Origin of the sequence: Paenibacillus sp. N3.4, from assembly GCF_008017805.1 — a bacterium.
Lineage (GTDB): Bacteria > Bacillota > Bacilli > Paenibacillales > NBRC-103111 > Paenibacillus_E.
The window spans coordinates 1-57,671 of sequence record NZ_VRTT01000024.1 but is presented as its reverse complement, the minus strand read 5'-3'; the positions used below and the strand labels follow the sequence as shown (position 1 = coordinate 57,671).

The window sequence follows — 57,671 nt, the reverse complement described above, 5'->3', positions numbered from 1 at the left end:
AGTGACCGATTTTTCAAAGCTTTGCCCCAAACCTTGCTCCAATGCGGATTGAATGCCGCTGTGGTAAGCAAATAGGTGGTCCCAGTTATTTTTAATGGCAGCAAACACCGGAGTTGCAACAAGGAGCGCGGCTAAACCAGCAAAGATAACCACTTTTCTTCCATAACGATGATTAGAAACTGCACGATCTGCGTTCAAAAGCTTACTGTCCGTTTTAGGCAGATTTGGCTCTAAACGATCCCACATGGCATCAAAGTCCGGATATTCAATCTTTTCCTCATCTTCTAAAAACCGAGAAAAAACTTGCTCCACCTTGTCCATATTTGCCACCGCCTTTCTTCTGTTGTTTTTCTTCCTTTTCAAGCATTTGCTTCATTTGGCGCAGCCCTTTATGCAGCCGGGACTTCACTGTCCCTAACGGAATGTTCAAAATATCCGCGATTTCCGTTAGAGTATATTCGTTCAGAAATCGAAGCGACACAACCGCCCTCATCTTACCTGGTAAATAGCTTAATAATTGCTGACACTCCTTGGCGGATTCTTTTTCCTCTACAACCGTTTCAGCAGCCTTTTCTTTCCCTTGTGTATAGTTTAATGCCAGCAGTCTTTGTTTAGCTTGAGAGCGTGTGCTTTTCTTCAAAGCGTTTAGACAATGGTTAACCGTTACGCGCATAAGCCATGTTTTCAAATGCTCAATTTGCCGCCAATCACACTGAAATACGCTTGTAAAAACATCCTGGCACATGTCTTCCGCATCAGCAGGATGCTGGAGCATGAAATAGCAGGTTTTATACACATCTTTTTTATACGTTTCAAACAAATCCTTTTCGGTCAAGCCTTTCACCCCTTTCTCCTTTACCTGTATAAACAATCCCGCCGGACAAAAGGTTCATTTCTTTTAGCGTATCATAAAAAATCCTGAGCGTATTGCGCATGCATAAAAGGAAAAGGCCGAGTCAACCAGGTAAATGACCTGAATTGCGCTCGACCTTTGATGTGCCCTATAAAAATAAGACGAAAGCTACGCTTCCGCCTCATCTTCCCTCTTCCTATTCGTGGATTCATCTGGATCGTAAGCGACATTTTTATCCGGGTGAGTAAAGATGCCACTTTGCGGCGGGATGCCTCTTTCAAAAATATCGCGGTTCTCGGCACTTTGGAAGCCAATATCCTTGTAAGGGTGAACCCACCCATCTCCAGCCATGACTACGGGATCGGTCTCCGCTGTCCACTGCTCAAGAGGCGAATTTGCCGATTCATAATCATGGTCGCCAATCACGACATCGTATTCGTTCACGAAAGCCTCATGCGGGCCTCGTCCCTGCTCAAATTGAGGGAGAAAATTAATCTCGAACGGATCGAGATCACTTTGATTTTGCTTGGCTTGGGTCGCCTTGGTTGGTTGATTCTGCTCTTGGCTGCTCATATCGATGGTCGGTTGGGACCATCCAGCTTTTTATCCACTACCCCTTCTTTATCCGTTGTAGATGTTTTATTCTTGAGCTCTTTATTTTGCTGTTCTTGTTCAATCTGCATTTTGGAATCGTTTTGGCTCATTGTCGTCATCTCCCTTCTGCTTGTATTATGTGCCAAAGCACGTTGAAGCATTCCATTTACAGTTATAGAAAGAAAGCTGATCTATGCCTTGCCCCAAATATCTAATCGTTATGGCTTCAAAAATTGAAACGTAAAGGAAGATTTGGTTAATTTCTCAAAGTGGAAGCCCGCTGCTTGCAGCTTTTGAATAACAATAGGCAGTGCTTCCACCGTTGTTGTTTTGAAGGTATTATCATGCATAAGTACAATAATGCTTTGTTTGCCTCGGCTTGCGCTGACTACAGCATCGATAATCATATCTCTGTCCTGCACGGGAGCAGCCGCATCCGTTGAACTTACATTCCAGTCAAAATATTGATAGCCTTCCTCTTTTACGACTCTCGCAATTGGGGTCATAATGCCTTTGCCGCCGGATTTCCAGCTTAAATGATTATTCACCCCTCCCGGAAAACGCAAAATATCAGGATGATAACCTACGGTCTGTTCTAAAAGTTGATCAAGCTTATGTACATCCTTCATGAAAGCTTCCGGCGACTTGTAAATACGATTGTAGTCATGCGAATACGTATGATTGCCTAAAGCATGGCCTTCAGCGACGATTTGCTTATAAAGCGATCTTCCTTCACTTGTGTCAGAGCCTACAACGAAAAAAGTAGCGGGGATTTGAAAGCTTTTTAGGATACTAAGAATTTTTTTCGTGCTTCCGGAAGGACCGTCATCAAAAGTTAGATACGCCGTTTTATGGGAACTGCTCGCAGATGCTTGTGTTTCTGTCTCCTTGATTTTCAACCTTCGGGGACCCGTATACCGTTGTTGCGTTTCTACGATGGATGGATCGAAGTATGACTCGGGTTGGGCAGTTCCTTTCGTAAAAGGAGAGGATATCGGATTCGACTTTAGTTCCTTCGGCACTTCTTGCGACTGCGAATGTAACTTCGTTGACGTGCATCCTGCAAGGCACAAACTTACCATAATCCACGTTACATGGATGGTGAATGGACGCGCCAATTTGCCCATAAGCCTCATCTCCTCAACACATGCTGCTTCCGTCTTATCTGCCTGAGATGAAGAAGGAATCATAATGTCCTTTATTATGGCGCTCTTTCCTGTCGACATGAAAACCAATATTTCCCGGGAAATCCGTTAAAATGACATGAAACAGCATGAATACTGCAAAATAACTGCACAATGACTGCAAGCTAACTAAAAATAATTGTAAAAAAATGCGAAAAACCCCTCCACATGGAGGGGCTTCTCTGGTATTAGGATTATTGCTCTATTGTCGTACCCACGTTCAGCTTCTCTTTGAGCAAGTTCAATTGCTCATCGATTTTAGCTTGTTTAGCGGTATCGACAGGCGCGTAACTGCTTACCGATCCAGCAGGCACATAAGGCTTGCGGGCGATTTCCGCTTCAACTTCAAGCTGGATGATTTTCTCTTCCATGCGTTGGAAGCCGCGGGATGCGTTGCCGCTCTCAATAACACCATTGTAAGATACTTGCGCCATTTGTTTCTTCGCTTTTGCCAACTGAGCACGAGAAACCAACTCGTTGCGCTTGTTGCGCAATTTGTAGAATTCATCTTTCATTTCGTGCAATTGCTGTGTCAATTCATCTGCATGTGCTTTAGCTGATGCATACAGGTCTGTATACTCGACAATTTTATCTTCATGGTACAATTTTTCTTCCAAAGCTTGACGAGCGATGGCTTCTTGACCATTTTTGAGTGCTGCTCCCGCTTTTGCTTCACGATCTGCCGCAAGGCGAACCGCTTCTTCCAGACGTTGTTTCAGCTTGCGCTCACTTGCGATTTGTCTAGCTACAGTTACTTCGGCACCAGCAATTTCTTGCTCCATATCGCGCAGATATTGGTTCAACATCACAATCGGATCTTCAATTTTATCCAATACCTCGTGAATCGATGCTTTCGTCATGTCTTTCATTCTTGTAAATACTCCCATGGTTTACACGTCCCCTTTTTTAATGTCGATTGGTTGTTCAAAACGAGCGACTTTGGCTCTTAATTCTTCCACTTCTTTTTGCAAAGCTTTCTTCTCAATATCTTTCATCATCTCATCGATGTTGTTCGTTTTACCTGTATCGTAAGAAGCATTGTATCCTGCATGCTGCGGAGGATAGTCAGGCTGCTTATGAGCATTCCAATTTCCGCTATTGTAAGGTTGTTGACGATATGATCCCGCATATGGGTCATAAGGAGGCTGGTCATACCCAGGTTCTTTCGGAATGACAAGTGCAGCTACAAAGTAGATGAAAATGACCGTTCCTCCCGTGAAAAATGTGGTAATTACGACGAGTAATCGCAGCAATGTTGCATCCACATTCATCGACTCGGCTAGTCCGCCGCATAAACCGGTAACTTTCTTATCTCTTCGTGATCGATATAGTTTGCTCATGATTGCTTACTCCTTCCTGTTGAAGCTTATTGCGCAAAGCTTCCAGCTCGGCATCTACAGCCGGGTTCCCCCCACCGTAGTAGCTTTCGCGCCCCATACGCCTAACATCCCGGAGCGTTCTGGCATGAAGCTCCATATCGGATACGCGTTCTTCCAATCGGCCAAACATCCTTGGCGATGCATCTTGCGATACGCTGCTGCGAGCATGCAATCGTTGCTGCAGGCGAGCAGACTCCATTCGGGCAAGGAAGTAGCTGCGTTTTTCTGCGACTTCCTTATAATCGGCTTTCAACTGCTGGAGCTCCTCATCCAAATCAAGGATGGATTGCTTTGCTTGTTCATACAAACCGCGGTACTGTTCGCTTTTCTCTTCAGCTTGCAGTTTCTCTTGAAGCACGATCCGTGCGATATGTTCCTCACCGGCTTTCAAAGCCAAAAGCGCTTGATGCTCACGCTTTTCTTTGGTTTCGAGTGCTGTAAGATACTGCTGGCGAAGCGATGCAGCATGACTGACGCATTGCTGGTACAGCTTCTCCGATTGTTGAAGTTGCTCGCGCTGCGCAGCTAAGTACTGGTCGATCAAGCGAACCGGGTCTTCCGACCGTTCCAAGTGTTCATTCAATGTTGCTACGGTAATGTCTCTCATTCGCCTTATTAGGCTCATCTCTCATACCACCTTTTTTCACTCTCTGTATTCATTATTTCCGATTAAATCGTTCTTTTCGTCAACATCGAAAACCCATAACCGATTAATCCGATAGCCAGTAAAATAATAATCCATGTAGCCATTTTGCCTAGCAGAATGATAATTCCCAGCCCAGCAATGATCCAGCCAATTTTACTGCCATTTCTGATTCCGATGTAGCCAAGGCCGATCATGATCAGCGGAACCAAGTATCCCATTAAGGAGCCAAAAAAGTGTCCGGTATGAAGCCCAAACTTATTCAGTAGGATCAGCGCACCGAATGCGATTAGCAGAGCGGCCAAGCCTGTATTTCTTTTCATCGTTTCGTCACCGCCTTTCGTTATTGTTGTGCTGTGTTCTTGTTCATACTCTTATTCTAGGTAAAAACACGGTTTGGCAAAACGGACTCGCGACGGTTTTTATCCCTAGACCTAAGTCGGGGTGGATCTAAGACCCATAATGAAGTTGTGTTTATCTGGCAACCATATTGGTCAAAGTTAGCCTAACCACATACATATCCCTCCGAAAAGGTAGGTCTCGAGGACGAGAGCATTCCGAAAAGAAATGGATTGAACCTGCTTTTGTGAAGACCTATGGGGCAAAATAGGAATAGAGAAACAAAAGCAGCCCTCCTCTGACGAGGAACGGGCTGCTTGCTTCATATCATGAGTTTCATGAATTTCCGAATTACGAAGATTCATTACGTTTAAATAGTCGAAGAATTGCTCGATATATCCACCTCGACTGATGGCTGCGGGTGCTTTTTCAACACAGATAGGAGAATTATCACAATACCCCCGACACCCATGGAGACCAAGCTCCAAAGTGGATCACTTAAATTAAAGCCTTGGCGGAAATAGAACAAGTCGCGCAAACCTTCCAAAGAGAAGCGAAGCGGCAACCAGCTATAAAGCCAGTCATGGCTAAATCCCGGAAGCAGCTGCGGAGGCAGAGAAAGCACAGGCGCCCCGAAGAAAAAGACGAGAACGAATAGCGGTACACCCGCCATACCTAGCCAACTCACAATTGCAGTTTGGAGCAAGAAAAAATAAATCCGGCAAAGAACATAAATAAACCAATATCCCAATAATTCGGAATCGATAACCCTAGCCATTGGCCGGTCACAAGGAGAATACTCGCAGAGGCTACGGCGGTAATAACGAGACCACTCAGAAGTTGGGAGGCTCGAATGCCTAGCCGATGCAGGCGTGAACCGGATTGTGTCGCTTTCATTGAAGCCATATTAAGCAGTAGGGTGGTTACCATAGCTCCAAACCAGACAAGCTGAGTTAATACGAGCGGCGCGTTCCCGTTGGAGCTATTCGTGCCTATCGTATTTATATTTTTCGTTGTTACGATAATAGGCGAAGCAAATGCTTTGGTCTGTTCAACAGTAAGAGTGCCGCCGCGCTGGCTGACTTGGGCTAATAACTGCTCCCTGATTTGAGTATTAATTCCCAGAACCATCTGGCTGATGACCTGATTGGCCATGGTAGCTGCCGTATTGTTCATCCCTTGGTTTACATAGACGGTAAGTGAAGATGGGTCAGGTTGAGGAGTAAGCAGGCTCCCCAGCTTATGGCTGAAATCTGCAGGAATCACGATAGCCGCATAGGCCTGCTCATGATTCATCGCGTCAATAGCCTCCTGTTCATTCCTCATCATGGTCCATTTCAGCGGTGCTGCGGAACCGGTTTGGCCCGGTATAGTCGTTATTTTCTCCTGAATCATCTTCCCGAAATTCATTTCCTGTCCTGTCGGCAGCTTCTCCCCGCTATCTGTCTGAACGAGAAGCACAGGCAAATCCTTCGGAACCGGATTAACCGTTGAGCCAAGCTGCGCCACTCCTAACAAAAGAACGACAAGAAACACAGTGATAAGTGCGATATACGGATGTTTTTGCTTAAAAAAATGACTCATACCCAATCCCCCTCTTTTTTAATTCATTCAACGTTGTGTGAACGAAAACTATAAAAAACAATCACTTTCTCCATAACGAGACGGTGAAAGCGATCATATTTTTCAAATAAGTTTCAAGATCTGTGTTTATTACTTTAACAGCCGCAATCTCGCCCACGATGACCATAACCCCAATGGAAATCACTTGTTTCGCAGCAGCTTGAAAATCCATCTGCTGGATTTCACCGGCCAGAGCTCTATTGGCTAGTGCGTCAGTAAGTGCTTGATGTCGCTGCAAAATAACTTCCGTCAGAAAATTCTTATCCTTGGACTGAATGGAATCCGAGTCACGCAGCATTATTTTAATAAAGTCTTTATCACCCGCGATAGTCTTGACCAAGCTAATAAGCAATTGATAAAGCGCATCTTCCAGAGGCTGACCTGGCTGAATACCTGCAATTAATTTATCCATGAGCTGCAGCCGAACTTGCTGTGCTTCCTGGAAAATAGTCTCTAATAGTTCCTGTTTGCCACCCGGAAAATAATGATACAAGAGACCGTCCGTAATACCAATATGCTTGTTGATGGCGCGAATAGACGTACCGTGATATCCGTGCTGAGCGAATAATTCCTTTGCTCCTTGCAAGATCTGCATTCTGCGTTCTACTGCTTGAAGGTCGCGGCTGGTTTTAGGATCTTTCTTCAATGTGACATTCTCTCTTTCACTTTTCGTTAAACGATCGTGTAATGAAATAATAGTTGATTTTAGATGTGAAGTCAAACACAAAAATGCTCCCGATAACCGACAATTCAAACCGCATGGTAATCTAGCGCCGTTACGGCATAGATATCTTTCATTAACCAATTAAACAGCAGCTCTACGCAGGAGACCATAAGCAACTAGCATCTAGATGGCTGACGCAGGCAGCATCTACCAAAAAAGCTCCAAATAATGCTGTATGAGCCATGTAAAGATTCCGCCCCAGAGCCCAAAGCGTGTGAACACATAGGTACCTATACTGCCTAGCAGAAAAAGTGTTGCGAAGAAAGCATACATGGCGTTTCGGCCATAACGTCGATGGAGACTGGAGATTGCGAACCCAAGAAAGTACATATGAAGAAGCAAGATCAAATAGATGCCGATCAAGCCTACTATGGAGATGTCACTAAAGGATTCTATCTTAAAAAAGTTAAGACGTACCCCCCATCCATTCGTTGCTCCCTCAATAAGTGAAAGAACGGTTATTGCGATGGCTGAAGAGCAACTCACGAAGATAGCCGTGACCGCAGTTCCGAGAAAGTAATCTATTCTCCGAATACTAAGGCCCAAAGCGAAAGAAAAGGTTTCTTTGATTGTGATAACCCCCGCTACGAATGTATAGACGAAAATAGCGGCAATCGAACCTGTGTGCATCGTCTCATCCGTATGAAGTGACAAGGTAATAATAAAATTGATTATGAAAGTTGCCGCGATAATAAGCCATGGAGTCAAAAACCAACTCGTTTTATCTCTCAAATGCAGTTTCATTACACTAGTCAATCGTTGCTGATTCATTGTGACTCAGTCCCCTTTCCTGCGGCCCCTGTGCGTGTAAGGTGTACAATTAATTGCTGCAGCGATACGGGAGCAAACTCAAGACCCCGCAATTCCGCTTCTTTCCGCTCTTGTTCATTTAAAAATCCAAGTATCGTGGCGGTCACCGCGGCTCCGAAAACCGTACGTTCCAGCACCTCTTTCTCCTGTATGAATGTATCTACCCACAGTTGCCAAACCAGAAACCGCACATGCACGGCCGCGAAGCGCATCGGCATCTTCATTTAAGAGCAATTTGCCGCTGTCAATGACCAACACATGCTCCAGCAGGCGGCTTACCTCGTCAATCAGATGGGTAGACAAAATAATAGTCCGTGGATGTTCCGCATAATCCTCCAGCAATCGATCATAGAACAAGCTTCTAGCCACAGCATCCAGTCCCAAATAAGGTTCATCGAAAATCGTCAGCGATCACCTAATAAATCCCTTATAAATAGGGAATACCAAAGATCACCTTTTGTTGATTCCAAGGTGCTCCAATTCGAAAAATATATGTCTCCCTGCGAAAGAAGGTTTAGGCAGCATGAAGCCACTCACACCACGTATCATGTTCGTTATCTTGCTTCTTTGTTTGTTTCCTGCGCATGCATCCTATGCGCGGAACATTGCTGTGAATCGCCTTGTTGAGCAATCTCCGGCAGCCCCGCTGTTTTCATTCTCCGTGCTTAGTGATGCACATATCACTACATGGGACGAAGAAGCACACAAAAGGCTGCGCGATGCGCTTGCCGATCATCATGCGCTGCGCCCGAACAGCAAGCTGCTCGTCATGAACGGCGACCTGACGAATGGGAGTGAGGGCGACTATCGCACTTTGCTCGGGCTGCTCGACAAGCAGCCCCATGCCCCTGTGCATGCGACCATGGGCAACCACGATTACTACGGCGTGTGGCGCACGCGACGGGTGGTATGGATACATCGAAGATGAATCCATCCTGGTCAAGCAAGCAAGCGGTCGCGTTATTCGACCGCACATGGGGATACGATAAGCCGTACCACGAGCTTATCGTGGAGGGCTACCGCTTCCTCTTCCTAAGTGGGGAAGCGTACCGGGACGTGAACGCATCCGTAGGGGAGGATGCGTTCCTTTCGCCCGAGCAGCTCGTTTGGCTGCGCGAGCGTCTGGGCGCAGCCGAACCCGGCAAGCCCGTGTTCGTGTTCCTCCACCAGCCGCTGCCCCAGACGCTGGATGGCACCGATCAGGAGCTGGGCGTCGTCCAGCACCAAGAACTGCGGGCGCTGCTCGACGCGCACCCGAATGTCATCTTCTTCAGTGGACATACCCACTGGAATCTCGAAACGACCAAGCAGGTGAAGCAGCTGAAGTTTCTCGCAGCTTCAAGCGCATCCATCCGTCAGGTATGGAGCTCTCACAATAGGCCAGAAACCCGTGCGATCAGCCAGAGTCTGATCATCGATGTATACGCTGACCACGTCGTGATCAACCGCCGCGAGCATACCGAAAAGCGATGGATCGAACCCTCCATCGCCAAAGGCTATGACACCAAATAGGAGACAGCCTTAGCGGCTGGCGCCTCTTCGTCGCAACATAGGAACAGAAGAGTATCCGGCGATGTGTCCACGAACTTTAAGCATGTTTTCCGTGCTTGCAGCGTCGCCGACGCACCTCTTGCCTTCCGTAACGCGGAAAACCCGCGTTACAGCTCAACATCCCGCCCGCTCTCTCTTTTTCCTTCGCTGTAAGCGTGCTTTCTATTTGACTACTGTCGAACAGCTCTTTTAGGGGATCAAGATCTGACTAATAAAGCAAATAAATGGGCTGTCAGACCATTTGTAGTGTATTATTTCTTTGTTATGAACGCCCCCCAATCATAAAAATCAATTAGAGACCAAACGTTCTGGAGTCGTTCGACAGTCAAAAACAGCGTTATCCTCATAAGAATGTCGCTTTTCGGTCGACATTTCTATCTGTAAGCACAGTTTTTCAGCGTAACACTAGCGTTGCTACTCATACTGACTGCACTAACACCCAAAAGAAGCAGTGTTATCCTTCTAGACGTAGCGTTTACGGAGCCATTTCCCAAAAACAAATAAATACTCCACAAAAAGACGGTTCGACAAGGCTGTAGGAGCCCCATGTCTAACCGTCTTTTTCATAGATAAACCCTATTTTTCAAGTTGATTTCAACCCGCTATTTACCTCGAAACGATATCCCACACCTCGAACCGTTTTGACTTGTATATAGTCCGAAAAGGCGCCGAACCTGCTTCGCAGCCTTTTGACATGAACATCTACGGTTCGTTCGTCGCCTTCATAATTCACGCCCCATACCTGCTCGATCAGCTGGCCCCTAGTTAAAATCTGGTTGGGATAGCTGGCTAATGTGAACAGCAATTGAAACTCTTTGAGCGGTAAGAATAGGCTGCGTCCTTGCACGTTGACCTCATGCATCGCTTTATCAATCAGAAAGTCGCCAATATGAATTTTGGTAAAAGCCGCAACATGGTGCCGTTTCATCAATGACCTGACTCGCATGACCATTTCTTCCGGATGAAAAGGCTTAACGATATAGTCATCGGCTCCAAGCTGGAACCCTCTGACAACATCCGTATGATCCCCGCGGGGGCCAATGAGCAGAAGAGGTGTTTCAACGTCTTTCCTTAGCTCACTTACGAGTTTCCATCCATCCTTTTGCCTGGCTGTCACATCAAAGATAACCAGATCGGTCGGTGACTGTTCAAGCATTTTCAGCACGTACCCGGTGTCATCCGTACAAGTAACCTCAAATCCTTCACGCTGCAAAGTGTAACGGAGCGAATGCCGAGCAGGACCTTCCTCCTCAATAATGAGAATACGCGCCATAACCGGCATCACCTCTTTGTATGGACTTGATTAGCAAACGAAAAGCGTCCATACGCATGAAGCATATAGACGCCTTCGGTTACATTTCGAAGTTATTCGTTAACATCGCTAATTAACTATACTTCTTCTCTCTATCTAAGGTGTCGAATTAATGGAATTGCTTCAGGAGACGTTTAGCCGTTCCATTCGGCGTATTAATCACTTCGTACATATTGACGACTACACCGGAATCCACTTGCTCGTTTTTCAAGCCGGAAACGACAACTTTTTGCATTCCGTTGGTCAGCTTGCCTGTGCCTGTTAACGTAGCAGATTGTGTACCTACAACCCGACCCAGTGAATCAACCATCTCGAATTGGATTGTAGAGAAGTTCGAATCAATAATAACTTGGTCTTCATGAGAAATTTCCAGATCCAGATTAAGCTGATAGGAGTAAGTCCCCCCACTATAAAGCCAGCTAATCGAATTATCCTTAACTTTAATTGAGAATGGATACAAAGATAGCGTATCGCTGTTAGTGTCTGCATCTTTTTGCAGAGCCACCTGATAGGAACCGATGGACACATTGCCTTCAGATACGGATTTATCATCGAAGATGTTCAAAGCAAAGGTCTCGGAATCCGTTTGAGTTTTGTTCGGCAGCAAGTACGAGTAGCTTACCACATAGGAACTTCCCGGCGTAATTTGAGTGGCGACTTGGCTTTGGCGAGAACCGGTATACGCATTTCCATTGCTGTCAATCAGCTCATTTTGAAGCACCGGAAGCGCAATGGTGCTTGTGCCATTGTTCGTAATTTTATATTTGGCTACTGCCGTTTTGTAGCCAAGGTCATCATTCTCATGAGCGTGAAGCTCGACAAGGGAGACATCCAGGTTTTTATTAACGACAGAGCTGTCATTGAATGCCAATTTGGTGCCCAACTCATACTTCACTGCAGTCGTGAAACCGCTTTGTGCCTCAGTCGCTCCTTTGAGCAGGAATACAGCTACAGGCATTTGACCTGACGAGCCATTGGTAGCGGTAGATGCTGGGTTCGAAGCGGAGCCCGTCGTCGTGGTTGAGCCTGTGCTTCCTGTCGTTGTCCCGGACGCTGCTCCCGTCGATGAGGAACTGCTCGTGCTCGCGGTTGTTTTCTGCCATAGCACAAGCTGCGTCGCGTTCGGATCAACGCCGGCTGGAAGAATCGCATTGAAATAGTAGGATGACGTTTCCTTTGGTGCCAAATACGCACTGCGTGTGGAGTTGTCGGTAGAGGTTACCGACGATGTACCCGCTTCGCCAAACTGATAGGAAGCAAAGAAGGAGGGTACAGAGGCCACGGACTGGCCATCATTGCTGAGCGTCACTACCGTCTGAACATGTACCCCATCCGCTTGGTTCGAGTACGTCGATTTTGTGGCTTTTACGGTAACTTGATCACCATCTTGCTGTCCCGCATAGCTCTGTTTAGTGCCAAGCGCTGCAGTTTGAAGGGAAGCGTTCATGTTTAAGGTGCCGAGCGAGACATCTTCACTCTGATTTAAATAGTAGTACTCCAGCGTCAAGCCGCTTGTCGACATTTGCTTGGATACGAGCGTTTTAAGTGTAATCGTATCGGACTGATTTGGTAAAAAGGTTGTGTCCGAACTTACGATTGTCGATGCATATTTCAGACCGTCCGCATCCACAAGCCTAGCTTGCAAACCAGTTGGCACCTTCACGCTGCTGGAGCCCAAATTCTTTGCTGACACTTGCGTGTACAGGTACCATTTTCCATTTTCCGAGACACGCACGCTTTGACCTAAGCGGAACGCAATTGAAGCATCATTTGCTAACGTGCTATCCAACGTACGCAGATTAATAATTTGCTCAGGCACATTCACTTGACCATCTTGGACCACGGAAGCAACGGGCAATACGCCAAGATGATTCATGAAATCGGGTTTGCTGAAGTCCCAACGGAAGACATCAACCTGAAGCTGATCTGCCGTTTCACCAGCTGCCAAATTGGAGTAGAACCGGAATGTCTGATCCTGACCAGGAAGCACACTAGCGCTCTTCTTCTCACTTAATTTCGCCGTGTAGCTATGCCCTGCTTTGTCCGTTACGCGGACTCCATATTGATTGAAATCAATCGCACTGCCTTCCCCGTTATGTAGCGCTACGGAAAATTGAAGAGACGAGGAAGAAAGAGCTGCTTGATTTAAAGTAAAGTAAGATGAATTCGAAATGTAGATGGCCTCAGAGGCTGCATGAGCCGCAGGAGCGGCCCACGAAGCAGCAGCAAGGCTGCCCGTGAGTAACAGAGCGAAGCTTGTATGTTTGAGCGAGATGGACGTTAGTTTGCGTATCATGGGTTTAGTACCTCCTGAGTCTTTAGTCATAACGCAGTGCGTCAATTGGTTTTAATTTGGAAGCTTTGTTCGCTGGATAGAGACCGAAGACAACGCCTACGAGCGCCGAGAATAAGAAAGCATACAAGCCTACACTAAGTGAAAGACTGGTGGCTTGACTGGGATTGATGTAAGGCCATGCCAGTGATAAAGCAATACCTAGAACAAGTCCGATAAATCCGCCAAAACCGCTGATTAAGGTTGCTTCTACCAAGAATTGCAGCAAAATGTTGCGCCGCTTCGCACCAATGGATTTCCGAATCCCAATTTCTCTCGTTCGTTCGCTAACGGTGACCAGCATAATATTCATAATCCCGATCCCGCCTACAAGGAGGGATATCGCAGCTACAGCAACTAGTTGACTGGTGAGTGAGCTAGAGGCTGCCGTTCTGGCGCTGATTAATTCCGCTGAATTAAAAATGTTGTAGCCTGACGTGCTTTTGAATTTGTTAGCCAAATAAGCTTCCAATACTTTTTGAACACGGGCTACATCATTACCGGATGCGGCTTCAACGGAAGCACTTCGTATCGTACCTAGCTTAAAGTCTCTGCTCATCGTCGGCAAAGGCACAATCACTGAGCTGTCGATCGATGTTCCGGTCGTATTAGAACCCTTGCTCTTCAGCACGCCGATAATGGTGTACACATAGCCGTTGACGTTAATTTCTTCATCTAGCGGATCTTGGGTGCCGAAAAATGTTTTGGCTACCTCGCTGCCTAAGACAACAACGTGGTTGCGATAGTCAAGATCGGCTTGCGCAATGAAACGGCCGCTGCCCATTTCACCCTTTTGCATGGTCAGGTACCGATCATTCGTCCCAATCACATTGTATGTCTGCGTTGTGCGACCATACTTAATGCTTGTGCTGTTTTTGGTCATCGACGGAGCAATTGCACTGATCCCTGCTGTTCCTTCCAACTGCATAATCTCATCGTATTTTAGCTCTGTCGCACGGCCGTTTCCCATCAGATTAATGGTCAGCAAATTCGTTCCCAATCCCTCATACTGCTTTTCGATTGCTTTCGTTGTTCCTTGTCCTATGGACACCAGCGTAATCACAGAGGCAACTCCGATAATCACGCCCAGCATCGTAAGTATAGTCCGAAGCGGATTCGAACGAATCGTCGCCATCGCCATTTGAAACAGTTCCCATATTCTCATGAAAATGCCTCCTGGGCCTGCTGAATGCGCACAGACTCATTGCGCTGATCTTTAATAATCAGTCCATCGCGAAGCGTAACAACGCGTTTGGCATTATCTGCAATATGATTATCATGGGTAATCAATACGATGGTATTCCCTTGCTCGTTAAGCTCTTTGATTAACTCAAGCACCTCAATGCCCGTTTTCGAATCAAGGGCTCCGGTCGGTTCATCCGCCAGAATCAAGGATGGAGAAATGGCCAAAGCTCTCGAGATCGCCACACGCTGCTGCTGTCCACCGGATAACTCGCTCGGCTTGTGATGTCCGCGCTCACCCATGCCGAGTTTCTCCAGCATCATCTGCGCTCGTTCTTTGCGCTGCTTCGGCGGTATACCCGCATAAATCATCGGCAGCTCCACATTCTCTGTGGCTGTGAGACGGGGAAGCAGATTGAATTGTTGAAAAATAAAACCGATTTTTCGATTACGCAGCTCGGCAATCCGTTATCGGACATCTTTTCCGTAGCAACACCATCTAAGGTGTATGTTCCTGTAGTTGGGGTATCTAACAAGCCAATCGTATTCATCAGCGTTGATTTTCCCGATCCACTGGGTCCGATAATCGCTACAAAATCGCCTTGTGCAATATGCAGCGTTATGCCTTTGAGAATCTGCAGCTCCTCTTCACCTCGGTTGTAGCTCTTTGTAACCTCATTCAGTTCGATAATATTCATCCCAATGGCTCCTTTCCAAAGAGCTGATAACTTGAATGTTAACGCGTGGTTGTCCCTCTGGTGCCTCCGTTACCTCCATTACCTCCGCCAAAATTGCCGCCTCCGAAGTTACCACCTCCGAAGCCGCCTGCAGGTGGTTCTCCACCTCCTGGGAATCCTCCCATTTGCTGATTGGTCGTCGTTCTTCTAACCGGCGCCACCACTTCTTCGCCTTCTTTCAAACCATTTACAACCTCTACTAATGTTTTACTCTTAATCCCGATCTGAATTTCCCGATCCTCCGTCGTGCCGTCTGCTTTTTTCACCGTAACGGTTGTTTTGCCTTTCGCCGTAGTAATCACTTGCAGAGGTATGACCAGAATATCCTTCTTATCTTGAATGTAGATTTCAGCGGTTGCTGTCATCGCATATTTCAAATCATTTGCCGTTGTATTCGGAATGGCAACGACCGCATCATACGTCGTAACGCCGTTAGTGGTTGTTCCTACATTGGAAACCGAGGTGACTTCGCCTTGGAAGGTTTTCCCCGAGATGGCATCCACCTTCACCGTGACCTTCTGTCCAACCTTGACGCTGGTCAGATCCAGTTCATCTACGGCAATTGCCAGCTGCATGGTGCTTAGACTAGCCACAGCGCCTAGTGTCGTATTCGCATTAATTTGGGCGCCTGCCGGATAATTGCGAAGCACATTGTTCTTGCTGTTTGCAAAGTCGGCAGAGAACACACCATCAAACGGCGCTTTGATGACTAATTGGTCCACCTTTTGCTGAGCGTCATTTACTTTAATTTTCTGACTGTCAATGGAAGCTTGCTTGCTGATAATATTGTTCTGCAAATCGTCATTGAACAGCGTCGCAATCAGGTCGCCTTGTTTAACCGTATCTCCGTCTTTGAACTTCATGCTCTTAATCGTTCCGACTGCATCTGAGAAGATCGGGGCGGTACGCACATATTCAAGCGCTACTTGCTCGGATGAGTCGATCTTGCTGCCTCCGCTGCTAATGCTTCCTTTCACTTTCAGCCCTGCTGAGAGTGTGCCGTCGTTGTCCACCAGAACATCCACCGTGACAACCTTATTGCCATTAGCATCTGCTTTGATTTCGCGACCAATCGTGTCAACAGACCCTACTTTGGATAATAAATACCCATCAACACTCAACTCTACAGGGTCCCCTTTTTTCAATTGCACAGCTTCTTGTAAAGAAAATGGCAGCTTTACTTTATATTGTGTCGTATCTGAAATCGTACCAATTTTCGTTGTTTTAGTTACTTGGCTGCCTACATCCAGATTGGAGGGTAACATTAGCTTCCCGGACATAGAAGCAGATATGCTCATATGATTTTGTTGATTTTGGAGTTCAGCCAGCTCTTTCTCTGACTGCTGCACACTAACTTGTGCTTCTTTAAGGTTGGTCTCGGTTGAAGGCACCGAAAGTTCTACAAGCACGTCGCCTTTCTTAACGGCCATGTTTTGTGTTAAATTCATGGTTTTAATAATGCTATCTACCGGAATGACAATATTTTGTTTATCCTTAGCATCTAACTGAGAGGTACCCGAGACTGTGGAGGATATTGCCCCTTTTGCCACTTTCATTACCGTTTGTTGTGTTGCTGCAGTTGTCGGCTTCGCTTTATTATGTAAGTAGTAGTAAGTTCCCGCTCCACATAACAACGCAGCCAAAACCACAATGATCCATTTCTTCTTCCGGCCAAATTTCATCCTTAATACCCCTCTCCAAGTTCCTAAGACATCGAACGCCTTAGTTATCAACAACCTTATAAAATCAGTTTAAGGGGAAAGGCTGAAACAGGTCTGAATGTAGGCTGAAAGTAAGTTGAACACAAGCTGAACGTTTGCTGAAAACGGGACTTTCTCGGTTACCCCGATTGGCCCGTATAGACTAAAAAAAGCTGCCCGCATTAGCGAGCAGCTTCTCTGTATTAGTTTGTTGCTGCTGGTGCAGTTGCATCAGCTGGAGCTTTGCCGAAAGTTCCACGGCCAGGACGCTGATGGTCAGTACCCTTTTGTTCAACATGCTTTTTGATGGAATCGGTCATGCTATCTTTGATTTTACTGATAAGATCATCTTCACTAATCCCTTTCGCCGATGCGATATCCACGATCGACTTACCAGCTTCAAGCTGTGTTCTCAGCTCATCCTGCGTTACGCCCAGAAGGGTCGTCAGTACATCCGAGTTCCCAAATTGTCCACCGAAACCACCAAAACCGCCACGTCCTCCTCTTCCTTCAAAACCTCCCTCAGGTCGAGTGCTTTCCACTTGTTTGGTTAATCTATCAGACAAACCGGTCAACATTTTATCTGCTTGCGCTTGCGTAAGATTGCCCGCTGTCACTTCAGCGTTAATGGATGTTGTCTCAGCTGCAACTAGCTTCTGTACATAATCTGCTTCAGCCAGCCCTTTCTCCAGAGCAAATGCCGCTAACGTTTTACCAGCTTTTTGCGCATCTTGAACGACACTCTTCTCAACGCCAAGTATTGTTGCTGTTTGGTCTACAAGATTCCCGCCTCTAAAGCCTTTATCGCCTTTGCCACCGCCTGGGAATTGGCCTTCTCTTCCCGGTCCTGCACCTTTATTTCCTGTACTTTCGATACGTTTGGACAACTGCTCTGTCAAATTTTTGATTACCTTGTCCGCTTGCTCTTGCGTAATTTTGCCTGCTGTTACATTAGCGGTAATCGTTGCTGTTTCCGCATCAATCAGCTTTTGCAAAAAGTCCGCTTTGCTCACACCTTTTTCTTCAGCGAAGGCTGCCAACGTCTTGTTCGCTTTCAAGGCTTCTTCAACTGCGCTTTGATCAACACTCAGAATCGTTGCGGTTTCTGCCACTACATTACCGCCGCCGAAACCGCCACGATTTCCGAAGTCTCCGCGACCTTTGCCATCATGTTTTTGAGTCGCTGCGCTTGTTGAATTGGTCGATACTGTATCTGCAAATGCCTGATTATGTAAGGCTCCAACAAAACCAACTCCGAGTACAAAAGAAGCTACCAATGAACCAGTAAGAATTTTTCTGCCGATGTTTTTCATAATTTGTTTCCACCTTTTCCTTTTTTATTTGTTTGTCCCTTACAAAACCTAGTATAGGCCCTTAACCTGAAATCCATCTGAGTATGAACTGAAGGTTAGTTGAGAAGTTTCTGAAAATTGGCTGAAAAAGGCAACCTCATAAAAGACTGTTCTGGCACAGGGCTTCACAGTAAAAGAAAAGCATGGCAAGTCAACCTATCACATAAACTGCAACCTAATCTCACAACAACTCAAAAAATAAGGATTGCGCAAACAAGCTGCGCAACCCCCACTTCTTTCATTGCTTCCTGCTAACGGTAATCCTTCGGGCTTACGCCAACGTACTTCTTAAACACCTTCGAGAAATACGTCCGCTCCATGTAGCCCAGCTTTAGCGCAATCATTTCCGTGCTGTACTGTTTTTCTTTCAGCAGCTTACAGGCCATTTTCATTTTGTAGCGGTGCATGTAATCTGTGAAATTAAGACCGGATTCTTGTTTAAAGTATCTAGAGAAATAACTTGGATTCAGAAATAAATAATTGGCAATATCCACTAACGAAATATTTTCTGACAAGTGATCCGAAATGTATTGATCGATGAGCTGAAGCTTTGGCTTCTTCTCAATCCATGCATCTGCTCTGCTGCCCAGCAGCAGATGAACTCTCTGCCGAAGAAGTTCTTTCGCCTGAATCCAGCTGCTGCAGCTTAGCAAGCACCGATGAAACGTATCATCATTCGGTTGATTAAACCGCAGCTCCAGAAGCCGCATCCATTGCGAGCTTTTGAGCAGGAGTTCGGCGGGATCAAGTCTAGAAGTCTCGGCTTTCATGCAAAGCGCCTCCAAGGTGTCCATCGTCAAGCTGTGTTCCCCATTTTGCGCCGCTTCCTCAAGCCGCTGCCAATCCCCGCCAAGCATACCCATAACATCCGAGTTCCACAGCTTATGATCAGCCGTTTGATTCTCTGCGCCAGAATTTTTTCCATAGAACACGGAACGTTCTCTCTGCTTAAGAGAACCGTACTGCAGATGAATATGTTCAACTCCCTTGAATGGAGCACTGAAACAAAATGTTATTTTCATTTTCAAGTATTCCATGATTTTATGCTGAAGCAAGGTCATGTGTTTACCGAAGGCTTCCATCGCATTTCGACTGAGATCATGCTGAAAATTCACAATACACACAAGCCGCATCTCCTTATCTGCGATTGTCGTCATCGAGAAACCCTCCAAAGGAAGCTCCTGTGCAATATTTGTAATCGCATATAACAGCAATGGCATATCAGCATAACGATACTTCTGTGGAAAGGATTCGAACTGGAGATCACCGATGGCCAGCATGAAATGTGGCTGCTTCCAAGCAATCCCTAGGCGTTCTCCCTGATTCTGAATGGACTCATTGGACGCACCCGCCAGCAATTGCTCCCAAAATTGCGCTAACCAAATCTCCTTATTTTTTAGAATATCCTGTTTGTACGCCAGCTCTTGGAATCTTTCCTTATCCGTCGTCAGCATATGAACACTCTTCTTTAATACGGTATCCAATTGCTGCGCTGTCAGCTCATCTTTAATCAGATAGTCTTCGGCTGACAACTGCACGGCTTTACGTGCGTAGTGAAATTCTTCGTGGCAGGTCAAGAATATGATTTTGACATCTGGTTTTATTTTTTGCAGTTCTGCGGCTAGTTCAATACCATCCATCTGTGGCATGCCAATATCCGTGATGACCAAGTCAGGCTCATGCTCGCGAAACAAAGCCAGCGCTTTAACGCCAGATGACGCTGACCCGCTTAATGTCAGCTGAAGTGAATCCCAATCGATTAGCTTGGTTACGTATTTCATCATTGGCACATCATCATCGACAAGCAGAACCTTGAACATGCGAATTCCTCCAATCTGCTTCTTCATGCTGAATGACACACATTTCTACCTTAGCTGCCTTCATTACAGCGGAATTCGAAGGAGCACCAATGTTCCTTGTTCCTTATTGTTTTCTAAACGTATCTTGGCAGAGGGGCCATAAGTTAGCTGCAGCCTTTGCATAACATTCAGAAGCCCGATTCTTTTGTACGAAGCTTGGGGTTCACCATTGCCTTGTTCCAAAAGTTCATTTAATTCTTGCAGTCTGGAAGGCGTGATGCCCTTGCCGTTATCCTGCACACTGATTTCCAGCATGCCATTCCTCTCGCACGCCTCAAGCGTAATTCTCGGTTCCGTTTCTGAATCCGCCAAGCCGTGCACGATAGCATTCTCCACAATAGGCTGCAGCAGCAGCTTTGGAACTTCAATGCTAGCAACTTCATCAGCTATCGAGATATCCAGCTCCACCGGCAGATCACTGCGCATTTTCATAATATCCACATAATGAACAAGCAGCCTACACTCGCTTTCCAAGGTAGCCGGTTCATGAATGCGCATATAAGCTCGCAGCATACTCATCAGTGAATCGATCTGCCCGCTATGCACAGCATCCTCAGCCAAACTGAGATTGCATTTGATCGAATTCAGCGTATTCAGCAGAAAATGCGGACGGATTTGGGCAAATAGTGCCTGCAGCTCCATCACCCGCTTCTGCTCTTGCTCCTGCTCAATACCGCTTATGAGCTCATTGATCTGATCCAGCATTACATTCAGCGTTTGACCGAGCTCCGCCATTTCGTCTCTGCCCTCCACTTGAAAACGCAGCGAACGATTGCCTTCGCCGAACTGCCGCGCACCTCGCTGCAGCAGTCTCACAGGGCGATATAATCGCTGAGCGATGAAAAAGGAGATCATCCAAAACAAAATAAAAAAAGGCAAAATAATGATTAGCGAGATATAAAACGTGCGTGAAATCTGCCCCGTTACTTGGGAACTCGGTGTCTCATAGACGAGCTTCCAGCCCGCCTTATCAATCATTAGCTCACTGCGGATATTACGACGATCTGACTCCTTGCGCTCATACGGAATATGGGTATTTCCCGCGATGCTTTGCCCATTTACATCAAATAAGCTCAAGTTTCCTGAAGGCGCTTGCCCAAAAAACTGATCGAAATACGTCTCAGGTATACCAATCAGAAGGGTAGCTAGCAGGGCATTATCATCCGAGTCACGCAGGACGCGAGACATATAATAAATACGCCCCTGTTTGCCGCTTCCATTCACCAAACCAAGCCACTGGATGAATTTGGGTTTGTCCACATCAACACGAGGCTTAACCTGATTCCAGTCATAGATAATATCGCTTGGCTCATAGCTATCCGCAGATTGCACAATAAAATCCGATCGGTTCGCTAGATACATAATGATATCTCGATTCATCGTTTTAGCCGTAATGAGACTAAAGAAATCTTTGATCTTCTGGTAATCGTTCAACTTCGCGAAGGTATCAATCGCCTTGACATCGGCAAAGCTGCGCAGCTGCAGCCTTACATTCGTATCCTGCACGAAAAAGTTAGAGGCAAAGGTCAGATCATCAATCATTTTATTTAAATCCTTGCCCATGACTGCAAGCACCGATTCATTGCTAAGCGTCATTTTTTCTTTGACATCGCGGTTCGTCGTTGAATAATTATAGAAAGATACCAACACCGTCGGCAGCAAAATTAGCAGGAGAAACGATATCTGGATGCGTCGGTAAAAGGAAGAACGAAACTTTGGAATCATGCGGGACCTCTCCTTCATTTCCCCGAACGGAATGTGTCTTTCTATTATAAAGGCGACGTCCTTTCATTGACAAAGGGATAAGGCGAATTTTCGCCCTATCCCCTGTTTCAGCCTGTTATTTCCCCGCTTGTTTAATCACTTTATCCGCTTCATCCTGCATCCACTTTTGTGTATCATCCGCAGAAACATTATCGAGCATGAATTTGGAGAAGCCATTCTCCATCACTTTCTTCAATTGAGCTCCATAAGAGATCGCAATATCGGAAGAGAAGGAAGTTTTCACTTGTTTATCATTCAGTGTCGAAGTTAAAGATGGCAGATCGATAAGTTCCTTTAAGGAACCATATAAACGATCGATAACTACTTTGGAATCGCCTTTTTTCCAGCCGGACAATTCAACGCGTGCCTCTTGCTCTGTCGACATATAGCGGATGAATTGATAAGCCTGCTCTTTGTATTTGGAAGTTGCCGCAATGGCTGTGTAGTTTCCGCCGATATTGGTCAATCCCGCCGGAGCGTCCTTGGAGGAACGAGGCAGCGGAGCAACGACGGTTTTAAAGGTATGCGGATATTTCGCTGTATCACCGATGTTCGGAATGATGAAGGTCGCTGTCATCAACATGGCTGCCTTACCACTAATAAACTCATTTTTGTAGTCCAGTTTAGCGCCAATGACATCAGCCAACGACTTCACCGACTTATCATCCTTTTCCATCGTGCGGCGCAAATTAAAGAAGTATTTGAAGGAAGGATCATCAAATTGTGGTTTCAAGTCAGCGTTCAAATAAGGATTCTTCTTATCTGTGTAAACGATCGGGTTCGTATATTCACCCCAACCATGGAAATACGCACCGTAACGTTTATCATTGCCTTCGCCTTTGGTCAACTTTTTCGCATAGTCGCGGAAGTCGTCCCACGTCCAACCGAATGTCGGTACCTGCAGGTTGGCTTCTTTCAGCGCATCCGCGTTCAACAACACAAACCAGTCGCTGGAGTTCACCATCGTTGCGTAGTACTTGCCTTTCATTTTCGGATTGATATAGTACTCTTCTTCCGGCTTCACATTATCCTTCGTATAGAAATCATCCAGCGGAGCAAGCACATTTTGTCCGGCTCTCGCCATAACCTCTTCAATACTTGGCATTGCCACAATGTCGACTTGCTCACCCGAGGACATCGTAACGTCCATCTTTTTCAGGGTTTCAACGGAGTTGCCTGGTACTAGCGCAATAGACTCTACTTTAATCGTCGGATTTTTGGCTTGGAAGTTCTCGATCAGCTTTTTGGTAGACGCCGCTTGTACATCATTATCCCAATTATAATATTTAAGTGTAACATTCTGTGCGGGCTTAGCCGAAGCTGCCGCTGTAGCTCCTGCCGACGCAGAAGGAGCACTCGTATTCGTAGTTGTCGATGAACCGCAAGCACTCAAGACTGACATACTCATGATGACGCTTCCAAGAAGAACGGTCTGTACCTTTTTCATTTGACTACCCCCATAGGCTATAATTTATGTTCAGTTGCATCATACAATGGAATTTACGATCAAACCGTGTATAATTTTGATTTTTTTGTGCAATTTTTCGACCTTATCCTTTGACGCCCCCGATGGCAATTCCCTTGATGACCTGCTTTTGCAAAACAATGAAAATGATCAACAGAGGTATAATTGCGGCCAATGATGCCATCATCAGCACAGCATAATTATCGGCATAATCATTTTTAAACAGCTGAATGCCGAGCGGAATCGGAAACAGCTTCTGCTTGATTAGGAAAATGAGCGGTCCTTGATAATCATTCCACATCCAAATGAATTTGATAATCGCCACCGTCGCTAGTATCGGTTTGGTTAGTGGCAGCATGATACGGGCATAGATGAGAAAGTGTCCCGCACCGTCGATTTTGGCAGCCTCGATATATTCGTTATGAATCCCCATCATGAATTGACGGAGTAGAAAGGTGAAGTAAATAGAGAACATCCCCATCAGAATGAGGCCTGCATGTGTATTATACAAGTGCAGCCATTTTAACAAAAGGTAACGTGGGACAAGCGTCGCCTCATTCGGAATAATCATACAGGACAACAAAAGGATGAACGCTGCGTCGCGCCCGCGAAATTGCAGCTTCGTAAAGGAATAAGCGGCCATCGAAGAAAAAAAGAGCGTAGCCAATGTCATGAGCGCAGACAGCTTGAACGAGTTCCAATAAAAAAGCGAGAAAGGAACGCGGCCCAGCCATACCTCTTTAAAGTTGGCGATAACATGAAAGCGGGTTGGGATCCACTGAATCGGGTACGTCATGACGTCTGCTTCATATTTGAAGGCCGCTGAGATCATCCACAATAGCGGAATCAGAAATACAACGGAAAACAAAGCCATGATTACGGTTGTAACCAGTTTAGAAATTTGGATTGATTTCATTGAAGCAACACCTTCTTTCCACTTCATTCCCTGTTAAACAGAGCTGTTTTTATTTTGAAATTTCCATGTAATGGCCGTGATGATGCCAACTATCAGGAACAACACCCAGGAAATGGCCGATGCGTAACCCATGCGGAAATTGAGAAAGCCTTCCTCGTAGATACGGTAGACGAGCACAGTCGAGGAATCGTTAGGACCTCCACCTGTCAGGAAAGAGATAAGGTCAAATACCTTGAAGGATGACATCAAGGTTGTAATAAACAAGAACGATGTTGTCGGACCTAACAAAGGCAACGTAATACGGAAAAATTGCTGAATAGACGTCGCCCCATCGATACTTGCCGCTTCATACAATTCATCCGGAATGTTCGTTAAGCCAGCAATGAAGATAATAATTTGATAGCCAAGCGCTGCCCAGATCGCTATTATGATGATGGCATAGAGAGAATAATGAGTATCTGCCAACCATTTTGGAGGGTCTGTGATGCCTATACTCATCAGCAAACGATTAATCGGCCCTTGCGATGGATGGTACAAGGCGCTCCATACTGCGCCGAGTGCAATAATCGACGAGATGTACGGAATGAAAAATACAATTTTGAAATAACTCTGTCCATATACGCGCGAATGAATCAATACAGATAAAATCAAAGCAAGAAATAATCCGACCGGCACAACGATGAGCGTATACGTAAAATTATTTTTTAGAGCTAATAAGAACTTGTCATCCTCAAACAGCATTTTGAAATTATCGAGCCCCGCGAATTTAATCGTCGACAGCCCTCCGACCAAATTCCAATCACTAAAGCTTAAATACAGCGAGAATAGAATTGGGAAAACGCCAAACATCAACGTGCCGATAAATTCGGGAGCCAGAAACATCCAGCCAAAGAAGGCTTCCTTGCGGCGATGGTTCCAGAATCGTTCCGGTGTCTGATTTGATGACTTGGACTTCTCTATTGCCATAGACATGATGCTCACACCCCAGTTATTTGTTATATCCCTACTATAGCGTCCCTATCTTCGCTTTCACGCCGACGATTTTTACGAAAGTGTGCACTATTTTTACTTCTATCCCCTAGAGAACGTTGGGGCTCATTGGTGAAAATAGTTAAGAAAAACCGTTTGGGACTCAGATTGTTCTAGCTGTAAGTGTAAGCATATTTAGCTTTACATGGCGTTGTTGCTCTTACTGATAACTGTAACCCTGAAACAAATGTTATCTTCTTAGGTGTTTCACTTTGGGGTCTACTTTTCTTTATCTGTAAGCACGGTTTTCCGCGTTACAGGAGCGCTTCTGCTATTGCTGGCTGCTGTAACGCGGAAAAACAGCGTAACCTCTTGGTCATGTCACTTTATGAGCTACTTTTCTATCTGTAAGCACGGTTTTCCGCGTTGCAGGAGCGCTTCTGCTTCTGCTGACTGCTGTAACGCGGAAAAACAGCGTTATCGTTGCAAACAGGCTGCTTTGCATGCACGCAGCTCACAGAAACTTGACGTGTGCTTCGGCTCGAAGGGCTGGCTCAAGCTGAACAACGGCCTTGCTCTCATCTCCTTTTTTGCATGTAAAAAAAGCCTTACCCGACTTCATTTAGTCGGAATAAGGCTATCTTTTTTACCTATTGGAATCCATACTTTAAAAATACTTCCTTCACCTAACGCACTTTCCACTCCTATCGCTCCGCCATGAAGCTCTACGATGGAACGAGTAATGGAAAGACCTAGCCCGGCACCGCCATTCCGTCTTACGCGTGAGGAATCAATGCGGTAAAAACGATCGAACAAATGAGCAAGATGCTCGGGAGCTATACCTGGTCCATTATCTTGCACAGCTATTTCGACACCCTCACCCATCTTCACTAATGAGAGCGCTACTTGACCTGTGGTTGGGTGCGTATGCTGAACCGCGTTTTGAAATAAATTGAGCACGACCTGCTTAATTTTATCAGCATCATAGAAACAATGGCTCTCTGGTTCTAACGCAAAGGTGACCGTTCTCTCCCCTGCCAGCAAACGAAGCTGATGTTCCATGTCGTGAAGCATTTCGTCCAATACCCCTTCCGTCTTTTGGAAGGAGGGTGTCCTATCTAGCCGAGCAAGCAGCAGTAAATCCTCGACCAGCTTATTGATGCGTACCGATTCGCCATGCATGCTCTTCAGCGCTTTAAGCAAAGGCTCCGGCTGCTGATACGCCCCGCGAAGAAGGACCTCCAGAAAACCATGAATCGAAGTTAATGGTGTACGAAGCTCATGCGAAGCGTCCGCCGCGAAGCGGCGCATCTGCTCTTTTGCTTCTTTTTCCGCCTCAAAAGAAAACTCCAATCGCTCTAGCATACTATTAAAGGAGGTCGCTAGACGATCTATTTCCACTTGCCCCTGATGAGCGGGAAAGCGTTCACCCAAACTACCTGCATCGATTTGCTTCACCGTATCCACCATATTGGATAGAGGAACCAAAGTCCGTCTTAATACAGGCAGAAAACCCAACAATCCTCCGATAAGCGCTAGCATGGATAAGAGGAGAAATATAGACAATTGCTGGAGAAGCACGTCCTGAAGCTGCTTGGTGCTTGTGTTTGCTTGAATAATGCCTTGAAAGCCTTGGGCTCTATCTGGATTACCCCCGAATTGGTGAAAGACAATTAACTGGCTGTTACCGTCTTTATCCTTCAAAACCTTATCGCCAGGCCTTTCCTTCGATTTCAATAACTGCTGATATTCTTCCTTGGATAATTGAAAAGGAGAAGCCCCACCCTCCGTAGAAAGCAGCTTGTAATTACCCTCTCTATCGATCAAAGCAATCGATAAATCAGGAACAAAAATGCGGGGATACTCTCCGTTTCCGTTCAAGTTGTCTGTACGGTTGGTATCCCGGTTGGTATCCCGCCTAGGTATGAACGGATTTAAGCCACGATCGGGCGATGCCCCTGCTCGCTGCCAAGTGTTGGGCGGTAATGTCGCAAGCTGATTGCGAATCGTTTCCGCCTTATTTTTATACAAAAACTGCTGCATAAAAATATATTGAAATACACCGATGAGCAGCAGCAGCACCGACATAATTAACAATGATCGCGACAACAACTGAAACTTCAGCGAACCGGTAACAAAATTTTCGGAAAACCGGCCCCGCCGCTTCATGTCAAATCCATCCGATAGCCAGCGCCTCGAATCGTGCGGATCAGCTTATGTTCCTTATCTCCTAATTTATCGCGAAGGGAGCGTATGTACACCTCGACGATGTTCTCCTCACCACCGAAATCATAGCCCCACACTTTATCAAGGATCATCGTTTTACTTAAAACAAGCCCATGATTAATCGACATAAATTTGAGCAGCTCGTATTCCGTTGGCGAAAGCTCCAACACCTTATCATACAAGCTAATTTCTTTACGACGGTCATCCATGCGAAGCGGTCCGATGATCACTTCACCGAACAAATTTGGAAAATGATTGCGAATCCGTGCATATATCCGGGCCAGCAGCTCCTCAAAGCTGAATGGCTTGATCATATAATCATCGGCACCAAGGGTAAGTCCCTTGACCCGATCGTCTACTTCATCCTTAGCCGTCAACATAATGACAGCGACGTTATCCGTCTTTTTAATCATGCGGCACACTTCGAATCCGTCCATCCCAGGCATCATCACGTCCAAAATAGCAATGTGAGGCTGGAACTTGTTGCAGGCTGTGATTGCACTAATGCCATCTTGTGCTGTCATGACCTCAAAGCCTTCATTCGTCAACCCTAATTCAAGAAATTCCAAGATATGAGGCTCGTCATCGACGAGCAGTATTTTTATGCCTTTTAATTGGCGCATCTGGTATCGTCCCCCTGACATTCATTGTACACGTTTTCTACACTCAGTATCCCATATCCTGCCTAAAAGCAATCTGAGTAGTTGCTGAAAGGTTGCTGAATGTTTGGGGTTACGGGGCAGACAGAGCAAACGTTATCTGACTTAATCTTCGATTCCTCATAGGTACGATATAAACTCATTTGCAGGTGTTGTGTACAATGCTTCTTATTTTGTATTTCTATAATTTAACTCCCATAATTATCCAAAATATGTTATGGTAATGGCTGATGACATTACATATTTTAGGAGGATCGAATTGAAAAAAACTAATATATTCATCTTAGGAATTACAGTGGGTATAATTACTGTTGTTTCAACGTCAGGTTTTGCAAGTTCAAAATTTGAAAAAGTTGAAGCTTATCTTAATCCAAGTATGCCAGTAACACTTGATGGGAATAAGTTAGATTTGGATAAACCCGTTGCAATAATCGATGGAAACTCGTACTTACCTTTGAAAAGCATCGGTCAAGCATTAGGTAAGGAAGTAAATTGGAATGAACAAACTAATAGTATTGAGTTGAAATCAACCACTACATCAACTATATCTAATAAGAAAAAGAACGCGATTGATGAAAAGATTTATTATAAGTATATGGATGTATATAGTAAATACCCTGTCACTTTCCAAAAACATAATAGTGACTCTAGCGCAGTAATTATTGTAAATGAAAAAGAATATCAAGTTCACATTGGAGAAGGTGATATTTATATTGACACCTTAAATAAAGCAGCAGATGAGACTGTAACTTACAATTCGTCAGAAGTATTTTTGCAATATCTAACTGAAGAACAACTAAAGGAATTTCAAAAATACAGAATCAATTCTACAACTAAAATGTTCACGCCTATCAATTAAGATGGGCTTTTTTTTAATAATCAACAGTTTCTATTTCAAATCTATGAAGAATCAAAATCAAACTTTAGTAATGTTCCATTAACAAAGTCCTAGCTAGTCTATCAATCTTATTACTGTCTAACTTTTTCCTTGCAGAAGAATTTTCAATTCGCGCGGCGTCACCAGTGCCCAAGCAGGCACCGCTAAAGTCTACAAATAAAAGTAAAAACTAACGCCGCGCTCCGTATTTTCCACCCCGTACCGGCTCTCATGAAGATCCAGAATTTGCTTAACGATGGCAAGACCTAAGCCCGTTCCGCCGGTTTTGCGGTTTCTCGATTTTTCAACTCGGTAGAAGCGCTCCCAGATCGTCCCCAACTCATCTTCCGGAATGACTTCCCCTTCGTTTTCGATCGCCATGCGAATGTGCTGGCCTTCATTTTCGATGCGAACAGCAATTTCGCTTCCGGCTGTGGCATGTCGAATCGCGTTCATCAGCAGATTGACCAACGTCTGTTCCATTTTCACCTGATCCGCATGGACTTCGTGTTCCCCGATAATAACGGTGACCACCTTTAGTTCCTTTTCAAGGAGGTGATTGGACAGTTTGTCGACAATATCCTCCACTTGTTCGCTCAATAAAAACCAGCTTTTTTTCAGCTTGATCGTCTTCGATTCCAGCTTGGCCAGTTCCAGCATGTCTTTGATGAGCGCTTCCATCTTATCCGTCTCACCCAAAATCACTTCGAGATAGCGGTCCTGCTTGCTTTCCCCGATCCCATCCCTGATCCCCTCGACATACCCCTTCACGATGCTCAGCGGCGTCTTTAATTCGTGGGAGACATTGGAGATAAACTCCTTTTGCAGCTGCTCCATCCGCTGCTTTTGTTCCATATCCTCCCGCAGCTGCTCGTTGGCGTCATACAGCTCCTTCAACGTATCGTCCAGTTTCTCGGACAAGCTGTTCAAGCTGCGTGACAGGCTCCCAATCTCATCATTATTGCGGATAGGGGATTTCACCGAAAAGTCGAGCTTTGCCATCCTAAGTGCAATTTGGTTCAACGAAAGCAGCGGTTTAGACACGATTTTGGTGAAAATGAGCGAGAGCAGCAAAATAAGAACAATCCCGCCAATGCCTATATAGAGGTAAAACAGACGCAGAGCATCATAAGCTTCGCTGATTTGTTGTAGGGAGGCAAGCACAAAGATCAGCTCGGTTACCTTTCCATCACGCAAAATAGGCTGAATCGCAACAACACTGCGCGTTCCGCTAATCGTATCTGTCCATTCCTCTTCGAGCATAACTCCTCTTTGCAGCATGCTTTTCCGTTCATCCGACAACGGGAACCAGTCCTCAAGCGCAAGAAACAAAATCCCCTGACGCAAATTCCACTGATTGGAAGATGGCAGCACAATGTCTGTAATCACACCGGAAACATGTTCTAAAGGCTCGCTTGTTGCCGTATCTAGATTCCCTACTTCCTTGGAACCAGCTTTATGAATGAGGACTGGGTAAAGAAGATCTTTTACGCCCACATCCTCAAAATATCCCTGCACCTCGATCCGATCTCCGCGTTGAAGGTTCGCCTCCATTAATTTCCTTAAATTAGAATTAAGCAAAAACGAGAGGGAGATCCGGACCGGATTTCCATTATCGTCTTTGATGACGATGCGGAACAGATAGTCATACTTCACATTGCCCTCAGGGCCCAGGATCGCAAGCTGCGCTTTATTTTGGCTGATAAACAACCCGATTTCACGGGAGATGCGGTTGTCATCCCAACGCTTTTTCTCGTAGGCTTCACTGAAAGTCTTGAGCTTTTTTTCCAGTGTGACCGTTTTCTGATGCTGATAAAAGGTTTCAAATAAATTAAGCTGCCCCAGCAAAACGATGGCATAAAACAAAAGGAAGAAAAACGCTGTGAAAGCAAACAGCTTCAGAGTGACACCGCGTCTTCTCATCGTTCCTCCTCGAATTTATACCCGGACCGGATGACGGTGCGAATATGGCGGGCTTCATCCCCAAGCTTGCCGCGCAACTTCTTGATATGTGTATCGACGACGCGCAGGTCGCCGAAATAATCAAAGCCCCATACGTGATCGAGAATCGTTTCACGGGAAAGCACAATGCCTTCGTTTCTTGATAAATAGAGAAGCAGTTCATATTCTTTGGCCGTCAGCTCGATTTCCTGTCCATCCACTTCCACACGATGCGATCTTCTATGAATCGATATCTTGCCAAAGTTCAGAAGATGTTCTTCTTTTCCCACAGTTCCCTCGACACGCTTCATGAGACTGACTGCACGTGCGACCAGTACTTTGGGACTGAACGGTTTGGTTACGTAATCATCTGCACCCAGCTCGAAACCAAGCATTTTATCATCATCTTCGGATTTCGCGGTTAACATAATAATCGGTACGGCTGATTGCGCGCGAATCCGTTTGCATACAGCCCATCCGTCCAACTCAGGCATAAGAATGTCCAAAATGATGAGGTCGACATCCAACTTTTCCATCATTTCCAAACCTTGCAAGCCATTCTCCGCCTCATAAACGATCCATTGCTCCCGTTTAAAATAATCAGCCACAATTTCGCGGATCAAACTTTCATCTTCAATAAGTAAAACTTTGCGATCCATGCTGCCGGAGCCCCCCTCTGCCAATAAACCGTATATAACAAGAATAACGGAGCCTTGTGTTTTTCGTGTGTCCTCAGATAACGCTATTATACAAAAATTACTTCCGACAAAACACATGAAGTACACAACACGTCGCTATAATCAGATTTAAGCAGATTGAAATTGAGGTGCTGAAGGGATGTCTCTTATGAATATCATGGCTATTTTGCAAAAAAAGATGTGCAGCGCTTTGCCGTATTGGCGTTGTTTTGCCTAGTTCTATTTTTTATTCGTAGCATGCTGAACCTTGTTCTACTGACCTTCTTGCTGACGTTTCTGATGAATCGCCTGCATCAATTCAGTAAGCGCTGGATCGAGAAAATTGTTCCCGTTAACTCCAAATTGCTGCTTGCCCTCATATACGTAGCTCTTCTATCACTTTTGACTCTTGCAGGCGCCAAGTTTTTCCCCGATCTGATTCGCCAAATCGCCCAACTGTTCGAACTTGTCAAACAGCTCTATGACGATCCTCAAAACGAAGCAGCCGGTTACGTGACGGCATGGCTGGATAGCTTCGATCTTCCAAGCATGGTGAAACCCGGGTTTGATTTTATGATAAAAATCGGCAATCTTGGATTCCAAGCCTTTTTGGCCTTGATGCTAAGCCTTTTTCTTCTTTTGGGCAAAGAGAACGTCATTCGCTTCACAGCGCAATTCCACACGAGCAAGCTGGGTTGGTTCTCCAAAGAAATTGAATTTTTCGGCAAAAAACTCGTCCAAACGTTCGGCAAGGTGATCGAAGCCCAGCTATTGATCGCTTTAGTCAACTGCCTGATGACGACTTTCGTCCTGTGGATGATGGGCTTTCCCAATCTGATCGGTCTGGCCCTGCTTATCTATGTCCTCGGTCTTGTTCCGGTAGCTGGGGTCTTTCTATCTCTCATTCCTTTAAGTATGATTGCGTTCAGTTTGGGTGGTTTTACGTATATTATCTACCTGGTTATCGCGGTCACAGTTATTCATGCAGTGGAGGCCTACGTACTCAATCCACGGCTGATGGCATCCAAAACGCATTTGCCTGTGTTCTTCACTTTCCTTGTGCTGCTCTTTTCCGAGCATTTCTTCGGCATGTGGGGCTTAATCGTCGGTATTCCAACTTCGTTTTTTTACTTGATATTTTGGATGTTCAAAAATCGGAAAAACCCGGGCTTTCCAACGCCTAGCTTGTAATGAAAAGGAGTGATCTCATGTCGGTCCAAACCATTTCCACCTCACTTAAGACAGCCGTTCTTAGTGCAGGCATGATGTCCATGTTTTTATCGTTTCACGAAAAACCTTCCCAAGCGGTGCTCTGCATTGTTTTAGCGGCAGCATTGGCGGGATTTGACGGATATATCGAGAAAAAACTGCGGCTGGCCAACGAATTCGGCAAAGAGTTCCGTTCGCTCGCAGAGCTAATTACCTTCGGCGCCGCGCCATCCTTGATTGTTTATCTTGTCATCTTATACAAAATGCCCGTCTCCGGGCTGCTGCTCGCTGCTCTTTTTATAATATGCGGAGCACTGCGGCTCGCTCGATTCAACATTTCGACTTGCGTGAATCGCTATCATACAGGATTACCCATCCATGTTGCCGGGTCTATTTTAGCCGTATCCGCGCTTTGGTCTCCACTCCTCTATCAGCGGGAAATGACCGTGATCTTGGTCATCATTCTGTGCTGTCTGATGGTCAGTCGAATTAAAATACCGGCAATCAGTCAAACCAAATCTTATCCATGAAACAAAATTGCCGCGGTCAACGTCGGAGAGTCAGCAGCCACAGAAGAAACGGAGCGTGATCGCCATAGCTTTCCTACAAGATATGATTATTCAATACGGATACGTTGCCATTTTCTTCTGTCTCGCTCTTGGCGTTATTGGCTTGCCTATCCCCGATGAAATTCTAATGACCGTGGTCGGCTATCTGTCCTCTGCCGGACTGCTTCTTCTCCCCTTATCCGTTGCGGTTAGCTTTTTGGGAGCCATGTCAGGTATGCTCTGCAGCTACGCCCTGGGAAGGAAATTCGGTAAACCACTGCTCTGGAAATATGGAAAATGGATTAAGCTTACGTCAAAAAGACTGGAAAAAACGGAGACCTGGTTCGCGCGCTACGGTCCATGGGCGATTTGCATCGGCTACTACATTCCGGGCCTCCGCCATCTAACTTGTTACATGGCAGGGGTGAGCGCCATGAACCCTAGGAAATATTTGCTTTACTCGGGGATGGGGGCTTTATGTTGGTGCCTTATTTTTACTTCAATCGGTTATTTCCTCGGAGCATACGTCGATTTTTCCAATTATCATGCTTCTCTTCTGCGATTGTTTTTCAAGCCGTTCCGTGGATGATTCTCCGGTTGGATATGAATGAGGTAGGGGCCTCAATGGCCCCAAAAATGGTCACTCTCCCAGCAGCTTGCTTGGACTAGCTGTGGTTGACCTTCTCCCAAGTACCCGACTTCACGCTGCGGATAATGGCATCATTAATCGTCATTACCTGATACCCTTCCCTGAAGGTCGCTACGGAATCGGATATCGGCTCCCCGCTCACAATGGCTTGATAGTAATGATGCATCATGTTTTTAAGACTATCCGTCCAGCCTTCTTCATGCCCACTGGGATAATGCATGAATGGCAACGCTTCCTTCTTGAGCTGTTTTGGATCTCTCAGCACGGTCTCGCTCGGTTTGTCACGATAGCCCATTACAAGCTTGAACGGCTCCTCCTGCTTCCACGAACCAGATGACTGTGTTCCGTCAAGATTCAACTCCAGCGCGTTTTTCTTTCCGGCCGACACCTGCGACATGGTCAGCACGCCTCTGGCACCGTTCTCAAACTTGACGAGAACCGAGCAATAATCCTCTGTTGTCATGTTGACGAGTTCCCTTTCCCCATCCGTTCCGGATTGGAACGATTCTTTGGAGCCTGAGGCTTTATAGCGCTGCGGCATGACGATCGAGATATCCGCGAACACCTCAGCTATGCTTAAGCCCGTCACATATTGAACCAAATCGAACAAATGCGAGCCGATATCACTGATGGCTCTCGTCTCCCCGCCATACTCCGGCTCCATTCTCCAGTTATAGTCCGTCATATAGAGCAGCCAATCCTGCAGGTAGCTGCCTCGGATCGTATGCAGCTCGCCCAGATCCTTGTCCTTCACCATGGACTTCAGATGCTGAACCATCGGGAATTGCCGATAGTTGAAATTAATTCCCGTAATCAGCGATCGCCCGGCAGCCAGCTCATACAGCTCCTTGGCCTCTTCCGTGCGCAGGGTCAGAGGCTTCTCCGAAAGCAGATGCTTGCCGTGCAGAAGCGCCTGCTTGTTAATTTCAAAATGAAGGTGATTCGGCGTACAGTTATGAATGACTTCTATCTCCGGGTCCTTCAATAAATCTTCATAATTCCCATAAGCCTTGGGGATTTTCAACATACGAGCGTATTCATCGGCTTTATCTTGACCATTCTGCACGATCGCTACGATATCCACATAGCCTAATCTACGGATTGCCTCGATATGAGCCTTGCCAATAAAACCCGCTCCGATTATGGCTGCTTTGATCTTTTGCATACGCATCTCCCCTTTTGTTTCCACTATAACAAACATACTTTTAACTTTCAATTATCAAAGTATGTTTGTTATAGTTATTAGTTGTGGAGATGGTACGGTTTGACATCAGCAATAGCACCTGATCGGAGCTCAATACAAAAAAGCGACTGCCCGGCACCCTCGTGCGCGTTCAGTCACTCCTTTTGGGATATGCGATTAATCGAGATAACTGTCTATCTCTTCGTTGGTTGCTCCCATGATAAGCTGGTCGATCGTCATATAAGCGCCCCCTACCAGTCCTGCCTGCTTGCCGAGAATCGACTTATTGATCATGAGATTGCGTGTAGCCAGCGGCATCGATCTCTGGTATACGCCTTGTCGGATCGCGGCCAGAAATATATCGCCGAATTCGGACAGCCTTCCGCCGATGCAAATCAGTGACGGGTTGGCGAAGTTAACAATCGAAGCGATGACCCTACCGATCGTGGTCCCGCTTTGCCGGATCAGCTCCACCGTCACAGGGTCCAGCTTAAGCAGCCCTTCCTCCAGATCTTGGATCGTAAGCTGGCCGTTCCTTGTCAGTATACCTGACAAATAATCACTTTTCCCGGCCAAAGCATATTGCGAGGCATGCTTGACGACTGCGCGACCTCCGGCATTCGCTTCCAGGCAGCCCTTATTCCCGCACCAGCAGACGACGTCATTACCAACGTCAAAATGTCCGATGTCCCCCGCACTGCCGGTAGAGCCACGGTACAGCTTGCCGTCATAAATGACTCCAGAGCCGATTCCGGTACCGATTTCGATATATATCAGATTGTCTACCTCAAAATTCAAGCCTTTGGCATGCTCGCCAAGCGCCATATTATTTACATCGTTATCCACATAGCAAGGGCACTCATAGTGCTTCGCCCAAAACTCCCGGATCGGATACTGGTCCCAACCCGGCATTATAGGAGGCGCAATAGGCGTCCCCATGTGAAAATCGACGGGGCCCGGGATACCGATCCCGATCCCCTTCACCTTCTTCGGATCGATGCTGTTTTCGCTCAGCAATTCCTCTACTAACTGACAAACGTGAGGAAGCACCACATCCGGGCCTTGATTAATATCATTAATGGATGATTTCGAAATGAGAATATTGCAGACAAAGTCCGTAATGGCCACCTGTGTACAGGAAGTGCCCAGCTCGATGGATACAATCCACCCATAATTATTGTTGATGGCGTATTGCTTGGGCTTCCTCCCTCCGCTGGAGTTGCCCACATGGGAGACGATCACGAGCTGCTGCTGCATCAGTCGGTCGATATGAACAGAGACAGCCGATAGAGAGACGCCCAGCTCGCTAGCGATTCCGGCCTTAGACGGCGGAAACTTTGCCTTCCTAATTAATTGGAGAACACGCGCTGTCATGGAGAGCACGGTAATTTCACCACTTTCATCATTCTTCCAGTACAAATAATGAAAATCATATACGCTATCCATGCAAAAATCAAGCAGACGCCAGGCAATTGTGGCGTTATTACAGCATTTTGCTAGGCACGACTCCAAACTTCTTCTTGAAGCATCTGCTAAAATAATAAGGGTCCGCATAGCCTACCTTCTGCGACACATCAACGACCTTGAACGAGAAAGAGCCGTCCGGCGGGAGGTCTCCCAGCATCTCCCAGGCCTTATCTAATCTAATGTCCGTTAAATACTCGATAAATGTTTTGCCCGTTTCCTTTTTAAAAATATGGCTCAGATAGCTCGGGTTTACGGATAATTCCCGCGCCGTCTGCTGCAAGGTGATGAAGTCCTGCGCGTATTCCCGCTCAATATATTCCGTAGCCTTCCATACAATCTCGGACCCCCGGCGCTTGGACAATTGATCGTTCAGTTCTTGGAACACCACTTCGTTGAAAAACAGATGGAGCCACTGCTGCATGCTGGATACCGTCTCCAGGCTGTAGATCTGACGAAACAGCTTGTGGCGATCTGTCATCCATCCGACAGGCAGCGTGCCGCCCTGCTCCAGAATCGCCGTACTCCCCAATGACACACATTCCATCAGCACGAATAAAGCAATTTCTTTGCCTGCCCGAATGTGGACAAGCTTCGTGCAGATGTCATCCACCTTGCCGATGACGGCATCCACATTCCGTTGGCGGATGACCGTCAGCCATTCCCCCCGATTCAGAGGCGTAGTGAATACAGCATCCTCCGCATTGATATGCTCCTGCACAAACGCAATAACACGGTTGTCGCCGTTGCTGAATTTTTGCTTGAGCGCATACAGGCTTTCCGAATAAGACAGATGCACCTGGTCCAGACTTTCGTACATTTGGCCGAAAGCCAAGGTCGTGCCGAGCTTCATTCGGTTATCAATAAAGGTCCGGGCATGCTCGCAGAGCGCATAAACCCCAGAATCCGTCATCTGCGGGAACCCGGCCAGAACGACGATCAATTGGTCCTCGCCGTCGATTACCTCACAGTGTGCCCCGGCTCCCTCCAGCGTTTCCTGGAGCACATTCTTCACGGCAAACCTCCACAGCTGCCTCTCCTCTTCCTTATTGAACCGCTCGCCGAGCTGATCAATTTCCGCCACGATGACCACATTCGCAGGATTGAGGGGAAGATTGTAGTACTGGGCCTGGCCGTCCAAAACCTCCTGCTTGACCGACGGCTCATGCATCAGCAGTTGGCGGACGAATTGCTGCTTGATCAGTGGCTTGGCCCGCTCGGCCTGCTCCTTTATCTGCTTGAAGTAATCCGTGCTTTCCGCTTCCCTGTCCAATTCCAGGCGGATTTCCTTCAAGGCCTTGATTAGCTCCTCCTCGTCGACCGGCTTCAATAAATAATAAGAGGCGCCTAGGCTGATCGCGGTCCGCGCATACTCGAAAACGTCATAGCTCGTTATAAAAATAATTTTGGAGTCAATGTTGGACGACCTTAACTCCTCTACGAAATCCAATCCAGTCATACCCGGCATATTAATATCTACAATGATTAAGTCGTACTGCTCGCTGCGGGCTAACTCCAAGGCAGTAGCCCCGTCCTCCGCTTCCTGATCAATCACAAAACCAAATCGCGACCAATCAATAAAATTGGTCAGCAGCTTACGAAAATAGTACTCGTCATCCACAATCAATACACGATAGCACTCAGATGTCATAGACTTTCCCTACCCTTTCCGCAGCAGCACTTTGCCTATCAAACACTAGTGGTAATCTCAAGCGAACTTCCACTCCCTGATCCACTGCGGAAGAAAGGGTAAGCCCATACTCCGGGCCATACCGAAGCTGAATGCGCTCCTGGATATTGCTGATGCCGAAGCTCGACAGATCTAGATGGCTTTGCTCCTGCTGCCAGATCCCCTGAAGCTGCTCGTCATTCATCCCCTTGCCGTTATCTTTTACGATAAAGCACAGGACATCTCTGTCCTTGCTTCGTTCGATAAAACCGGAAATCTCGCATAAGGCGCCCTCGCGCTTTTCCCTCAAGCCGTGATTGATCGAATTTTCGACTAACGGCTGCAGCAGCATATTAGGAATCCGGCACTCTCCTATCTCCTCAACAAAATCGATAGTGTAGTCAAGATGTCGGTAGCGGATTTTTTGGATATACAGGTAGCTCTCCAGATGCTTCTTCTCCTGGATGACCGGAATCAGCTCCTGGCCCCGATTCAGCGAGGTCCGGTAAAAATCGCCGAGCGCCTTGACCACTTTACTGATGTCATGCGCCTTGCTCATCAATGCCATGGAGCGGATTGTCTCCAGTGTATTGTATAAAAAATGCGGCTTGATCTGCGAATACATCAGCCTAAGCTCCAGGATTCGCTTCTGCTTCTCCTCCAGGTTGACCGTGTCCACCAGCTGCTGTATTTCTCCAACCATATCATTGAATTTGTAAGCGAGCTGGCCCACTTCATCCTGAGACGAAATCGGCGAACGTGTATCCAGCTTCCCATCTCCTACAGCCATCATCGCTCGACTTAGCCTGATAATCGGTTTGGTAATCCAATTCGAGAAGACGATCGAAAGCACTAAGGCTAGCAGCAAGCCCAGTATTCCATAGCCGATGATGAAGAGGTTGATCTTCCACTGGTCCTTCATCAGCTCCTTGCTGGGCACCTCATACACAACCCGCCAGCCATTCTTGTCCAATGCCTTCGCCGAAATAATCGTTTCTTTCCCATCATCCCCTATATGTGATTTGCTCCCTTGGTCTGCGAGAATGATGTCCAGCTTTTGTTGATCCAGCGATGACTTCAACCTATGCGGTTCATTGGAGGAAAGGATCGTTCCTCTGGAATTAATGATCATGAGCCTGCTGTGAATACCTTCCTCGTCATTGCCATACAGCTTGGCTAACCGGTTTTCATTGATATTGATATAGATATATCCCAATGTCATCCCATTGCTGAAATTGATAATGCGTCTGCCAATGGAGAGCAGGTTGTTGTGCTGCCCATTGACCAGAAAGGGGCTTTCGAAGGTTTCAATCCAAACCGCTGACCCTTTCGCCTCGACCAATTGTTCCTTCGGGTATACACTAAGATTTTTTTCCGACATATTGGTAATGTTGTTCGTGTAATACATCTTATTTCCCTGAGCCGACTGGATCACGACGGAATCGATGTATGGACTGGACTCGAGCAATGAGGTTAACCCTACATACATCAGCTGCGTATCCTCAAGGTCTTGGATCTCTCTGCCCTCTTCATTCAGCACAGACTGATAGGACTTGTTAATCACGGCAAGCTTCGAGAAGTTCTCAATATTGTTGAACAACGTGTTGATGCTGTTCGCGATGAGCTCGATCTTGTGATCGGAGCTGCGGAGCGTCCGCTCCATGACCTGCATGAAGGTCATATTGTAAAGTGTAATGGTCAGGAACAAGATGCTTGGCAAAATAATCAGCAGATTGATAATCTGGAGCTTTTTGCGAATCGTCAGATTCTGAATATATCTGAGCTTTTTGATAAATTCCCCTCCCGATTCCAATATCTGCATAAATCAAAGAGGAGCCGGGACATGCCGCTCCTCTTGGTATAACGTTACCCGTCACGGTGGAATGAACTATTTTAAGATCGAGCCGGCTGTAAAGCTCTTCTCCATCTGCTCGCTGAAGTAAATGTAAATCAAGATCAAAGGAATCGTGGAAATTAGCATGGCGGCGCATAAAGGCCCCCACTCCACGCTGTACTCCCCGCTGAAATTCATTAAGCCCAACGGAAGCGTACGGAGAGAAGATTTCTGTATAAAGGTGGCTGCCATAAGCAACTCATTCCATACATGCAGGAATGTAAAAATGCCGACAGAGGCAAGCGCAGGTCTCAGCAGCGGTACGATGACCTGGAAGAACGACCGGATAATGCCGTAGCCGTCGATAAACGCGGCTTCCTCCAGCTCCTTGGGCAGACCCCTTAAAAAGCTCGAAAGAATAAATATCCCAATCGGGATGCTTGTGGTGATGTATGGCAAGATAATCGCCAATTGTGTTTTCAGCAGCCCGAGATTTTTCAACAGTAAGAAGAGCGGCACCAAGGTGGCATGAATCGGAACCATGACCCCGGCCAACAGAATCAACATCAGCACATTGCTAAACTTGAACCTCAACCGGGTCAGACCATAGGCCATCATCGAGCTGAGTAATAAGACGAAAAATACCGTCACGGTTCCTACGATGATACTGTTGACGAAATTATCTCCGACCTGGCCCTGAACCCAAGCGGACGAATAGTTGGAGAACAGCCACTCCTTGGGAAGGCTGAAGATGCTGCCGACCTGAATCTCGGAGTTATTTTTAAATGAAATCAAGACTAACCAAACCAAGGGAACCAGCTGTATGATTGCGATCACAAGCATGATGCAATAAACGATATACGAAGTTAGCTTGGTTGCGCTTCTTTTTTTACTCATCATATTGTATCACTTCCTCCTACAATCGCGCGACATTTCTGGCAAATAGTTTATTGATAATCCAGGCTATACCCATACATTGGATGACCAGGAAAACAGCTAACGCGCTTCCGTAGCCGAAGTTCATTTTCAGGAAGGCCTCCTGGAACATGCGTAGAGCGATGACCGTCGTGCTGTTGTCAGGCCCACCGCCTGTCATGACATAGACCTGCTCGAATACTTTCAGTGAACCGACCACCGCAAGCACAACGTCGACCTTCAATACGTCCGCCAACAAGGGAAGCGTCACATGCCAAATCACCCGCAGATTCGAAGCGCCATCAAGCTTGGCTGCCTCGTAAATCTGTTCGGGAATGCTCTGAATCCCTGCATACATGATCAGCATATGATAGCCTATATGATGCCAGACGAGAACGAAGGCAACGGCGAAGATTGCGGTATTGCTGTCACCCAGCCACAGCTGAGCCCAGGACTCCAGACCGATCGAGCGCAGAATGCTATTGATCAAGCCGATCGTCGGATCGAACATCTTGCCCCACATTAAGCTCACCATTGTAGTGGACATGATGACCGGGAAGAAGTAGATGTTGCGGAACCACTTGCTGCCTTTGACCTTCCTGGAAACGAGCAAGGCCAGAATAAATGCAGCTGGAAGCTGAAAAATCAAGGAGAAAAACACAAAAACCAATCCATTGACAAATGCCTTCTTAAAATTGGGATCATCGGTAAACATCTTCACGTAATTGTCCAGGCCTACGAACTTCATGGAGGTAACTCCATCCCAGTTATGCAGGCTGTAATACACGGTTTGAACAACCGGATAAATAAAGAATACGGTAAACAACAGTAGCCCAGGCAGCAAAAACAAACTTAGCACCCAGCGGTTCGACAAAGCTTTCTCCATGTAAACTCCTCCTTACCCTTTAACCAAAAGGAAAGAGGCACCTACACAACGAGGTATAAGTGCCTCTCTACCTTCATTTATTTAATTGTTTATTTTTTTCTCATAATTTGTTCCATCTTTTGGGTAAACTCGGCCGGGGTGAGCGTCCCCGTGTACAGCTTTTGGTTAAGGTCGCGGTATTCATCGCCTACGGCAGCAGGTATCGTATCGTACCAGTACGTTTGGATAAACTTGTAGCCTTTGAAATCCTCCAGGTATTGGGCGTAAGCGTCATTCACTTTTTGGGTCGGCTTCACATCCGTATTGGCGAACGAAGGCTGACCGGATTTGACGAGCTCGTCGTTGATTTTCAAGGAATAACGGATCGCGAACTCCTTGGCTTTCTGCTGCTGCTTGGATTGAGCATTGACGAAAATCCCGTATGGAGCGTTGTTTCTGTCACCCGTATTGGAGAGGAACGGATCTTTCGCAGCCCCGGTTTGCGGGAATTTGACATACCCGAGGTCATCCCCGAGCGCCGGAATCGCTTTGGCAAAAACCCACGAGCCGTTCATGACCATCAGCGCTTTGCCGCTAAAGAACATCTCTCTGGCCTCGAGATCGCTATTCCCCAGGAATCCCGGCTGGAACGCCTTCTCCTTGGATAACTGGATCACTTTCTCAGCTGCATCAACGAATGGCTTGTCCGTGAACTTGCCTTCTCCCTTCTGTGCTTTGCCGTATGCATCCTTGTCTTCACGCAGCACAAACGTATTGTAGAGCAAATCCCCCGGCCAACGGTCTTTTCCCCCCAGCGCAATCGGAATGATGTTTTTGGCGTTCGCCGTCTTGATTACGTTAATCAGCTCATCCCATGTTTTCGGAGCCTGGAGCCCCAGTTCAGCCATGAGCTTTTTGTTATAGACCAGCACCTCGGACTGCTCTGGACGGTATGGCAAGGAGTAAACATTACCATCTGCCTCCTTGATTAACCGGCCTTCCAGATATTTGGATTCCAGTCCCGTCGATTTCAACACATCGTTCAGCGGAGCAGCCGTCTTCGAGTTCAGGATCAGGTCGCGCTCGGATCTGCCGTTGTACTGTCCGAAAATATCCGGCAGCTCATTGGCCGCAACAGCTACCTTAATCTTTGTTTTATACGTTTCCGGATTGATGAACTCGTAGTTCAGTTTGATGTTCATTTCCTTAGCTACGGCCTCAGCAGCGGGTTTGATATAATCAGTCGTATCGAACATCCAGAGTGTCAGCGCCCCGCCCTCTTGCGTCTGTTTTTGCCCTCCATCTGCTGCCGGAGCAGCTCCGTTGCTGCCGCAGGCCGCAAACACGAGCGCGCTGCTGCTTATCAATAATGGCAGAACAATTTTCTTTTTATGTTTCATATGAATTCCCCCTATTTGAGATTATGTCAGGTTTGTTTGGCTACAGTTCAAATTATAATGAGCCCCATCCTTAAAATGAATGGAATATTTTTAGGCCGACTCGTAAAATATTTTGTTCCGATAAAGATGCGAAGCAAAAGTATGACATATACTTTCTTACCTACTAAAAAATCCTGCCGAGCCCTAGGCCCAGCAGGATTTTCTAATTCACATTAAGTTCATATGCTATTACGGTATGTTCACAGCGCTGCTGCTGCCGTCTTCATAACGCGAATTACTGAAAGATTCGGAGGCTGCTTGAACATCCAACCAGAACCAATCCTTTTTAGTTACATCCGTCCATACTGCCTTATCCAGATTAGGTGTTGGACGCTTCAGAAGTGTATTGATCGCTTTTACCGCTTCTGCACGTGTCAGCTGCTGATCCGGCCGGAATGAACCATCCTCATAACCTGACATCAATCCGGCAACCTTCGCTGCCTGGATGTAACCAGCTGCCCAGTGACCTTGCGTGTCTGTGAAGCCCTGAACAGTGTCAACCACATTCAGCTTACTAATCCTTACGATTATCGCAGCAAGCTCAGCTCTTGTAATCGGAGTGTCTGGCTTAAATGATCCGTCCGGATAACCACTTAGCAATCCAGCGCCTTGAACTTGATGAATGGCATCCGCCGCCCAGTGATTATCTGATACATCATTGAACTTCTGCAAACCGTTTAACTGTTTAGGCAGCGCTATTGCTTTTACGAAAATACTTGCTGCCTCTGAACGTGTTATCGGTTGATTAGGTTTAAACGTCCCGTCCGGATAACCGTCTATCCATTTCTTATACGTAAGCGTATCGATGGTAGTTTTCTGAACCTCAATCATACTAAAAGTACTGAATTTGGTAATGACGATTTCAATACCTACCGGATTCCCTTTTGCATCGTATTTTATTACGCCTTTCAGCAGTTCCTTCTCTCCATCGCTGTGCTCGATATATATGCCAAGCGAAGACAAGAACTCATTTCTTTTCTTTGGATCTGATGGAATCTTAATCCCTTTTAACGAGAAGTTCAGTCTCGTCTCCTGGTTCTTCAAGTTCGTTTCAATCGTCATCGGCAGCCCTAGCAGGGCTGCTTTTCCGCTTCCTGCGGCTTGAGTTACGATCTGCGCAGTCAGTACCCGCTTCTCGACTATCTGTTTCTCTGCATCTGTTCGGATCGGAACGAAGCGGACAAACAAATCTTCTTTGGCTTGGAGCGCTCCGGGCAGCCATGACTTTAACTGCTGATAACCGAGTCGTAGTTTACATGGGTGAAGATTCACCGGATGGCTTCGTTTATAAGTTCGTGAGCGCGGACGCGTGGTTGGAAACCGATGGCAAGGCGAATGCTAAGCTTTGAGTGAAGGCTCTCTCTTCGCCGCTGACTTCATCCAAGGTCGCTGGATCGAATTGTCCATTGATCATGTTCGGAAACAATTGAACCGCCTCACCTATCAAGTTCCTGAGCGGATGTACAAATCCAAAGAAACGCTGCTCCAACAATTTCAATCCCAAAGCGATGTCCTGACAGCCGCCAGTGAAGCCGCGCTGATTGTAGGAGCAACTCCTTGCGACCGTCCTGCCGAGCTTACTGTTCATCCGACGAATAAAAATGTGTTCATTGCTTATACACAAAACGATAGTCGGGGTAACCTTCATGGTCAAATCATCCGATTGAAGGAAGGCATCGGAGAAACGTTCGCTTTCGAAACGTTTATTACGGGCGGACGGCAAAGCGGATTCAGCTCTCCCGGTAGTTTGGCCTTCGACTATAACGGCAATCTATGGGTCGCTTCGGATATTTCGCCTGATCAGTTGAACACTGGAGCATGGTCGGAATTCAAAAACAATGGACTTTATCTCATTCATCCTACAGGCTCCGCCCAAAAAACGAAACAATATGCATCTGCTCCAACGGAAGCTGCTTTAAGCGGCCTTTCTTTTACCGAAAATCAAGCTTCCGTGTTTGTAGCCGTTAACCATCCGGGAGCTTCCGGCGCCGGAACAGCTACCCCAACCAGCCAATGGCAGCATCGTTTTGGAAAGAAAGATCCACGTTCCGCCGTCGTCGTCATCACACGTTCCATATTGTAAAATAACAAACATAAAATAGGCCGAACAAAAGTCGTACTACCTTTTGTTCGGCCTATTTTATGTCGGATTCGTCGGCGTTGGAACAGCAGGCTCTCCATCTCTTCCAAGCCTTCGACTTGCCGTCTCTTTTTTACCAGTAGCAGGGGCGTGCCTTCCTGCTTTGCCAGGCCGAAGACAGGCATGTTGTTATACAAACATTCGTACTGATCTTCAGGGACAAGATACGTTTCATGATAAATCCCAACGACCCCGCTCGTACCCACTTTGCTATTAAAGTTACGCCATGCCTCAAGATGGACGGCGCCTTTCCGAGCATAATGCTCCAACTGCTCAAACGACTTCCAATACTGTACGATGGAGACCCCTCGCCAAGATAAATGAAAACTGGCTTCCAGAAAACCCAACTCAGGGTTACGGTACAATTCTTGCATCATAGGGTTCATCGCTTTAAATACCGGCAACCACTTGTGTACGGCCCATAACTTGTTAATTCGCATACCGATCATAAAAACAACGAAAGATCCATCCATTTGCGCCGTATATCGGCCAGGTATCACTTTGCTCATCCTCGAAACGCTCCTTTACTTTTTTAACAGCAACTGAAGATGGGTTTCATAAAAATCCGCAATATCAGAGGAAGCATACAACTGAGCCGTCAAAAATGCCCCGTAAAACACGGTAAACAATACCTTTACTGCCGTTTCGACCGTAAATTCCTCCCTGAGTTCTCCATCCATAACCGCTTCCGACATACATCGCTGGAAAAGTTCAAACATGTCAGGAGTTTGAGCTCCGATTTCCTCATCGCCCGGGAAAAGAAGCCTAACCTCTGCTTCACTCAATTCCGGCATGCAAGGATGCATATTCATTTCTACCAGAGATGATATTAAGCTGGGCATTAGTCCTTTTTTTTCTTCAGACTGCTGCGCAACTTTATTCAAGAGATGCCTAACAGCGGAGAATCCTCTTTTTTGTTCTGCTGCGATCTCGATGATCCGTTCGGTTAACCAAACACGCATAAAGTAAACGAGCAGATCCTCCTTTCTTTGAAAAAAATTAAAGAAGGTAACCCGCGATACTTCCGCTTTCCGGCAAATATCATCGAGCATCACTTCTCGGAATATCTTATCGCCCATTAGAGATAAACAGGCTTCATACAAGGCCACTTTAGTTTTAGCCTTTTTTAATTCCCTTAAGGGAATATCTGAATAATTCAAAATATCTACACCTACGATCATGTTTTAACTTACATACATATTTTAACTTGTGTTAATTCATTTTGTCAAGATAAAGTATCTTCTTCTACCTATCAGATCCTACAATCTTCTCATCATTCCTATGGGCAATAAAAAAAAGCACCGTTTGAGTGCTTTTTTACAAACCTTTCTACTGCTATTCAAAGAACTTATAACGGCAAATCACGTTTGCGGAACAGCGTGATTCCCGCGGCAAAGGTCGCAACCCCAATGATAATCAACACGGACCATGCCAGTGCCGTTTCGGAACGGCCACCAATAATGCCGCTTGGATCATAGAGGGAGAAGTATGTCAGGTGCCGCAACCAATCGATCTTGTCGCTCAGTTTCCCGAGAAAATCCAGACTAAAAAAACCGAAGGTCAGCACAGCTGAAATCCCTAGCGCCTTCTTCTCATCATTGGCCAAAGTAGAAACGAGAAAGGCGATTCCGCCTACGGCGAAGAATAGCAGTAAAGCCGCTACGTTCATCCGCAGGAATGCCCCTCCGTGAAAGTTGCTCAAATCTCCGATAAACAGCGCATATCCCACATACCCACACAACGTTGTAACCGCCATGATCGCCAAAAGTCCCGTCACAAAAACGGCTGCTTGTGTCATTGCCACTTTGCTGCGGGTGGTGGGCGTCGCCAGTAAATACGCCATCGAGCCCTGGTCTACCAGCTTCGCCATTAGCTGCGTGGTGTACAGAATACAAAAAATCGAAACAATCAGTACTAACAACAGGCCATAGTATTCGCCTGAGATAAATGCCTCCACGGTGCCAAATCCGCTGCCGAGATTGAACGCATTCGTCATGCCCTGAGGCAAGGATTTGATCAACTCATCCAGAGCCGCATTATTTCCCGCAAAGCTTGGAAACAGCCAGAACATGAGCAAGATATAAAAGGCAGATCCGCAAGCATAGTTCATCATTCCCTTGATATGAATCTTCATCATATGTTTATAGAGAGCGGAATTCATTGTAAGGTCCCCTTCCGATCGTAATAGTTCATGAACACATCTTCGAGGCTCTGCGTGAACACGTCCAGGTTACGGACGGGGTACTTGGAGGTTTCTGATAGAAATCGAGCGTACTCTCCCTGCACAGCAACTCGTACTCGATTGCCTTCACGGGAATCGACCGTTATGCCGGAAGTCAGACCGAATGCTTCCGCATCCTCCACACGTTCGAACGTCACTTCGAACAGCTTCCGCTGCATCGATTGCAACTCGTGGATGTCTTTAACGGTAAGAATGACGCCATCCTTTATAATAGCCGCTCGGTCACATGTCCGTTCAATCTCAGGAAAGCTGTGGGATGACATCAGGAACGTGGTTCCCCGATTTTTCTCCTCCAGCACCAAATCAATAAACACCTTCTGCATGAGCGGATCCAACCCCGAGGTTGGTTCGTCCAGGATGATAACTTCCGGCTGATGCATGAAAGCGGCGACAATGCCGACCTTCTGCTTCATACCCTTGGACATTTTGCGGATCGGTGTCCGGACGTCGAATTGGAAGCGATCGATCAGTTCATCCCGCCGCGATGATTGCTTCATTCCTTGCATTTCAGCCATAAAATCCAGAAACGACTTTCCTGTCATCCCTTCAATAAACGCAATTTCCCCCGGTAAATAGCCGATATACCGCTGTACCGTTCCCTGTTTGACCCAGGTATCCAGCCCGTTAACATTCACCGATCCCTTATCCGGTTTCATAAACCCCATAATGTGCCGGATCGTGGTCGATTTGCCGGCTCCGTTCGGACCCAGAAAGCCGAACACTTCCCCTCTCTTGACCGAAAACGATACGTCGAAAATCCCTTTTCCGTTCGGGAATGTTTTAGTTAGATGCTGAACGGTCAACATGCGAGGCCACCTCCAAGGAAAAAAGTTATGAAATATTAGTTATATATCATTTCAAAACTCATGTTACGCCTGAATGTTCATGCCGTCAATACTTTTGAAATATATTTATGCTATAATTTCATTATTCCTAAAAAACGGGTGATACGAATGAATGGCTTCGAAAAAAGAGCTCAACAAAAAAAAGAAAAAATCATGCGCTCCACCTTGGACCTGCTAAAAACGTCCGATCCAAGTAAACTTCGGATAGCTGACATTGCTGAGGCAGCAAGTGTGTCGCAGGTGACGATCTATAACTATTTTGGCAGCAAAGAAGCTTTGGTTCGGGAAGTATTCAAAGACTATATGTGGACGGCTATAAAGGAGTTTGAGACGTTTCTGGCAGGGGAACACTCGCTGAAGGAGAAGGTTGAATATATCGTTTTCCAGAAAAAAAAATCGTCCAAAACCTTCGATCCTCAGGTCATGAAGCAGCTCTGGCGGGATGATCCCGAGATGGTACGGTTCGTTAAAGAGGAATACATGGCCAAGGGCATTCCACTCGTGATGCGGCTCATTGAAGACGGCAAGAAAAATGGTGAGATATCCAAGGCACTTTCCACGAACACCATCATGATGTATATGCAAATGTTGACGAATCAGGCGGATACGATGTTGGATTATGCGGAAGAGCACGGAAATATGGACATGTTAATTGAGGAGATGGTTCATTTGTTTTTCTATGGGGTGGGTAGTAACCCGAATCCCTAGCTAAAAGCCGTATCCATAACGGACACGGCTCCCTAACCCCCTCATCTACACCACACGGCGTCTGCGTTTCTCCTTTCCCAGCTCCTTCTGTACCAGCATATCCAAATAAGCAAGCAGCTGTGGACGAAGCTCCTCTCGTTGCAGTCCCAGCTCGACGATGGCTTTCATGTAGCCGAATTTATCCCCGATATCATAGCGATCTCCTGTGAGCTCAAGGGCCATTAAGCCTTCCTGCAAGCACATCTTGCGCAGCGCATCCGTCAGCTGATATTCATTCCCTGCTCCACGTTCAATGGTGTGCAGGACTTCAAAAATGCTTGGTTTCAAAATATATCGTCCCATAATCGCCATGTTCGAAGGCGCTTGGTTCGCAGCCGGTTTTTCCACCAAGTCACTGACCTGATAGGTACGATTATACGAAGCGCCTGCGGCGATAATGCCGTATTTGCTAACGTCTGCCGGAGGGACTTGCTGTACGCCTACGACCTGTTTGTTCGTGGATTCAAAGACCTCCATCATTTCTAATAAAGCAGAAGTTTCGGAGTTCATAATGTCGTCTCCCAGCAGAACAGCGAAAGGCTCATCTCCAATAAAAGATTCGGCGCACAGAATCGCATGTCCCAGACCTAGCGGTTCTTTTTGCCGGATGAAATGGATATTAGCCATATTTGAAATGTCTTGAATTTCCCTAAGCAGCTCTAATTTTTCTTTTTCAAACAGTGTCTGTTCCAGTTCCACAGATTTATCAAAGTGATCTTCAATCGATTTCTTGTTGCGTCCTGTGACAATGAGGATCGTCTCTATCCCGGCTTGCACAGCTTCTTCAACGATATATTGAATGGCCGGTTTGTCGACGATCGGCAGCATTTCTTTCGGCTGTGCTTTCGTTGCGGGTAATATTCTTGTCCCTAGTCCTGCTGCTGGTATTACTGCTTTGCGAATTCTCATTTTCTACCACTCCTATCCATTTTAAATGTTGTTTAAACGATCGTTCTGATTCTGCGTTCTTTCTTCTTCATGCCATGACAGTCGCGAACGATATAGAGAGGGCGGCCTTTGGATTCATCATAAATACGTCCGATGTACTCACCGACCACACCAAGAATAATAAGAATAAATCCACTAAAGAACAGTTGAATAATCGCTATGGCATTCCAACCGGCAACGGCGGTATCGGTAAAAAGCTTTAGATATAGTACAACCAACAGATACGCAAAGCCAGATACGGAGAGTGCGCCTCCGAGATAGGTAGCCAATTTCAAAGGTTTAATGGAAAAAGAGGTAATGCCGTCCATGCTCAGCTTGAGCATTTTCTTCAAGGGATACTTGGTTTCCCCAGCCGCACGCTCATCTCGCACATATTCAACGGCTGTTTGGCGAAAACCAACCCAGGAAACGAGGCCGCGGACGAAGCGATTTTTTTCCGTTAAGCGGCGCATCTCGCCACAAACCTTGCGATCCATGAGGCGAAAATCTCCGGTATCGACCGGAATAGCGATATCTGTTGAAGCTCGCAGGATGCGGTAGAACAGGTGAGCCGTCTGTTTTTTGAAGAAGGTTTCCCCCATTCGCTTCATCCGCTTGGCGTAAACAACATCGTAGCCTTCTTTCCACTTTGCAATCATTTCCAAAATAAGCTCAGGTGGATCTTGGAGATCGGCGTCGATGACGACGACGGCATCTCCACTGGCATAATCCATGCCTGCTGTGATTGCAATCTGATGACCGAAGTTACGGGAGAAGTTAATGAGTTTAACGCATTCATCATTCTCGCTAAAGCCTTGTATCATCGCTGCCGTATTGTCACGACTGCCATCATTGATGAACAGCAGTTCATAGGCCGCTTCCGTTTGGTTCATGACTTCTTTAAGGCGTAAATAGGTTTGAGTAATGACGGCTTCTTCGTTAAAAACGGGAACGACGATAGAGTAACGCACATGTTCGATCATAGTTGGTTTCCTCCTTCAGTTTTTATAAGGAATCATAGTTGATGACATATAACGTATTGGAACCACCCATACCGCCGCCCATTGGACTACCTTGACCTTGGCCATCTTGACCGCCATCCATACGTCTGCCATCTTGATTTTGCCCATCATTCGCTTGTTTCGCAGTTTCCTGCTGAACGGAATAATCTTGCGTTTGTTCCTGGACCATCTGATCGCCTTGAGACAATTGGGTCGTCGTTGACTGATATTCGGTCTTCGGAACTTCTGTACTGTGCTCCTTAATCCAAGTGGTCACTTCTGAGCTGGTTCCGCCACCTCCCCCGCCAAAGCCACCAGAAGAAATAAGGAAAAACTTAATTTCTTTATTGGCAACCATCTGCTTCAGCTTATCTACGGTGAGGATCGGGTCTGAGCCTGAGAATCCGCCCATGGCCATCACGGCTTTACCCGTTTGTATAATATATGAGGAAGCTTCTGTTGCCCTGGAAACGCCGAACAAATACGTCTCACCTGTGTTATTTTTCGTTACATAATCGAGTAATTGGCTATTGACTTCACTCGACCCTCCCATCCGAGAAAAACCGCCGCCTGGACTTTGTTTCAGGTTAGGTCCCGCCTCAGGCAGCATGCTGTTGCCACCATACAGCAGGGGAGTCGCTGCCCAATAGAGCGGCGCCGCCAGCAAGGCCAATATGCCAAGGATTGCGGCCATATGAGCAAGTTTTTGCTTCTTAGCAGCAATCACTAGAATAAGTGTCGCCACCGCTCCGGCTGCGCCAACTCCAATTGCCCATCCAGAACCGATCGTTCCGTTATATGGTGTAAGAATATAGACTTCAAAAGCTGTCGTAATCGCAACTGCCGCAGGCAGCAGCCATTTTCTCCAGCTCGTTCTGTCCTGATAAAGATGCCATAGCTCGGTCCAACCCGCTCCAACGAGAGCTGCAATCGGCGCTGCCAACATAATTAAATAGTATTGGTGAAAAAATCCGGCAACACTGAAGAACGCCGCCGCAGGAAGCAGCCATGCTATCCAAAATAGGGTTTCGAACTGTTTATCCGTGAGCTTCGTTTTCCTGCGTATTCCCATTAGGAGCGCTAACGCGCCTAACACCGCGAAAGGGAGAAGCCAAGAAATTTGACCAGATAGAGCGGATTGGAACAGTCTTAACGGACCTGCTGTGCCTGTGTTGAAAGCACCTCCGACGCCTTGCCCTCCGGGCCGACCCCCTTGGCCATCATCACCAAATCTACCGCGTAGACCATCATCCGGAGGAGCTTGCCCTTTTCCGGCAAATCCCGTTTGACCTCCCTGCACCGTATTCGTGCCATCACTTTTGCTTCCATCTTCCTGAACGATATTGGCTCCATCATCATTCGTACTATTTGGAACGACTTCGTTGCTATCCGTAATCCTACTCACAGAATGGCCATCACGGCTGTCCTCTTGCTGCATTTGACTGCTGTTAGGTCTGGCGCCACCGCCTTGGCCTTTATCGCCTGTTAAACGGGATACACCATTATAGCCAAAGGCTAGCTCCAAAACGGAATTTGTCTGGCTGCTGCCCATATAAGGACGTTTGTCCTGCGGAATAGAATCTACAATAACAGCCCAAGATAACGAAAGGACGATAAGAACAGCCGTGGAACCTGCCAGCACTTTCAGCTTACTTTTCCAATTCACCTTACTTGCAAATAAGTAGAACAAATAAAAAGCCGGAATAACCATATAGGCCTGCAGCATTTTCATATTAAACGCAACACCAATCATGCCAAAGGCCGCTGCAACCCACCCCCACTTGCTGCCGCGAATCCCTCGGAAGAGCATCCATGTGGCAAGCACAAGGGTAAATACGAGCATGCTGTCCACATTATTCGTGCGGCTCACAGCCGCGGCAATAGGGGTACAAGCAAAGGCTAAGCTTGCCAGTCTAGCTGACGTTTTGCCAAAGGTAGGCTTGATCAGGAAGTACATAAGTAACACGGAGCCAACACCCGCTAATGCTTGCGGCAGAATGACGCTCCAACCATGCACGCCGAATACATATGCACTAAGGGTCTGAACCCAGAATGTAACCGGCGGTTTATCTACCGTCACATAACCAGCTGGTCAAATGAAGCAAAAAAGAAGTTATGAAAGTTTTGCAGCATACTCGTTACTGCCGCGGTGTAGTAGCCATTTACAGTTTGATCTTTCCAAATGCCGTACATATTTAGGATAGCTGCCAGTAAGGCTATAGCAACGAGGATAAAGTCGATTCTTTTTCTTTTCGGTTTAGACATCTTATTATGCACGCCCCTTTATAGGTTCAGTTTTATAGGTTCAGTGGTCGGAGGTGTTTACCTCCTTCGCTTACCAAACACTTTATCCACCCATCCTGAATCTAAGCTGAATGCCTACTGAGCATTTTACGAAAGCTTTCTGAGGTCTTGCTGAATCAGCGAAACATCTGTTGAGGTTTACGAATGGCTTACAAAAATGCTTATTTTTCAGTATTCTTTCAGCAAACTATCAATTCCATCTCAGATAACTTTTCTATAATAAGTTCATCATCTTAAGGTCGCGAAAGAAAAGAGGAGAACCTTATGGAACCTATCACATCATCTTTGCAAACATTTCATTTTAATACCATGGGGTCCGATATTGAAATGCTGCTCCGCTGTGAGAATCAAGATACATCTTTAATTGAAAAAATTGCCTTCGATTGGTTTCATAATGTCGAGAAACGCTTCTCACATCTGCTGGCAGATAGCGAAATCAGTTTACTGAACACGCTGGCTGGTGAACATTGTATGGTATCCAATACCATGCTGGAAGTGCTCTTTTTAGCAGAAACTTATCAAGCCGTAACGGACGGGATCTATACACCTCTCCTGCAAAATGGCATGTCAAGCACACCGGAAAGTGCGCCTTCTTCTTTAGAATGGCAAGTAGATCCGCTTATGAAATCCATTAAACTTCCTACCCATACAAGCATTCATTTAAAAGGGATCGAGAACAGTTGGTCGGTCAAAAAATTTGCTGATTATTTGCGCAAGACGATGGAACTCAAGCAAGGTCTTATTTTGGCCGGAGGAGATATTACCGTTTGGGGAAGAGGGTATGACAAGCTAGATCCTTGGATCATCGGTATCCAAAATCCGTGGAATCATAACGCTAAGCTGGGCGCTGTCGCCATGCCCGAGGGCTCCTTGTCGACGTACAGTCACTTTGAGGAAAAAGGGCTTTCCCCTACAAATGATGTCGTTCAGTCCACGGTTGCAGGTATTGACATCGTAGAGTGCCAGGTCTGGGCAAGAGTGCTTTGCACACTGGGCGTCGAGCAAGGACTTGCGCTTCTAGCCAAGCGCACCTCCGTCTGCGAAGCCATCATGCTTTCATCGAAGCATGAGCTTCACTACTTCGGTAGAGAAGCATCGCTTAGTCGGAGATGGCTCGACCTGCACATTGACCACTATCATTTTCAGGATAAGGTTTCCTGAACGTTATCCACAAATAGTCCAATTTTACCCACAGACACTTTCCTATTTACCCACAAAAAACCATAATCTATTAACAACTTATCCACAGACTGTGCGTATCTTTTAAATATTCACTCTTTTCCAACAAAAAAAGCGATAAAACCACTGGATTCTAAAATCCTAAGGTGTTATCGCTTTTTGAGCTTTTTGACTATACTTGAATATTTAATAAAGAAGCTGCTTCTAAGTTGAGTTCATGATTCGTGCTGTATGTACGCTTCAGCAGCTCTTGCCACTTCGCCGCAGTCTCGGTTTCTACACTTGCCGTGCTTGTTTCTTTGGCAGTGCTGGTATTATCAGTTGCATGAACAACCAGGCTTTCGCTGGCCGTATTGCTCACATTCTTTAAACTGTTAGCAAGTTTTTTGCTGGCTGCACTTAAGGTACTACTGTTGCTGCTACTATCATCATCGTCATCTTCATCGTTCAATAAGCTAAGCAGGGTATCTAATTTGCTTTTGTCCGTTGATGAAGTTGAATCTGCGCCACCCGGACCGACAGGTCCACCGGGTCCGCAGGGAGGTCATGTGCGCTTCATCCCCTTCCCGAATGTTCATACATCCCTCATCATAGTGAAGTCACATGAACTACAAATGAACGTAAATTGAACGTTTGCTGAAACCGACAGGAGTTAAACTATCGGTTTCAGGTTCACTTTGCATAGGCTATCACGCATGCTATGATGGAACAAAATAAATAGGTAGGGGCTTTATACGAATGAACTATGATGTCATTGTAATTGGCGGAGGCTCTGCCGGACTTATGGCGAGCATTGCCGCAAGTGTGGAAGGTGCCAACGTTCTGCTCGTTGACAAAGGTGAAAAGCTGGGGCGCAAGCTTGGCATATCCGGCGGAGGCAGATGCAACGTAACGAACAACAAAGAAATGGATGAACTCATCAAACATATACCTGGCAATGGGCGCTTTCTCTACAGTGCTTTTACCCAGTTCAGTAATAAGAACATTATTGATTTCTTTGAAAATCTGGGCATCCGCCTAAAGGAAGAAGATAACGGCAGGATGTTCCCCGTAAGCGATAAAGCAAAGACCGTTGTCGATGCGCTTATCGGACAAGTGCGTAAACAGGGTGTAGACATCAGGACCAATAGTCCGGTCAGCAAGGTCCTCTATCGAGATGGCAGCGTCCAAGGCATCCGATTGCAATCCGGTGAAACCATTCATAGTGCAGCCGTTATTATCGCATCCGGAGGCTGCTCCGTGCCGCATACCGGCTCAACCGGTGACGGCTATGCTTGGGCGCAAGATGGCGGGCATACCATCACCCCCCTTTTCCCAACCGAGGTTCCGCTAACATCGAAAGAGCCTTTCATTCGCAGCCGCGACCTGCAAGGACTTTCTTTACGTGACGTTACCTTAACCGTGTGGAACGCCAAAAACAAAGCCATCATCGCCCACCGCGGCGATATGCTGTTCACTCATTTCGGCTTATCAGGTCCGATTGCTCTGCGCTGCAGTCAATTCGTTGTAAAAGAGATCGCCAAATCAGAGCGTAAGCAAGCGCTTGTCACGATAGACCTTTTTCCTGATCAAAGCATGGACGAGTTGGTCCATCAAACCATGGCTCTCGTCAAGTCAGAGGCTAAGAAAGCCATTAAAAATGTGCTCAAAAGCATTCTATCTGAGCGTCTCATCCCTATCCTATTGGAGAAGTCAGCCTTGGATGATCAGCTCACCTACGACAACATTCCCAAGCAGAATTGGCTGGAGCTCTGCAAGCTGCTGAAAGCCTTCCCTGTGGTCATCCAAGGAACTCTCTCTTTAGAGGAAGCGTTCGTCACAGGCGGTGGCGTTCATCTCAAGGAAATCGACCCAAGCACGATGCAATCCAAGCTGGTTCATGGCCTATACTTCTGCGGCGAAATCCTCGATATTCATGGCTATACCGGGGGGTATAACATAACTGCCGCTTTCTCAACAGGTTATATGGCTGGCAAAAGCGCAGCAGAAGCAATTGTCGAGTATTCGTAGCAACAGTCATATCAATGATATAGCCAACGGTGCTTCCGTCATAAGCAGCTATAGTTACGCCTACTAGCCACTCATATGCTTTGGCATCTTTTTGTATAGCCGCTTTTCTCTCCCTTTCCTTCGCTGTAAGCACAATTTTCGTGCTTACAGCGCCGCTGACGGGACTCTCGCCTTCCGAAACGCTGAAAATCAGCGTTACAGCTCAGCATACCGCCGTTCTCCCACTAGCCTTGCACCAAACCTGACATGAAAATAATAAATTTAATAATTTACCAAATTATGAATATAGTGGTCGTTTTTCTCTGGTAAGACATAAAAAAATCCCCTAATGTTAAGGAATAGGCATGTTACCCATTCCTCATCAAAAGGAGAATCGCATGGGTATCGTACCAGAAAATACTGTCATTAGTCAATGTCTTCAATTGTTAGATTTACCAGAAGTAATCTGCGATATATTGGATTATCGGACTCAGAAACTTACCGTTCGAGGTGCCATCCTGCTTTTCATCGAAGCTCAATTAGCTAGGCGTGAAGAGCCTGCTGCCATTGAAGAGCATTTGCGCTCAAACGAAAATTTGCAGGCTCTTGTAGGAACAAAGTCGATTAGCGCCTCACGTTTCTCGCGCAAATTAAACGAGTTGCCTACGTTTTTGCTACAGTATGCTTTTCAAGAAATCAATCGGCGTATTGGGCAAGCTTTGCAAGAATCATCCCACCATGTACACGACTTAAAAAAGCTAACAATAATCGACTCCACCACCATCTCTTTGCCTGACTTTCACGGTCAGTGGGGATACTGCAGCAAAACGCAAAATAGCGTTAAAATGCATACC

The 57,671-nt window shown here is 46.4% G+C and carries 55 protein-coding genes and 4 pseudogenes (1 of these 59 running past the window's edge); 13 read left to right on the top strand and 46 right to left on the bottom strand.

All coding sequences use genetic code 11. The features are described 5' to 3' along the window. The 14 genes and pseudogenes from FU659_RS14395 to FU659_RS39320 all read right to left on the bottom strand — a co-directional run. A protein-coding gene (locus tag FU659_RS14395; RefSeq protein ID WP_147948217.1) for a DUF4179 domain-containing protein crosses the window boundary here: on the bottom strand, positions 1–321 show its start. 1,335 nt of this gene lie to the left of the window's left edge; 321 of the gene's 1,656 nt are visible here — the first part of the coding sequence; its start codon is at positions 319–321; its stop codon lies off the left edge, out of view. Continuing rightward, on the bottom strand, positions 278–844 hold the full coding sequence (locus FU659_RS14390; RefSeq protein ID WP_261807821.1) for an RNA polymerase sigma factor: 567 nt from the start codon (positions 842–844) through the stop codon (positions 278–280). The genes FU659_RS14395 and FU659_RS14390 overlap by 44 nt, the downstream gene beginning before the upstream one ends. Before the next feature lie 177 nt (positions 845–1,021). Then, positions 1,022–1,426, bottom strand: coding sequence for a DUF3905 domain-containing protein (locus tag FU659_RS14385; RefSeq protein WP_147948216.1), 405 nt, complete (start codon positions 1,424–1,426; stop codon positions 1,022–1,024). After that, complete coding sequence (locus tag FU659_RS36380; RefSeq protein ID WP_222708556.1) at positions 1,423–1,557, bottom strand: spore protein; 135 nt, start codon at positions 1,555–1,557, stop codon at positions 1,423–1,425. Before FU659_RS36380 ends, FU659_RS14385 begins: the two co-directional genes overlap by 4 nt. A gap of 108 nt (positions 1,558–1,665) precedes the next feature. Next, positions 1,666–2,574 (bottom strand): polysaccharide deacetylase family protein, encoded by a 909-nt coding sequence (locus FU659_RS14380; protein ID WP_187274151.1) that lies wholly within the window; start codon positions 2,572–2,574, stop codon positions 1,666–1,668. 251 nt (positions 2,575–2,825) lie between these two features. Then, positions 2,826–3,518 carry a PspA/IM30 family protein gene (locus FU659_RS14375; protein ID WP_147948214.1) on the bottom strand — a complete coding sequence of 231 codons (693 nt, stop codon included), beginning with the start codon at positions 3,516–3,518 and terminating at the stop codon, positions 2,826–2,828. A gap of 3 nt (positions 3,519–3,521) precedes the next feature. Further along, positions 3,522–3,971 carry a PspC domain-containing protein gene (locus FU659_RS14370; protein ID WP_147948213.1) on the bottom strand — a complete coding sequence of 150 codons (450 nt, stop codon included), beginning with the start codon at positions 3,969–3,971 and terminating at the stop codon, positions 3,522–3,524. Then, complete coding sequence (locus FU659_RS14365) at positions 3,940–4,635, bottom strand: PspA/IM30 family protein (RefSeq protein WP_147948212.1); 696 nt, start codon at positions 4,633–4,635, stop codon at positions 3,940–3,942. Before FU659_RS14365 ends, FU659_RS14370 begins: the two co-directional genes overlap by 32 nt. 44 nt (positions 4,636–4,679) lie before the next feature. After that, positions 4,680–4,976 (bottom strand): LiaF transmembrane domain-containing protein, encoded by a 297-nt coding sequence (locus tag FU659_RS14360; protein ID WP_147948211.1) that lies wholly within the window; start codon positions 4,974–4,976, stop codon positions 4,680–4,682. Between the two features lie 386 nt (positions 4,977–5,362). After that, positions 5,363–5,680 carry an ABC-2 transporter permease gene (locus FU659_RS14355; protein ID WP_222708554.1) on the bottom strand — a complete coding sequence of 106 codons (318 nt, stop codon included), beginning with the start codon at positions 5,678–5,680 and terminating at the stop codon, positions 5,363–5,365. Then, positions 5,677–6,576, bottom strand: coding sequence for a YhgE/Pip domain-containing protein (locus tag FU659_RS14350; protein ID WP_147948209.1), 900 nt, complete (start codon positions 6,574–6,576; stop codon positions 5,677–5,679). The genes FU659_RS14355 and FU659_RS14350 overlap by 4 nt, the downstream gene beginning before the upstream one ends. A gap of 61 nt (positions 6,577–6,637) precedes the next feature. Then, positions 6,638–7,336, bottom strand: a complete 699-nt coding sequence (locus tag FU659_RS14345; RefSeq protein ID WP_147948208.1) for a TetR/AcrR family transcriptional regulator — start codon at positions 7,334–7,336, stop codon at positions 6,638–6,640. A 150-nt stretch (positions 7,337–7,486) separates the two neighbouring features. Continuing rightward, complete coding sequence (locus tag FU659_RS14340; RefSeq protein ID WP_147948207.1) at positions 7,487–8,110, bottom strand: hypothetical protein; 624 nt, start codon at positions 8,108–8,110, stop codon at positions 7,487–7,489. Continuing rightward, positions 8,107–8,557, bottom strand: a pseudogene (locus FU659_RS39320) (ABC transporter ATP-binding protein); the annotation flags it as partial. The pseudogene FU659_RS39320 and the gene FU659_RS14340, both read right to left, overlap by 4 nt. 52 nt (positions 8,558–8,609) lie before the next feature. Between FU659_RS39320 and FU659_RS14330 the strand changes: the two are divergent. After that, entirely contained in the window at positions 8,610–9,077 is a 468-nt protein-coding gene (locus FU659_RS14330) for a metallophosphoesterase family protein (protein ID WP_147948206.1), read from the top strand. Further along, the gene (locus tag FU659_RS14325; RefSeq protein WP_147948205.1) at positions 9,059–9,661 is read left to right on the top strand and encodes a metallophosphoesterase family protein; all 603 of its coding nucleotides are present in this window, start codon (positions 9,059–9,061) and stop codon (positions 9,659–9,661) included. The genes FU659_RS14330 and FU659_RS14325 overlap by 19 nt, the downstream gene beginning before the upstream one ends. 622 nt (positions 9,662–10,283) lie before the next feature. Here FU659_RS14325 and FU659_RS14320 read toward each other — a convergent pair. From FU659_RS14320 to FU659_RS14260, 14 genes and pseudogenes are all read right to left on the bottom strand, one after another. Then, on the bottom strand, positions 10,284–10,973 hold the full coding sequence (locus FU659_RS14320; RefSeq protein WP_187274149.1) for a response regulator transcription factor: 690 nt from the start codon (positions 10,971–10,973) through the stop codon (positions 10,284–10,286). Positions 10,974–11,121: 148 nt separating this feature from the next. After that, complete coding sequence (locus FU659_RS14315; RefSeq protein WP_147948203.1) at positions 11,122–13,308, bottom strand: hypothetical protein; 2,187 nt, start codon at positions 13,306–13,308, stop codon at positions 11,122–11,124. Between the two features lie 22 nt (positions 13,309–13,330). Beyond that, positions 13,331–14,509 carry an ABC transporter permease gene (locus FU659_RS14310; RefSeq protein WP_147948202.1) on the bottom strand — a complete coding sequence of 393 codons (1,179 nt, stop codon included), beginning with the start codon at positions 14,507–14,509 and terminating at the stop codon, positions 13,331–13,333. Continuing rightward, positions 14,506–15,224, bottom strand: a pseudogene (locus tag FU659_RS14305) (ABC transporter ATP-binding protein). Before FU659_RS14305 ends, FU659_RS14310 begins: the two are co-directional and overlap by 4 nt. A gap of 38 nt (positions 15,225–15,262) precedes the next feature. Continuing rightward, positions 15,263–16,945 carry a permuted SH3 domain-containing protein gene (locus FU659_RS14300; protein ID WP_147948201.1) on the bottom strand — a complete coding sequence of 561 codons (1,683 nt, stop codon included), beginning with the start codon at positions 16,943–16,945 and terminating at the stop codon, positions 15,263–15,265. Positions 16,946–17,166: 221 nt separating this feature from the next. Then, positions 17,167–18,276, bottom strand: a complete 1,110-nt coding sequence (locus tag FU659_RS14295; RefSeq protein ID WP_147948200.1) for a hypothetical protein — start codon at positions 18,274–18,276, stop codon at positions 17,167–17,169. A gap of 290 nt (positions 18,277–18,566) precedes the next feature. Beyond that, positions 18,567–20,162, bottom strand: a complete 1,596-nt coding sequence (locus FU659_RS14290) for a response regulator transcription factor (protein ID WP_187274148.1) — start codon at positions 20,160–20,162, stop codon at positions 18,567–18,569. Positions 20,163–20,198: 36 nt separating this feature from the next. Then, positions 20,199–21,899, bottom strand: coding sequence for a sensor histidine kinase (locus FU659_RS14285; RefSeq protein ID WP_187274147.1), 1,701 nt, complete (start codon positions 21,897–21,899; stop codon positions 20,199–20,201). Between the two features lie 115 nt (positions 21,900–22,014). Beyond that, positions 22,015–23,385 (bottom strand): ABC transporter substrate-binding protein, encoded by a 1,371-nt coding sequence (locus FU659_RS14280; protein WP_147948197.1) that lies wholly within the window; start codon positions 23,383–23,385, stop codon positions 22,015–22,017. Between the two features lie 103 nt (positions 23,386–23,488). After that, positions 23,489–24,319, bottom strand: coding sequence for a carbohydrate ABC transporter permease (locus FU659_RS14275; protein WP_147948196.1), 831 nt, complete (start codon positions 24,317–24,319; stop codon positions 23,489–23,491). A gap of 33 nt (positions 24,320–24,352) precedes the next feature. Next, entirely contained in the window at positions 24,353–25,285 is a 933-nt protein-coding gene (locus FU659_RS14270; RefSeq protein ID WP_147948255.1) for a carbohydrate ABC transporter permease, read from the bottom strand. Between the two features lie 379 nt (positions 25,286–25,664). After that, positions 25,665–25,793 carry a hypothetical protein gene (locus FU659_RS37160; protein ID WP_261807820.1) on the bottom strand — a complete coding sequence of 43 codons (129 nt, stop codon included), beginning with the start codon at positions 25,791–25,793 and terminating at the stop codon, positions 25,665–25,667. Positions 25,794–25,906: 113 nt separating this feature from the next. After that, positions 25,907–27,457 carry a sensor histidine kinase gene (locus FU659_RS14265; protein ID WP_147948195.1) on the bottom strand — a complete coding sequence of 517 codons (1,551 nt, stop codon included), beginning with the start codon at positions 27,455–27,457 and terminating at the stop codon, positions 25,907–25,909. Next, on the bottom strand, positions 27,454–28,137 hold the full coding sequence (locus FU659_RS14260; protein WP_147948194.1) for a response regulator transcription factor: 684 nt from the start codon (positions 28,135–28,137) through the stop codon (positions 27,454–27,456). The genes FU659_RS14265 and FU659_RS14260 overlap by 4 nt, the downstream gene beginning before the upstream one ends. A 295-nt stretch (positions 28,138–28,432) precedes the next feature. Here FU659_RS14260 and FU659_RS14255 point away from each other — a divergent pair, with 295 nt between their 5' ends. Continuing rightward, entirely contained in the window at positions 28,433–29,032 is a 600-nt protein-coding gene (locus FU659_RS14255; protein WP_187274146.1) for a stalk domain-containing protein, read from the top strand. A 189-nt stretch (positions 29,033–29,221) separates the two neighbouring features. Here FU659_RS14255 and FU659_RS14250 read toward each other — a convergent pair whose 3' ends face one another. After that, the gene (locus FU659_RS14250; RefSeq protein ID WP_147948192.1) at positions 29,222–30,973 is read right to left on the bottom strand and encodes a sensor histidine kinase; all 1,752 of its coding nucleotides are present in this window, start codon (positions 30,971–30,973) and stop codon (positions 29,222–29,224) included. Continuing rightward, on the bottom strand, positions 30,970–31,650 hold the full coding sequence (locus FU659_RS14245; protein WP_147948191.1) for a response regulator transcription factor: 681 nt from the start codon (positions 31,648–31,650) through the stop codon (positions 30,970–30,972). Before FU659_RS14245 ends, FU659_RS14250 begins: the two co-directional genes overlap by 4 nt. Before the next feature lie 276 nt (positions 31,651–31,926). On the opposite strand from FU659_RS14245, the gene FU659_RS14240 reads away from it, so the two are divergent. The 3 genes from FU659_RS14240 (at position 31,927) to FU659_RS14230 (ending at position 34,014) form a co-directional block, all read left to right on the top strand. Next, positions 31,927–32,859, top strand: a complete 933-nt coding sequence (locus FU659_RS14240) for an AI-2E family transporter (RefSeq protein WP_397355724.1) — start codon at positions 31,927–31,929, stop codon at positions 32,857–32,859. A 17-nt stretch (positions 32,860–32,876) separates the two neighbouring features. Next, positions 32,877–33,407, top strand: coding sequence for a CDP-diacylglycerol--serine O-phosphatidyltransferase (gene pssA, locus FU659_RS14235; protein WP_187274145.1), 531 nt, complete (start codon positions 32,877–32,879; stop codon positions 33,405–33,407). Between the two features lie 64 nt (positions 33,408–33,471). Continuing rightward, positions 33,472–34,014, top strand: a complete 543-nt coding sequence (locus FU659_RS14230) for a DedA family protein (protein WP_187274154.1) — start codon at positions 33,472–33,474, stop codon at positions 34,012–34,014. A gap of 76 nt (positions 34,015–34,090) precedes the next feature. On the opposite strand, the gene FU659_RS14225 is transcribed toward FU659_RS14230, so the two are convergent. The 8 genes from FU659_RS14225 to FU659_RS14190 all read right to left on the bottom strand — a co-directional run bounded on the left by FU659_RS14225 (position 34,091) and on the right by FU659_RS14190 (position 44,715). After that, positions 34,091–35,239 (bottom strand): Gfo/Idh/MocA family protein, encoded by a 1,149-nt coding sequence (locus FU659_RS14225; protein WP_147948189.1) that lies wholly within the window; start codon positions 35,237–35,239, stop codon positions 34,091–34,093. A gap of 195 nt (positions 35,240–35,434) precedes the next feature. After that, on the bottom strand, positions 35,435–36,703 hold the full coding sequence (locus FU659_RS14220) for an ROK family transcriptional regulator (RefSeq protein WP_187274144.1): 1,269 nt from the start codon (positions 36,701–36,703) through the stop codon (positions 35,435–35,437). Between the two features lie 37 nt (positions 36,704–36,740). Further along, positions 36,741–38,372 (bottom strand): response regulator, encoded by a 1,632-nt coding sequence (locus FU659_RS14215; protein ID WP_147948187.1) that lies wholly within the window; start codon positions 38,370–38,372, stop codon positions 36,741–36,743. After that, positions 38,362–40,203 (bottom strand): sensor histidine kinase, encoded by a 1,842-nt coding sequence (locus tag FU659_RS14210; protein ID WP_222708551.1) that lies wholly within the window; start codon positions 40,201–40,203, stop codon positions 38,362–38,364. Before FU659_RS14210 ends, FU659_RS14215 begins: the two co-directional genes overlap by 11 nt. Positions 40,204–40,278: 75 nt before the next feature. Next, positions 40,279–41,124 carry a carbohydrate ABC transporter permease gene (locus tag FU659_RS14205; protein ID WP_261807819.1) on the bottom strand — a complete coding sequence of 282 codons (846 nt, stop codon included), beginning with the start codon at positions 41,122–41,124 and terminating at the stop codon, positions 40,279–40,281. Between the two features lie 16 nt (positions 41,125–41,140). Then, positions 41,141–42,025, bottom strand: a complete 885-nt coding sequence (locus FU659_RS14200) for a carbohydrate ABC transporter permease (RefSeq protein WP_147948185.1) — start codon at positions 42,023–42,025, stop codon at positions 41,141–41,143. An 89-nt stretch (positions 42,026–42,114) separates the two neighbouring features. Beyond that, positions 42,115–43,404 carry an extracellular solute-binding protein gene (locus FU659_RS14195; RefSeq protein WP_147948184.1) on the bottom strand — a complete coding sequence of 430 codons (1,290 nt, stop codon included), beginning with the start codon at positions 43,402–43,404 and terminating at the stop codon, positions 42,115–42,117. Positions 43,405–43,632: 228 nt separating this feature from the next. Next, complete coding sequence (locus FU659_RS14190; protein WP_261807818.1) at positions 43,633–44,715, bottom strand: S-layer homology domain-containing protein; 1,083 nt, start codon at positions 44,713–44,715, stop codon at positions 43,633–43,635. Here FU659_RS14190 and FU659_RS38820 point away from each other — a divergent pair. Together FU659_RS38820 and FU659_RS14180 are read left to right on the top strand one after the other, a co-directional pair. Further along, positions 44,664–44,792: an alkaline phosphatase PhoX gene (locus tag FU659_RS38820; RefSeq protein ID WP_147948182.1), complete on the top strand. Its 129-nt coding sequence runs from the start codon at positions 44,664–44,666 to the stop codon at positions 44,790–44,792. The two genes, FU659_RS14190 and FU659_RS38820, sit on opposite strands and share 52 nt — an antisense overlap. Continuing rightward, a complete protein-coding gene (locus FU659_RS14180) occupies positions 44,789–45,526 on the top strand; it encodes a PhoX family protein (protein WP_147948181.1) in 738 nt (245 codons plus the stop codon). The genes FU659_RS38820 and FU659_RS14180 overlap by 4 nt, the downstream gene beginning before the upstream one ends. Positions 45,527–45,583: 57 nt before the next feature. Here the strand turns inward: FU659_RS14180 and FU659_RS14175 are convergent. The 4 genes and pseudogenes from FU659_RS14175 to FU659_RS14160 form a co-directional block, all read right to left on the bottom strand. Further along, positions 45,584–46,092 (bottom strand): annotated as a pseudogene (locus tag FU659_RS14175) (DUF4188 domain-containing protein). Between the two features lie 15 nt (positions 46,093–46,107). Further along, positions 46,108–46,743 (bottom strand): TetR/AcrR family transcriptional regulator, encoded by a 636-nt coding sequence (locus FU659_RS14170; protein ID WP_261807817.1) that lies wholly within the window; start codon positions 46,741–46,743, stop codon positions 46,108–46,110. A gap of 188 nt (positions 46,744–46,931) precedes the next feature. Further along, positions 46,932–47,744: an ABC transporter permease subunit gene (locus tag FU659_RS14165; RefSeq protein ID WP_147948179.1), complete on the bottom strand. Its 813-nt coding sequence runs from the start codon at positions 47,742–47,744 to the stop codon at positions 46,932–46,934. Then, positions 47,741–48,631 (bottom strand): ABC transporter ATP-binding protein, encoded by an 891-nt coding sequence (locus FU659_RS14160; RefSeq protein ID WP_147948178.1) that lies wholly within the window; start codon positions 48,629–48,631, stop codon positions 47,741–47,743. Before FU659_RS14160 ends, FU659_RS14165 begins: the two co-directional genes overlap by 4 nt. 147 nt (positions 48,632–48,778) lie before the next feature. Between FU659_RS14160 and FU659_RS14155 the strand changes: the two genes are divergently transcribed. Further along, positions 48,779–49,378: a TetR/AcrR family transcriptional regulator gene (locus tag FU659_RS14155; RefSeq protein ID WP_187274143.1), complete on the top strand. Its 600-nt coding sequence runs from the start codon at positions 48,779–48,781 to the stop codon at positions 49,376–49,378. Positions 49,379–49,423: 45 nt separating this feature from the next. On the opposite strand, the gene galU is transcribed toward FU659_RS14155, so the two are convergent. The 3 genes and pseudogenes from galU to FU659_RS14140 form a co-directional block, all read right to left on the bottom strand. After that, complete coding sequence (galU, locus tag FU659_RS14150; protein WP_147948176.1) at positions 49,424–50,326, bottom strand: UTP--glucose-1-phosphate uridylyltransferase GalU; 903 nt, start codon at positions 50,324–50,326, stop codon at positions 49,424–49,426. 32 nt (positions 50,327–50,358) lie between these two features. Then, on the bottom strand, positions 50,359–51,327 hold the full coding sequence (locus FU659_RS14145) for a glycosyltransferase family 2 protein (protein ID WP_147948175.1): 969 nt from the start codon (positions 51,325–51,327) through the stop codon (positions 50,359–50,361). Between the two features lie 22 nt (positions 51,328–51,349). Next, positions 51,350–53,610, bottom strand: a pseudogene (locus tag FU659_RS14140) (ArnT family glycosyltransferase). 303 nt (positions 53,611–53,913) lie between these two features. On the opposite strand from FU659_RS14140, the gene FU659_RS14135 reads away from it, so the two are divergent. Further along, positions 53,914–54,810 (top strand): FAD:protein FMN transferase, encoded by an 897-nt coding sequence (locus tag FU659_RS14135; RefSeq protein ID WP_147948174.1) that lies wholly within the window; start codon positions 53,914–53,916, stop codon positions 54,808–54,810. A gap of 190 nt (positions 54,811–55,000) precedes the next feature. Here FU659_RS14135 and FU659_RS14130 read toward each other — a convergent pair whose 3' ends face one another. Beyond that, positions 55,001–55,279 carry a hypothetical protein gene (locus tag FU659_RS14130; RefSeq protein ID WP_147948173.1) on the bottom strand — a complete coding sequence of 93 codons (279 nt, stop codon included), beginning with the start codon at positions 55,277–55,279 and terminating at the stop codon, positions 55,001–55,003. Positions 55,280–55,566: 287 nt separating this feature from the next. Between FU659_RS14130 and FU659_RS14125 the strand changes: the two genes are divergently transcribed. The 3 genes from FU659_RS14125 to FU659_RS14120 all read left to right on the top strand — a co-directional run. Further along, on the top strand, positions 55,567–56,838 hold the full coding sequence (locus FU659_RS14125; RefSeq protein WP_147948172.1) for a BaiN/RdsA family NAD(P)/FAD-dependent oxidoreductase: 1,272 nt from the start codon (positions 55,567–55,569) through the stop codon (positions 56,836–56,838). Positions 56,839–56,918: 80 nt separating this feature from the next. Further along, positions 56,919–57,083 (top strand): hypothetical protein, encoded by a 165-nt coding sequence (locus tag FU659_RS36370; RefSeq protein WP_222708550.1) that lies wholly within the window; start codon positions 56,919–56,921, stop codon positions 57,081–57,083. A gap of 132 nt (positions 57,084–57,215) precedes the next feature. After that, on the top strand, positions 57,216–57,671 hold a 456-nt coding region (locus FU659_RS14120), incomplete at its 3' end, for a transposase (protein ID WP_483874508.1).

Excerpts from the sequence above, each read along its gene's own strand:
- FU659_RS14125 (WP_147948172.1), top strand. The coding sequence starts at position 55,567 with ATGAACTATGATGTCATTGTAATTGGCGGAGGCTCTGCCGGACTTATG.
- FU659_RS14225 (WP_147948189.1), bottom strand. The coding sequence starts at position 35,239 with ATGCAAAAGATCAAAGCAGCCATAATCGGAGCGGGTTTTATTGGCAAG.
- FU659_RS14310 (WP_147948202.1), bottom strand. The coding sequence starts at position 14,509 with ATGAGAATATGGGAACTGTTTCAAATGGCGATGGCGACGATTCGTTCG.
- FU659_RS14260 (WP_147948194.1), bottom strand. The coding sequence starts at position 28,137 with ATGCGCCAATTAAAAGGCATAAAAATACTGCTCGTCGATGACGAGCCT.
- FU659_RS14295 (WP_147948200.1), bottom strand. The coding sequence starts at position 18,276 with ATGAAAAACATCGGCAGAAAAATTCTTACTGGTTCATTGGTAGCTTCT.
- FU659_RS14160 (WP_147948178.1), bottom strand. The coding sequence starts at position 48,631 with ATGTTGACCGTTCAGCATCTAACTAAAACATTCCCGAACGGAAAAGGG.
- FU659_RS14265 (WP_147948195.1), bottom strand. The coding sequence starts at position 27,457 with ATGAAGCGGCGGGGCCGGTTTTCCGAAAATTTTGTTACCGGTTCGCTG.
- FU659_RS14135 (WP_147948174.1), top strand. The coding sequence starts at position 53,914 with ATGGAACCTATCACATCATCTTTGCAAACATTTCATTTTAATACCATG.
- FU659_RS14155 (WP_187274143.1), top strand. The coding sequence starts at position 48,779 with ATGAATGGCTTCGAAAAAAGAGCTCAACAAAAAAAAGAAAAAATCATG.
- FU659_RS14275 (WP_147948196.1), bottom strand. The coding sequence starts at position 24,319 with ATGAAATCAATCCAAATTTCTAAACTGGTTACAACCGTAATCATGGCT.
- FU659_RS14320 (WP_187274149.1), bottom strand. The coding sequence starts at position 10,973 with ATGGCGCGTATTCTCATTATTGAGGAGGAAGGTCCTGCTCGGCATTCG.
- FU659_RS14380 (WP_187274151.1), bottom strand. The coding sequence starts at position 2,574 with ATGGGCAAATTGGCGCGTCCATTCACCATCCATGTAACGTGGATTATG.
- FU659_RS14250 (WP_147948192.1), bottom strand. The coding sequence starts at position 30,973 with ATGAGAAGACGCGGTGTCACTCTGAAGCTGTTTGCTTTCACAGCGTTT.
- FU659_RS14375 (WP_147948214.1), bottom strand. The coding sequence starts at position 3,518 with ATGGGAGTATTTACAAGAATGAAAGACATGACGAAAGCATCGATTCAC.
- FU659_RS14300 (WP_147948201.1), bottom strand. The coding sequence starts at position 16,945 with ATGAAATTTGGCCGGAAGAAGAAATGGATCATTGTGGTTTTGGCTGCG.
- FU659_RS14315 (WP_147948203.1), bottom strand. The coding sequence starts at position 13,308 with ATGATACGCAAACTAACGTCCATCTCGCTCAAACATACAAGCTTCGCT.
- FU659_RS14280 (WP_147948197.1), bottom strand. The coding sequence starts at position 23,385 with ATGAAAAAGGTACAGACCGTTCTTCTTGGAAGCGTCATCATGAGTATG.
- FU659_RS14360 (WP_147948211.1), bottom strand. The coding sequence starts at position 4,976 with ATGAAAAGAAATACAGGCTTGGCCGCTCTGCTAATCGCATTCGGTGCG.
- FU659_RS14200 (WP_147948185.1), bottom strand. The coding sequence starts at position 42,025 with ATGGAGAAAGCTTTGTCGAACCGCTGGGTGCTAAGTTTGTTTTTGCTG.
- FU659_RS14290 (WP_187274148.1), bottom strand. The coding sequence starts at position 20,162 with ATGAAGAAGCAGATTGGAGGAATTCGCATGTTCAAGGTTCTGCTTGTC.
- FU659_RS14325 (WP_147948205.1), top strand. The coding sequence starts at position 9,059 with ATGGATACATCGAAGATGAATCCATCCTGGTCAAGCAAGCAAGCGGTC.
- FU659_RS14370 (WP_147948213.1), bottom strand. The coding sequence starts at position 3,971 with ATGAGCAAACTATATCGATCACGAAGAGATAAGAAAGTTACCGGTTTA.
- FU659_RS37160 (WP_261807820.1), bottom strand. The coding sequence starts at position 25,793 with ATGCAAAGCAGCCTGTTTGCAACGATAACGCTGTTTTTCCGCGTTACA.
- FU659_RS14350 (WP_147948209.1), bottom strand. The coding sequence starts at position 6,576 with ATGAGTCATTTTTTTAAGCAAAAACATCCGTATATCGCACTTATCACT.
- FU659_RS14195 (WP_147948184.1), bottom strand. The coding sequence starts at position 43,404 with ATGAAACATAAAAAGAAAATTGTTCTGCCATTATTGATAAGCAGCAGC.
- FU659_RS14165 (WP_147948179.1), bottom strand. The coding sequence starts at position 47,744 with ATGAATTCCGCTCTCTATAAACATATGATGAAGATTCATATCAAGGGA.
- FU659_RS14285 (WP_187274147.1), bottom strand. The coding sequence starts at position 21,899 with ATGATTCCAAAGTTTCGTTCTTCCTTTTACCGACGCATCCAGATATCG.
- FU659_RS14145 (WP_147948175.1), bottom strand. The coding sequence starts at position 51,327 with ATGATCGAACATGTGCGTTACTCTATCGTCGTTCCCGTTTTTAACGAA.
- pssA (WP_187274145.1), top strand. The coding sequence starts at position 32,877 with ATGTCGGTCCAAACCATTTCCACCTCACTTAAGACAGCCGTTCTTAGT.
- FU659_RS14270 (WP_147948255.1), bottom strand. The coding sequence starts at position 25,285 with ATGGCAATAGAGAAGTCCAAGTCATCAAATCAGACACCGGAACGATTC.
- FU659_RS14220 (WP_187274144.1), bottom strand. The coding sequence starts at position 36,703 with ATGGATAGCGTATATGATTTTCATTATTTGTACTGGAAGAATGATGAA.
- FU659_RS38820 (WP_147948182.1), top strand. The coding sequence starts at position 44,664 with ATGACTTTAACTGCTGATAACCGAGTCGTAGTTTACATGGGTGAAGAT.
- galU (WP_147948176.1), bottom strand. The coding sequence starts at position 50,326 with ATGAGAATTCGCAAAGCAGTAATACCAGCAGCAGGACTAGGGACAAGA.
- FU659_RS14215 (WP_147948187.1), bottom strand. The coding sequence starts at position 38,372 with ATGACATCTGAGTGCTATCGTGTATTGATTGTGGATGACGAGTACTAT.
- FU659_RS14365 (WP_147948212.1), bottom strand. The coding sequence starts at position 4,635 with ATGAGCCTAATAAGGCGAATGAGAGACATTACCGTAGCAACATTGAAT.
- FU659_RS14245 (WP_147948191.1), bottom strand. The coding sequence starts at position 31,650 with ATGGATCGCAAAGTTTTACTTATTGAAGATGAAAGTTTGATCCGCGAA.
- FU659_RS36380 (WP_222708556.1), bottom strand. The coding sequence starts at position 1,557 with ATGAGCCAAAACGATTCCAAAATGCAGATTGAACAAGAACAGCAAAAT.
- FU659_RS14205 (WP_261807819.1), bottom strand. The coding sequence starts at position 41,124 with ATGATGAGTAAAAAAAGAAGCGCAACCAAGCTAACTTCGTATATCGTT.
- FU659_RS14340 (WP_147948207.1), bottom strand. The coding sequence starts at position 8,110 with ATGAATCAGCAACGATTGACTAGTGTAATGAAACTGCATTTGAGAGAT.
- FU659_RS14240 (WP_397355724.1), top strand. The coding sequence starts at position 31,927 with ATGCTGAACCTTGTTCTACTGACCTTCTTGCTGACGTTTCTGATGAAT.
- FU659_RS14385 (WP_147948216.1), bottom strand. The coding sequence starts at position 1,426 with ATGAGCAGCCAAGAGCAGAATCAACCAACCAAGGCGACCCAAGCCAAG.